Genomic DNA, 55,635 nt, shown 5'->3' with positions numbered 1-55,635 from the left:
CGCTTATAATGCCGGCCTTGGGGCTCTGCGGGCGTACCATGTCATTTCCGCGCTGAGGCAGGATGGCGACCGGATTCTGGCTTCCCCGGTCAGCATGGGGAACTGGCACGCCTCCCACGATCCCAAGAAGTTCGCACGGGATCAGCGCGCCACGGTCTACCGGATGCAGGCCATCCTCAAAGATGGAGACGGGAAACACTAGCAGTATACAAAAATTGTAGTTATACTCGGAACCAGATCATTCCTGCTCTGCTTCCGGTCCAGATTCGGGGGTGGCCGTAGGCGGTTCCGAATGGCGGAATGTTCCGCGCCCTGGGAAACCAGGTAGTCTCTCTCACCGTAGAAGGAGTATGCAATGAACCATTTTTACATGGCGGGCCGGATTCAGCAAGTTCGGGTCCATGGCGGGAAGCGATCGGTTGCGGAAGGCGGAAAACCACCTTCGGCGATCATCCTGCTGCAATATGGCGTCGCTCGGGAAGGCGGGAACGGCCCCGTGGAGTTTCTGAACGCAGCCCTGATCCGCATCCCGGCTTTCCGCTACGACAAGATCGCGGACAAGCTGGTGGAAGGCGCGCTGGTCTCCGTAGCCGGACATATCCAGGGCATCATGAAGCAGGCCATGGGTGAAGGCTACATCACGTCGGAGCTGGTGGCTGACAACGTGCGCTTCGAGGATATGTCGTTCCTGCTCGAGACGGAAGTCGACGCCTAACCTGCCGAGGACGCTTGCATGGTTGGACTGCCGCCTCCCATTCCGGCCCAGTTCGCGGTGTGCGCCGAGCGGGCGGCCGCGCGGTATCACCTGCCGGCGCAACTGGTGGAAGCCATCATCCACCAGGAGAGCGGCCGGGTAGGTCATGTCGTCTGGGACCGCAACGGCACCTATGACATCGGGCCCATGCAGGTGAACTCCTGCTGGCTGTCCAAGCTCGCCCAGTACGGGATTACCCGGCCGATGGTCGAAGGGAATGCTTGCGAGAATATCGCGATTGGATCCTGGATACTGGCCCGGAATCTGGCCCATTACGGGGTAACCGGGACCAACTATGTCCAGCATCCGGCCCAGTTGGGCTATGCCATCATGGCCTATAACATCGGGACGCGGTGGACGGCCGATACCTATCCGATCGGATTGCGCTATGCCCGGTCCGTGCTGATCTACTGGCATGGGCTATACCGGGAGACGGTCGCCGCCGTCAGAGCCGGTTCCGAATCGTAATAGCGACTGTTGCTATATTGAAGTGCCGTGCCTTACGGCCACTTTATAATGATAACAGGAGCGACACCGCATGCGTATCTCATCCCTTTTCTCCAAGCGCGGCCTCCAGTTGGCGGCGCTCGCCTCCGGCCTTGGCGCGGCGGCCCCCGCCATGGCGGCCCAGAACACCGCCGACCCGTTCTACACCTTCTCCAACACGGTTCAGGAATGGGCCGCAGGGCCGCTGGGCGTCGGACTGGCCGTCACCATGTTGCTGGTTGGCGCCGGCATCGGGGTGGCCAAGAACTCGCCGCTTCCCGCCTTGTCAGGCGTGGCCGGCGCCGCCTTTCTGCACTGGGGTCCCACCGTCATCACCACGATGATGGGCGCTGGAGCGGTGATCTAATCCGGGTCACAGGAAATACCCGAACCGCCCGAAAAGGCTGTTCCACCCGTAGCGATACGGGTCCTATTTTGAATCGGACGATTCTCTGGAATCGGCCATACGGAACTGAAAACCATGGCAAACGGAGACATCCATCGGATCGCGCGGGATCTGGACAAGCCGATCCCGATCCTCTTCTGGGATCCGGTGGAGTTTGTCATCGCCGTGTCGATGGTAGGCTTCGGCGTGCTCGTCAACATGTGGGTCATCGGCATGTTGGCGGGCGCGGCGGTTCTGGTGCTGTCCACCAAACTCAAGCGGGGCGCCAAGCCGGGAGCGGTACAGCATTGGCTCTGGTCCCTGGGGCTGCAGGTGGACCCCGCATTGAAGCAGCGGTTTCTGCCGAGCTGGAAAAACGATTTCTTCGAATGATCGCCGGGTACCGGCCCCAAGAGAGGTCTCTGGATGTCTGCTGCAAATTATCCTGAAGCTCTGGTAAAAGCCTTCCGGGAAGGCCGGGCCTGGCGGTTCGCGGCCTTCGCCTTCGCCGGATTCGCGCTGATCTTTGCCGGGGGCCTGGTGTATGTGTCCACCCATTCCCCGACCACCCTGGTGCCGTACGGGTTTGCGATGGCCAAGGGGCCGGTAACGGTAAAAGCCGGAAGTGCCGCAAATGGCGCGTACCTGTCGTATGTCGCGCAAGCGGACCTGGGGCTGATCCTCGACTGGACCCCGGATACCGTCAAAGCCCAGTACGACCGGTTCATGAACCGGCTCAGCCCCAGCCTTTACGCGGCGGAACAGGCCAAGCTGGTAGCGGCGGCCAAGCTGAACAAACAGAACGATGTGACCGAGGCCTTCTATGCGAACCACATCCAGTACAGCGGCGACACCGTGCAGGTGTCAGGCTTGCTGAAACAATGGGCGGGGCAGACGGTGATCCTGTCCCGGCCGGTTACCTACACCTTGACCTATGCATTCACGGATGGAACTCCCTATGTCACGAACCTCAGCACGCCCCGGTAATCCGCTGCGCCAGCCGTTGCTGGCGGCTGTTCTCCTCACCCTGGCGATCCCGACGGCCTGGGCGGCTTCCGCTGGGACGGCGATCCCCCTGGCGGCGAGCGCGCCCGTCCAGGTCCAGAACCTCGAGACGGGTCCATCGCTTCCGGCCACCGTCACCCCTGGCCGGATCCTGACCCCAGGGGCGGCCCCGGCCGCCGTAAACCCGGCCCCTGTCCCGTCACCGGCCGCCCCGGCTTCGGCTGCGGGAACGCCGGCCGGCCTGAATGGCGCTCCGGAAGTGGAAACCACCCCGGCCGGCCGCAAGCTGGATCAGGGCTTGGCCCAACTGGGGATGAAACCGGTGATCCCGGGAGACCATCCGGCCGTGCGGCCGGTCCGCCACGAGGCGCCCCGGCCTCGATGGACGCCGCCGCGCCATGCGCGAACCCGGACGGTGAAACCCGCCGTGTCCGTGGTTCCCCGCGGGGAGCTGGTCCTGTCCAACACGCAGCTGAACATCCTCCGATTCCCGGTCGCGATCAAGCACCTGTGGTTCCCGGCCGATACGCCGGTCGTCGGCAAGCCCGCCTATTTCGCAGACAACCATGCTGTGATGGTTCAATTCCAGCCCGGGGTCCAAAGTCAGGTGCAGTTGATGGTGGAGTTGGCCAACGGGTCCGTCCTTTCCAAGGAAGCGGAACTCAGGGCCGGTCCCGGCGCCGTTTACGACCTGGGGGGCCATTCCGGCCTGATTCCCGGAGACTCGGCTCCCGCCTCCGAACCGGCTGCTCCGGACTCCAACGGCATGGCCGCGGTACGGCTGCTGCAAGGCGTGGTACAGGGCCGGATTCCCCATGGATTCGATCCGGCGCCGTTGCCGGCGCCTACGGTGTTCACGGCCTTTACCGCCAATCCGGTCATGGTCTGGAAAGATACCACCAGCAATCTGGCGATCTATGTATTCCAGCTCAAGGCGATGGGCGCCCCGGCGAAAGTCGCCCCCCCGGAATTCTACCGTCCCGGAGTGGAGGCCGTCTTGCTGACGTCCGACACCGTCACCCCGGCGGACGGTCCCTTCCTCTACGTGGTGGAGGCGTTCCATGGCGAATAACGACGACGCGCCGAAGACACCCCCGGCCGCCGGCGGCGCTCCGTCCTTGCGCGTCAAGGTAAAAACCTCCGGCATCAAGGGCCGGTTCGCGGCGCTACGCCCGGCGAGTCCCCGCACGCGATGGCTGCTCCTGGGGGCGGCCATCGCCGTCGGCGGAATCATCTTTTCGACGATGACGGCCAGCGGACCGTCCAAGGCACCGCCTCCCGCCAAGCAGCAGCACTTCATCAATGTCACGCCGAACGGGGCCGGGGCCCAGACCTGGCAGGCCCAGTCCCAAGGGAAAGTGGAGGCCTTGCAGTCCCAGCTGGGAGCCCTGCAGAACCAGGTCTCCGGCCTGAAGCAGGCCATGCAGGCCCAGACCCAGGCTCTGCAAAGCGCGACGGAGTCCTTGCAGACCCTGCACAACACCGCAGGCGCTCCGACCAAGGCGGGAACCGCGCCGGAGAAATCCAACCTGGGGTCGCTACCCTTGCCGCCACCGCCACCGCCCGTGCCGGTGAGTTCCCTGCCACAGATGCCGGCCGCACCGGGGAACCAGATTCTGGAATACAGCCCGAGTACCCCCGCCGGCAAGTCCGCCGTGGCGTCCAGAACGGACTATGCCAAGAACAAGTATGCCGGCTATATCCCCGTGGGCTCGTTCATGCCCGTCGTGCTCCTGAACGGTGTCGACGCTGGAACCAGTTCGCAGACCCAGAGCAACCCGCAACCGATCCTGGTGCGCATCCAGGGGAACGCCATCCTGCCCGGTTCCGCCCGCTATCAGCTGAAAAGCTGTTTCGTGCTGATGTCCGCGTACGGCAACCTGTCGGCGCAGCGGGTATACGGCCGGGCCGCCGAACTGTCCTGCGTGGACCAGGACGACCACCTGGTGCTGAACCAGCCGATCAAAGGCTACCTGGTCGATTCGGATGGCGTGCTGGGGCTTCGGGGCAAGGTCATCAACCGGCAGGGCGCCTTGCTGGCGCGGGCCTTGCTCGCCGGGTTCGCCTCCGGCCTGGGCCAGGCATTGACCAACGCGCAGGGCACCATGTCCTCGTCCGCGCTGGGCGCGGTCCAAACCGTTTCGGGTTCGCGGATCATGAGCCAGGGGGCCTATTCGGGAGCCGGCAACGCGGCCAACCTGCTGGCCCAGTTCTACCTGAAGCAGGCACAAAGCATCTTCCCGGTCGTCGCCGTGCGCGCCGGACGTAAGGCCACCCTGGTGATCACCAACGGCGAGAGCCTGACCTGGCACGACTACGGCAGCCTGTACGCCAAAGAAGTGACCCCGCAGAAATGATGACGCTGCCATCCGTTCCGATTCCAGCCCCATCGGCCGCCGCCATCTGCCGGGCTCAGGTCGGAGAAAGCCCCGGCCAGGTCCTCCGGGAAATGCGGGAACGTCTTCCCCGGACGCCGATGATCCGGGCCCAGAAGACCCCGCTCCCGGGGGTAACGGCCATCACCCTGGCCAACGGGCAGCAGGTGTACGCCGTGGACGGCAGCAACTACCTGGTGATCGGGGTGATTTATGACCTCAACACCGGCAAGACGCTGCAGAACACCCTGGACCCGCGAACTCCGGTTTCCGCGGCGGAAACCACCACCCCGTCGTCAGCGATGGCGGAGTATCACCACTTTCTCGCTCCAAAGGATTGACCCATGAAAAGCGCACATCTCCTTTCCCTTCCCGCCCTGGCGCTCGCCGTGGCCTTGTCCGGCTGCGCGACCACGCCGCACAGCTGCCCCCTGGACCACGGGCTGGGCTGCCACAGCCAGATGCAGGCGTACCAGGCGGCCCTTCACGGAGGCGGAAACCAGCAGTCGGTATTCGGCGCACCCAGCGTTCGGCCGGGCGTTCCGGTTGCCGCCCCGAGCGGGGCCATCCTCGGAACGCCCGGGGGCTACCCCCAGGCCGGCGCGGGAGGAACCCCGGTATGGACTCCGGGCCAGGTGTACCGGGCCTGGACGGCCCCCTGGACGGATGCCGAAGGGTACCTGCACAGCGGCGGGTATGTGTATTTCAATACCCCCGGCCACTGGAGCTACGGCAGCCTGACCGCGTCCGGCCCCGCGGCGGGGGTCCTCCATCCCATCAAGCCGTCCGCGCTGGGATTCACTCCCGGCGGCTCCGTGGCTCAGGGAAAGCAGGAGAACCCGTCCGTCGCGGGCGGCACCCGGGCCGCCATGGGGGCCATCGACAACAGCGGCGGCGTTACCCAGCCTGCGGAACAAATCACGCAGTAATCGGCTCGACGGCGAGCGACAAAGGACGGAATCGTGACACGGTGGCTCAAGCAGTTAAAACTGGGACGAAAGGTGGGCGCCATCCGGGACTGGGTGGCGCCGGAGCCGCCATTGCCGACCCCCCAGAGCCTGCTGACGGCGGCGGACCTGCTGGAGCACGACAAATTCTCGCAGCTGCTGACCTACACGGACTATGACGAGTCACGCAAGCTCTTCTTCATGGACGACAAGGACGACTTGCTGGCGGTCGGCTTCGCCTTGCAGTATTGGCCCCTGCTGCTGACGGGGACCGATGCCGAAAACCAGCTGGAGGCGGTGATCATGGGCTGCCCGGCCAATACGGTCCTCCAGTTCGGCGTGCTGTCCTACCCGGGAGTGGATGGTTTCCTGGACACCTGGGCCAGGGCGCGGGTCGCCAAGACGGAAAACCCGCTACTGCGGCAGATGGCCTTGCGACGCCGGGATTTCATGCGCTACACGGCGCTCAACGGCGGACCCAGCCTGCTGCCGCAGACCGAACTGCATCCGCGCGCGATCCATTACATGCTGAGCGTCCGGATCCCGTTTCACGGCGATCCGGCGTCCGCCCGGGAGGTGGAAGGCTTCCTCAAGCAGGTCCTGGATGTGCGGGACTCCACCATCGGTTCGCTGGCCAGCATCGGAATCCCGGCCGTCGTCATGGGCCGAACCGAGGTGGAACGCATCCTGCGCATCATGCTCAACCCCCAGATCCCGGTTTCCGCCCTGGACCGGCTGGCCACGCCGGGCCTCCCGTTCGGCGCGGACCTGATCGACCGCAGTACGCGGATGGCGGCGTTGCACGGCGGGGGAATCGCGTTCGGCATGAAACCGCTTCCGGACATGGACGATCACACGGAAGTCATCGCCGCCGATGAGGACCCCCTGGTGTGCGTCAGCATCACCGCCGACGCCCTGCCGTCCCCCTTGTACCTCGGGCACACGGGAGACCTGCTGGGGTCCCAGGCTTCGCGGGAAGACCGGATCCACAATCCGTTCTGGGCGTATACCAACATCCACATCCTGGACCCGGACAAGGCATCGGAGGCGCTGACCGCGAAGCTGGGCGGCCTGAACAAGCAGGCGATGTCCGAATCGCCCTGGTACCGGTCGATGATGTCCCACCTGTATACGCGCCGGGATGACGCGACCTATCTCCTGGAGCAGTTACGGCAGGGGAAGAACCTGACGCGTGCCTACGTCGGGATCAATATCTACACGACGGCCACCAATGCCAAGCGGGACGGAGAATATGTTCGGGGGCTCTGGCGCAAAAACGGATTCCGGGCCTCTCCGGAGCGGTACATCCACTTGCCGGCGTTCGTCGCCAGCCTGCCGATGCAGTACACCCCCCAAATGGACCCGCCGAACCGGGGCCTGCAGCGCGCCACCACCATGCACTCGCTCAACGCGGCCTGCCTGGCCCACGTCCAGGGAGACTGGTCCGGGCACGATCCGTCGCGCGGAGGCCCGCTGCTGGTCTCCCGACGGGGACAGGTGGCGTGTGTCGACCTCTTGAAGGCGACGACCAACTACAACTTCGTCGTGGTCGCGGCATCCGGCGCCGGCAAAAGCTTTCTGACCAACGAGATCGTATCGGATTTCCTGTCCAAGGGCGGGCTGGTTCGGATCATCGACGTGGGTCGCAGTTACCAGCGCTTCTGTGAAATCATGGGCGGTCAGAACATGATCTTCGACCCGCGCAACCCGGTCTCGATGAATCCGTTTTCCGGTGTTTGCACACCGGAAGACCTGTCGGAACTGATGCCGATGATGAAGGCGCTGCTCCGGCAGATGGCCTATCCGCTGACCGACGAGGCGAACACGCCGGCCTGGGAATACCAGGCGCTGGAAACGGCCATCACGGCGGCCTGGCAGGAGAAGGGCGAGGAAACCGAGCTCTCCGACGTATACACCTGGCTGCTGGAACACGGCGACGCCCGGGCCAAGGACCTCGCCTTCCAGTTGGCGCCGTTCGCCATCGGGCGTTACGCTCCCTGGTTCAGCGGGGTACGGCGGATGTCCTTCAACAACGACCTGGTCGTGGTCGAGCTGGAGGAATTGAAGAGCGACCCGGAACTGCAAACCATCGTGCTGACCATGTGCATCAACCAGATCACCAAGGAGATGTACCTGTCGGACCGGCGCAAGCCCAAGCTGCTGGCCATCGACGAAGCCTGGGATCTGCTGGGAAACGTCAGGACCGGCAAGTTCATCGAGACCGCCTTCCGGCGAGCCCGGAAATACAACGGCATCGCGGGAGTCATCACCCAGTCCTTCGAGGATTTCGAGAAGTCCCCGGCCGCCCGGGCCGCCATCGAGAACGCCGCCTGGCAATTCGTGCTGTACCAGCGGCCGGAATCGCTGGAATTCGCCATCACGAACAAGCGCATTGTCGGCGATGAACGTCTGCTCGCCATTCTGAAATCGGTTCGTTCCGGGCTGGGTTTCTCCGAACTGTACATCCGCTCGGAAGACGGGCAAGGACTCTACCGGTTCATTACCGATCGGCACTCCTACTGGACGTTCACCACCAATCCGATCGACCTCGCCAAGATCGCCAACCTGACGGAACAGGGGATCCCCCTGCCGGAGATCATCGACCGGATGGCCCGCGCCGACTATCAGGAGCGATGGGGGGCGCCGGACCTGGCGGAAGCGCTCGCTACACTGGAAGGCAAAAGCCTGTAATCACCCACTGTGCGCCGCAAGGCGCCTTTCACCGGAGAGTCCATCCATGGAATCCAGATCATCCTTATTCGCCGCCGTGGCCGGAATCGCCCTGGTCTGCGGGGCGCTGGGCGGCGCGGGCGGCGTTTGGCTCGGAAGTCATTTCGGCGTGCTCTCGGTAGGCCAGCCGAAGATCGTGACCTTCGACGTCACCAAGCTGATCAACGCCGAACGGGCGGTCGCCGGCGGCTTGCTGGGCAAGACCAAGAACGAAAACGCCTCCATCGTCCTGGCCCGGGTCAGCAGCCTCGTACGCAGGACGATCACCCAGGAGGCCGGGCCGGGAACGATCGTCCTGGTCAAGCAGGGCGTGGTCTCGAAAAACGTCCCGGACATCACCGATTCGGTGCTGGCTCAGCTCGGGCTGCCGGCGAAAGCCACGACCGCGACTCCGATGCGCTATGCCACGCAGATCGCCCCGACGGACATGAGCTACAGCTACGCGGGGCAGGCCCAGCAGCGGCAGATCCAGCAGACCTGGCAGAAGACCATCCAGGAGAATGCCCAGAACCAGCGCGCCCAGAACGCGGCGGTACTGCCTTGACGAAGCCGGAATCCCCGGTTCCCGCCAGGCTCACCTGGGGGCGGGCGCTGGGACTGATCATCGCCGCCTGGGCCGTGGTGGTCCTGATCGGTTCCCAACCGTTCCGCCCCCTGGTCAACACCAGCGCCAGCGAGCCGCTGGGCCTTTACTTGGTGCACCGTTTCGGAAGCCACCCCCCGGCTCTGCGACCGGGGGAACTGGTCAGTTTCCACTACCGGGCGCCGGCCTGGGCCAAGGGCCGGTATTACCGGACGGGCGCCCGGTTCCTCAAGCGGGTGGGGGCCGTTCCCGGCGCCTGGCTATTCACGCGCGGGCGGCAGCAGTTCGCTTGTCCGGACGATCAGTTTGATGCGCAGTGCCGGACCCTGGGCACCATGCTCGCGACGGATCCGAAAGGCCGGCCCATGCGCTGGCCGCACTGGAATGGCTACCGGATCTCCGCCGGCGAATACTACATGCAGGCCACCCTGGTCTCGACCAGCTACGACTCCCGCTACTACGGCCTGGTGCAGGCCAGCCAGCTGATCGGAGCCGCCGCCCCCGTCTGGACCTGGGGCAAATAGCCAGCGCATGCCGAAGTACCTTCCGGCGCTCCCGCCGGAATTCACCAACCCCGAAAGGAGCCGTCTGATGTCAGAAGAAACCCCCGTCCACCGTCGCAATGCCCCCACGGACAAGATGTTGAAATTCGTGGACGCCCTGGCGGCCCGAAAAGGCTTGTCCGTCCCCGCCGAAGCACGAGAGAGCTACGACGCCTGCAAGGCGTTCCTGGACGAGCACGGCCAAATCCTGCCTCCGTCGGAAAAAGCCCTGGCCTGGGCGCAGGATATCGCCAAGAAAAAGAGCCTCCCATTGTCGGCCGAGACCTGTGCGGACGCCCGCCAGCTCTCCGAATGGATCGAAGCCAACCGTTAGTCGCTACGGCTGCTCGGCGGTTACCGTACGACGGCCCGGAATTCCGGGCCGTCGCTATACTCGGGCGGAGTGCTCATTTGCAAGGGAGGACATTATGTGCCAAATAGTGATCGGTCTCTTGGGAGACCAGCCTGGAGTGGGGAAGGACACCGCCGCCGCTTACCTGACCGCCCGGCACGGCTTCCGGCAGGCCTCGTTCGCCGCCCGCCTGTACCAGGAGGTGGCCCAGGCCTACGGGGTGCCGGAATCGGAACTCAGCCGGCGGGATCTCAAGGAAGTGCCCCAGAACCGGTTTGCGGCCAGGCATTGCCGAAATCCGGAGTTTCGGGCGGTGCTGGCTAGTCTGGGCAAGCTGCCGGACGAGCCGTTGTCCCCCCGGTTCGGTCTGCAGGTCTGGGGCACCGAATATCGGCGCAGCCAATCCGAGGACTATTGGCTCAGGCCGGTCCGGGACCTGGTGGAACGAAATCCGGGACGCTGGGTGATTACGGATCCACGACACCTGAACGAGTTCGATTGGGTGGAAAGCCTGGGGTTCTTAGGCAAGATCGACCGGCCCGCGCTGCCTCCGCTGGACCCGGGGAAACCGGTCCACGCTTCGGACCTGGCCGCAAGGGAGCGCCCGGTGGCGTTCCGGCTCGTCAACGAGGAGAACGCGCTACCCCGGCTCTATGCCGGCCTGGACGAGGTGCTGGGGAAACTGCTGGACTGAACACTGGACCGGCTCTACGAGCGCCAACTGCTTCGATCCGTCGGGGCCTGACGGACCCTTTTCGGCGCGGAATCTCCGCGCCTTTTCTTCGCTGCAAGCGGGAGTATGTCTGTGTCGACAAAAGCTGTCCCATTCCGGAATCCGGCCGTCGCCTGGTGGAACCAACTGGCTTTACGGCTGGTGCTGGGGACCGCGCTGCTGTTGCCGGGAACGGTGGCCATGGCCAGTCCGGAACGCGGCTGGTGGTTCTACCAGACGCCTCCCGCCCAGAAACCGAAGCCGAAACCGGTCGTCCCTGCCGGCGCTGGGTCCCCCGCGCCCGCCGCAGCCCCAGCGCAGACCCATGTGCATCCCTGCGCCCATGCCGGAACCTGGAATGCCTCCTGTGGGTTCGTCAACCCGGGCTCGAACTTCCGGTTCCAGGCCGAAGAGCGGGACCAGCTCATGCAGACGATGGTCATGAACCCCCAGGATCCGAATGCGGTGCTGCAGTTTCAGCGCTACAACCAATGGCTGGTCAACAAGGCGATCCAGGTCGCCAACATGTGGTACTTCAACGAGACCCAGCACCCCGGGCTCAACCCCCAATCGACGGCCCCCATCTCCCAGTTCGGGCTGCAACTGGCCGAGAAGGTGAAGCGGAACGACAATGACCAGATCTTCCGCTATCTGGACAAGCATGGCATGTTCTTCTACTTCTCCCGGCAGAGCTGCTTCTACTGTCACGCCATGGCCCCGAACATCGTCAATCTGGCCAAGGCCACGCGCGTCCAGGTCGAAGACATGTCCCTGGGGTCCGCTTGCATCCCCGGCTTCGAAAATCATTGCATGACGGCCGCGCAGACCACCAAACCGGCGGAGATCCTCCGGGTGAAGATCGTGCCCACCCTGTTCCTGTTCGTGGAGCCGGACACCTGGATCCGGGTCAGTACCGGCGTAGTGGACGAAGCCACCTTGCAGGCCCGGGTGGTGGACTTCGTCGCCGCCTATCGGACCGCCATCCTCAAGGGGGTCCATAACCAATCCGGCCTGCAGCCCAGCGTGGATTTCAATCCGGCCGACAACCCGGCGTCCCTGGGCGGGGACGGGAAGGGGGTCACCCCGGAGAAGGGCTCCCCCCCTACCGCAGCGGACATCCGGAAGCTGCTGGGGCAGTCAACTACCCCGGGCTGAAGCCCGGATCTTGCAAGGTGGACCGCAGGCTGGGTTGACCAGGGGACCGTGTAACGTCGTGGTTACCTGATGCAAAGCAAAAGCGCCTTCGGATTCCAGACCGGGGACATGGTGAAAGCCGTCGTGACCACCGGCAAGAAAGCGGGCACCTACCTGGGGCGTGTGTCCGTCCGCGCCAGCGGCAGCTTCAACATCCAGGCTGCAACGGGGCTGGTGCAAGGCATCCATCACCGTTTCTGCACCCTGATTCAACGGGCGGACGGATATGGATATTCATAGCCAACACACAAGGAGATGCGGGAACAGGGGCGGCTCACGCCGCCGCGCTATCCATCCCCTGCCTTCAGGCCGGGGTTTCCCGCGCAACTGGAGGACATCGGGCTTGCGAAGCCTGCGCCTATACTACGCGAACCGTTCTGTCGACCGTCTGCCGGGATACCGATATGCCTGTATTCAACCTATGGTTGTTCCTCCGTCGGGGGATTTCCGGAGTGCTGATGCTCTCCATGAGCCTGCTCGCCTTGTACCCGGCAACGGCAGAGGCATTCCAGGGGCCGGCGGCGGCGTTGGGGAACCTGTTGAGCGGCGTGGACATCAGCACCACCACCCCGGGGAACTACAGCACCCAGGCGCGGGATGCCTTCGTCGCCGGGGGGTTTACCGTCCATTTCCCCACCAACAATTTCCAGTTGATCAACATCACCCCGCCGTCGTTCAGCGCCGGTTGCGGTGGAATCAGCATGTTCTTCGGCGGCCTGTCCTTTATCTCCGGGGCACAATTCTCCGCGCTGGTGCAGAACCTCATGCAGGCGGTTCTGGGGTACGCCGTGGAGTTGGCGATCCAGACGTTATGCCCAGCCTGCGAGGCGGTGTTGCAGGTCTTGCAGAAGGCCGCCCAGCTGGCGAATGCACTGGCGAACAACACCTGCCGCCTGGCCAAGGCTATCGTCAACGGGGGGGCCGGTATGCTGGGCTTGCCCCAACTCGACACTACGTCTGGCGCCACCCAGCAGTGCGGCAAGACGACAGCCTCTACAGGTAATGGTTCGGGATTTCTTTCCAGCCTGAATTCGGGCGTGTGCCAGTTCGCGACGGCGGCCAACAAGGAGCTTAACAGCATCAACACCAGCCTGTCCGGGGGCGCCCAGTCTGCGGATTCCAACAAGCTGAAAGATCGGCTGGGGAATCTGACATACAATGCCCTGGTGGCGATGGGGGTCACCGACAAGGAGAGCCAGGAGATCTTGCTGAGTCTGGTCGGTACCCAGATCAATCTCCCCGGGAGCCCGCCGGGGCAGCCGTATCAGCCTTTGGACATGAACCTGGATGGACGGAACCTGAACCCCCTGGTGTACGCCTGGATGTGCGGAACCGGACCGCTTTCCGCGAATACCGCCTTGTCGAAAGTCCCGGGGGGGCAAACCGCGTGCGCCGCGCTGGGCGGGGGCGGAATGGGCAACATGGAGCTGCAGAACGCTGAATTGTATGTCTGCACGGGAGAAGATACGGCGTTTCAGGGGGCCAGCGACGGGATTTGTTCCATAATGACGGTGGAACCGATGAGCACGGTGCTCCCGACCTGGTCCTCCATGGATACTTCCGGGTTCATCGCCACGGTAGGCGCCACCTTGAATATGGCGGTAACGGACGTGGCCAACGGTCAGTCCATCGCGCAAAACGACCCGAATGCCATCGCGTTGATCCAGGAAGTGCCCTTCCCCTTGTATCAAGTCATCAACCTGGCGGCGGTCTACCCGGACATCGCTTCCGAACTGATTGCGAATGCGGCCCTGACCATCTCCTACATGCTGACGGAGAAGATGCTGCTGCAGATCATGCAGGACCTCCAGCAAGCGGATACCGCGCCGAAAAGGGTAATCGGGATACAGCGGATCCTGCGGGTTGCCGAAGGGATCCGAACGAATACCTACGCCATCAACCAGCGAATCCTGGTGACCAACAACCTGGAACTGCAGATGATGGGGGAAGTGCGCCAGGTCAACCGCCTGGTCCAGAACCAGGTCATGCAGGAAGGGCTGATGGGCAATCAGGCCTTCGCCACCGGCCTCATGTCCAACATCACGTTGGCCACCCCCGGATCGAAAGCCTAAGCCATGCGCCGGCCCGCTTCCGGATACCGATTCTTCGCCGGCCTGCTCCTCGGCGCGCTGCTGCCCCTACTGTGGCCGATCGGGGCCCTGGCCGGTGGCGTGCTGAACCCGGCCGGCTACAACTCCTGGGAGTTGTACGTGTTCGGGAATGGCCCGGTAGTCTGGAACGTCCTCAATTCCGTTTCCGCGATGGTCGGAGACGGTGGCTACCATGACCTGCTGGAGTTTGTCGGGGTACTGGGCATATTCGGCGCGGCCATCGTCGCGGGGTTTGATGCCTCCAAGATGCCCAGGATGCTGGCGTTCACGCTAGGCGCATTCTTTGTTCTGTATATCTCCCTGGACGTAACCGCCAACATCATGGTGGACGACCCGGTATCCGGCTACACCAACGTGGCCACCGGGGTGCCCGCCGTAGTGGGCGTGCCCGCGGCGGTGATCTCCGATATCGGGCATTGGCTCACCCAGAAGGTCGAACAGGATTTCTCCATACCGGGAGACCTTACGGTAGCGGGGGGCAATGGGTTTGACCTGGCCAACTCGCTGATCCAGGACGCCACCCGGGCGCAGATCACGGATCCGTACCTCCGCCAATCGTTCGCCACCTACATCAGCAATTGCGTGATGCCCGCGATGGCGAACGGGACGATGAACGCTTCCACCATCCTGAACGCCACGGATCTCTGGTCCACGATCCAGAGCACCAACCAGGGAATCCTCACCCCGGTATATACATCGGCGAACCCGCAAGGAAGCCTGGAGTCCTGCGCCCAAGCGTGGACCGACATCGGCAATACCCTGCAGACCGAGGCTCCGGCGCTAATCTCGGCCAACGCCAACCAATGGTCGAACACGGCATCCAGCAACTTCCTGGGCCAGGCATTGGGTTCGTCCCTGTCGTTCCTGTCGAACAACGGCGTCAACCAGTCTGCGGACCAGGCGCTGTTGAACACGGCCGCCATCAACATGTTTAACAGCTCGTTCCAGCAGTCGGCGGCATTGACCGGAAATAACGCCCTGATGACGTCCATGGCGGCCGCCCAGGCCGAACAGAGCCAGACCAGTTCCTGGTTCACGACGGCGCGCGTCTTCAACGACATGATGGGCTATGTCTACAGCGTACTGCAGGCGTTCCTCTTCGCCATCACCCCGATCCTCATGGCCGCCCTGCTGATGCCCGGCTTCGGCATGACCATTCTCAAGAACTTCGCGCAGGTGCTGCTCTGGCTGATCCTGTGGGAACCCATGCTGGCGATCGTCAACTACATCATCGCCCTGTACGGGCAACAGAGCTACGGGGGGATCATGTCGGCGGCGGGCGGAATCACCGACTCCAACCTGCCGGTCATGTCCTCTGAATCGGCGCACATGGTCCTGGCCGCCGGCTTCCTGGGAACGATGGTGCCGATCATCGCCTGGGGCCTGGTCAAGGGCAGCCTGGCGTTCTCCGATTTCATCATGGCTGGCGTGTCGTCCTCGTTCTCCGGGGCGGCGGGCGCGGCGGCGGCGACCGGGAACGTCACCCTGGACAACCAGAGCGCCAACAACGATTCGTTCAACCATAAGGATTTCACGCATTCATTGAGTTATGGTCAGGGTCCGCAGGTGTCCACAGCGGGGTTAGGCAGTACCAACAATATGGAGCAGTTCGGGGGCCAGGCTTCCGCCACCGCGCGTGGGGTGGTACAGGAATCCCAGGCCACTTCGGTAGACGGGGCAGTCGGGACCTCTTCGAATCAGGCCCATGGACTTTCCACCCAGCAAGCGCTGCAACGGCAAGCGGCGGAGAAGGCCGAAGCCACCTTCAGTCAATCGCTCGGGCATCAGCAGCAGACGATATCTCAAGTAACGCACGGTATGACGGTAAGCCAGGCCAGTGATCTCGTGTCCGGCACGCAAACGGGCTTGGATGCGGCTATTGGTTCGGTCGGCTCCCAGGGGGTTTCCGCCCAGTCGCTTACCTCCGTGGCCCGATCTGCGTCGCTGAAAGCACAGGTCACGGGCGGGGTGAAGTCCTCGCAGGCCGCGAAAGCAGGGGTCCTGGACTCGGTCATATCCGAGGTCAAAGAGAAAACCGCAGGGATGTCCGGCGTGGAGAAAACCGCGATAGCCGCCGCCGCGTTAGGCGGGCTGGCCCTGGCTTTTGGCACCGGGGTGGGGGAGCTCGTTACCCTGGCGGGAGGAGCTGCTGCGGTCGGCGGCGAAGCCGCCGTAGAGGCCGGAACTGCGGCGGTGGCCGACGCAGGAGGTGCGGCTGCGGCTGCTGACGGCGTCACCACGGTTGCGGGGGCTTCCCGGTTAGCCGGCCTCCTGAGGACGGTAGGAGGCGGAATTGCCGGTTACTGGACGGCGGACATGACCGGCGGTGGCGGGGTAGACGCTAAGAAAAGCCAGCAGGAGGCAAGCGCGTCCGATGCCAAAACGCAGCAATCGCAGAGCCACAAGAGCCAGACCAGTTCTGGCACCTCGAGCAAAGCCGGGGTTCAGTACCAGACTCAGGTCATGGACACCCTGCAATCGGCCACCACGTTTCTTACACAGCATGGGTATAAAGCCGACAAGAGCCTAGCAAATTCTGCTACCGCTTCGCGCGCGGCGCTGCAAGCGCTCCAGGTGGCAGAGACCGCATCTGTTACGTCCGATCAAAAGTTCGCAACAAGCTATCCTGGGAGGAATTACTACGGCGTGGATGCTCAGGGCCATCGGGTCGGATCGGCCGCTTGGTCTAATGATCAGGACCAGGCACTAGCAGCCAATGCGCCGTCTGGGGGGGTTAGCCCTATGGCCGAGGCCCAGGCTCGGATCCGACAAACCGGTGGAACGGTAGCTGGTGGTACACGGGCTATTGACGGCCAAGTAATCCCCCGGACGAACGGAGCGAGTTCCGCCGCCTTGGGGCGGAAGCCCGGCATGCCGGCCGGCATCACCCCGCTGGGCGACCCTATGGCGCCGAGGCTGCTTGAAGCCCAACAACAAGGAGTCGGGGCTGCGGCCAATCATCTTCTGGCGGTCTATAAGGCTAAAGTCAATGTTCAGCAGGGGCAGACCTCCCATACTGCGAAGGAGATAGCTGGTCAAACGCTGCAGAGCAAACAGGAGGAAAACAAGGAGGCCGGGAGATCCCTGGTTGACTTGGGATTCCACGAAGGGCTTGCGGCACTGCCATGGAACGGTGGAACCAGCGCTAACATGGGGGGATTCGGCACACCATCCGTTACGCCGCAGGACGGAACTAACCCGTCGCGGGTGGGGAGCCTGCAGCCACCGGAAAAGAAAACGGACAGTCTGGCACAGTAAGTAATTCCTTGGGAGACTGCTTAGGCATCATCCCCGGAATCACGCCAACGGGAATGTCCATAGGCATTCCCAGCGATATCGGTACCCCCTTCCATAGGCAATCCGGTGGCAGGGTTCCAATCGCCGGCGTAAACCCGAATCGGGGTTACTTGATCGGCGGCCGGAAGCCGGAGCAGACCCACCTTGAGCAGTTTTAGGCGCAGCCAAGGCCGGACTAGACCCATTCCTAGTACAGCCGCCAGGAAACCGGTCCCCGAAGCTTTGTTGAATAACTCGCTCAGTGCCTCGAAACCTACGTCCCCCCAGGGGGCTTCGGCCCCGATGAAAAGCATGCTGCCGGCCAGATAGAAAGCATAAAACCATCCAATGTCGGCAAACAACCGGCGCCAGAGACCGGCTTGGCTCTTTTTTTCGATCCAAACACGGCCATCCGCCGACGCGAACCGGGGAGTCCACAGCCCCCTGACCCACCACAACCCCGCGAGGCTGAGCAATGTAAGCACTCCAGACTCAACCCAAAGCTGGCTGCTTCCTAGCTGCGCCCATAGCCGTTGACCCGAGAAAGGGGAATGGAGCAGGGACCAGAGCGCCAATTCAGGGGCAAGCGCCCCCGCCGGATGGCCAACAGCCACAGTGCAAAGGCGGAAGGCCGCGATCGCGAGCCATAAGCCCCCCACCCGCAAAATCAGGTTGATGATCCCGGATACAGTATCTCTGGACGCCATGGCCAGCCTTCTTTCTTCTTTATCGAACAAATTTTGTTGAAATAATAGCACAAAAATCCAGTTTTGTGCAAGGACCCAAGCGTGGCGTGGCCCAAGCGTGGCGAGACCCCGATACTCCTGTCTTGAGCGCGCAGAAGCTATATTAGGCACAGGACAAGCCAAGGAGACAGCCATGAGCGACAGAAAAAGTAAGGGCAAAGCAGGGTGGACCAAACCGGTTAGCGTCGGGTTGTCGGTACTGATCGCTATGGCCTCACTAGGCCTAAATGGGCTTGGTTGGGCCGCGATCCCTGCAGGACTGGTCATCGGAATCATTGGATGGCTAGTTTTCATCGTGATCCCTGCAAGTCTATTTGCCGCAGGGATAGAAGCCTTCCAAAAAGAGTAGTCCGGACTCCAAGTTTCGCGGCTGAACTCATACCTGAGCTCAGCCGCTTTTCATAGGTGCACGTCTAAAATCCGGCGTCCCAAGTGCATGCCAAACCGGTCAAGCCACAAAAACGACAGGAGATTGAAAGCATAACGCCATCCAGGATATAATTACCAATCATGAGACTTCAAGCCAAAAACTGGGCTAATTGGAAAGGGCTGGCGACTCCCTGCCTATTTCTTGGTCTGTTGTTGGCCGGAGTCGAATTGGCTGGATTAACGCCAATTGCAGCCGGGGCATTAGACCCCCTGCTGGGCATCGTACGTCTGGTCGAAGACCCGGGCAGCAGTGCCGGTTTGGTAAACCCGATGGCGGGAAACGGGGTACTTTTCGTCTTTTTGCTACTGATCACATTCGCCGTGGTCAGCGTGAACGAGACTGCGGCTGGCTATCGGCACCAGTTCTGGTATGAAGGCCGGCTTTACGGCAAAAGTTATACCTGGACTCAAGGCTGGCTCCGGAACGCGCGCGAAGTCTTACGGTTTTACGGCAGCTTTGTCTTTTTCAGCCTAAGCCTCGGTTTGGTGCTGCACCTGAGCGGGCACTTTCCGAAGGATTTAGGGGAGATCCCCGCCGTCCTCAGGGACAACTGGAATTCACTCCGGTTTTGGTCCGCCATCTCGGATCAGACGCGGAGCGTCGGCGTCCTGACCGCGCTCGCCTGGTCCATGTTCATCCGGTACTGGCTCTGGTTCCGGTTAGTAAAAGCTGGAATCCTGAAGTTCAAGGTGCCCCCCGCGATCGGTGGCAGGCATTTACAACAGGTGACAGCGAGGAAACATTAGACGACCTGCATCTCATGATGGACCGGCATGGCCGGATGGTCTACTCCTACTTACCGTTCTGGTACAAGCTTTGATCAGTTGTGCTCTTGGCCACTTTACCGGTCTGGCAGGCTTTTTTGGCCACGCAGATTCTGAGGTTGGCCACACAAAATCGGCAGGCGGCCCGTTCCGTGCATAATCTGGTTGGCAGCCACTTTAACCATGGTGCGCCGTTTTGTGCATACCAGGGTTGGATGGCCGCGCTTGTAAAGGAGCAGTTCATCGCCCGAGTAAGGCTGCGGCCTCTTCCATCTGCGCATGCTCGAAAGCCGGCGCAAAATCGTCCAGTTCCGCTCGCCGCAGCCCAACCTCCGGGGCAAGGGCGATCTGTCGCCAATTCGATACGGCGGCGTGTACCTCGGCCAGAACGGCCAGGGCTTGATCCTTGTTCAGCGCGAAGTAGGCTGCGCGGGCCAGCAGCATCCGTACGTCAGTAATCGGCCCATCCTGCTCAGACAACCAGGTTTTGGATTCTCGATCCTTGTCCGGGAAGGGATTGAGGTCGAAGGCCGGCGCCAGCCGCCACAGTCCATGCTCCACATGCAGGAATCCGTGATTCTGCAAATGGTCATCCACGTTGGTAATCAGCAAGCTGAATACAAGACGACGCCAGAGCTGCCGCACATCCTGCGTGGGTGAATGGCCGTGGGTGCGAATAGCGTCTGCGATTTCGGTGTAGCTGCGATCCGCCTCACGGGAGGCCTGCAGAAGGGAGGCAGCCGACTGGTAGGGAATCCGGCCATCGGTGCTGTCGCGGTCAAAGCGGCGAACTACCGCCACCGGCACATCGTCAAGTTGCACGATGCGCGCTGATGCGGTATCGATGCCCCCCCGTGATGCCAGTTTCAGGGCCAGCACTTCTCCCCGAGTGACGCTGCGTGTATCGCCCACGCTCGGGAACTTGCCGATGGCAAGACAGCCATCTTCGTCCACCATCGTGCATTTAGGGCGCATACCGCCCAGCGAGGTACCCTTGCCTTGCAGGTAGCGCAAATCCTCTGCCGTTTCCTGCCCGCGCTCTAACGCGCGACTGGCCTGGAAAATCCGATCCAGCTCGATCAGAGGTGGTGTACTGCGGCGACCGGCCACTACCGTCCGATGCCAGCCTCCGTCTGAATCACGCAGACGCAACGCACCGACGCGGCTGAAGTCTTCGACCGCCAGCAGATAGTCGATCTCAGTAAGAGCCGGTAGGCGCGGGTCATCCTTACGGCGTTTGGCGTGATCACGGGCGATGACACGTCGACCCCAGGCATCCGGCGCCGTGTCGGCAATCGCCCCATGAAAAACCGAATCTTGCGGAGAGATCGCCTTGTGGAACTGATAGCCCGTTACCAGTTGCAGATCAGCCGAGACATTGAACCGTTTCGGGTTCGCCAACCAAGCTTCCTCGTAGGCGATGGCGCTGTTTTCGCGCCGGCCTTGCCGGACGTACACCAGGGAACCAATCGGCGTGCCCGCCTTGCCGATGCAGAGCTGGAGCTGCCGCCGGATCGGTGGCACGGCGGTTTTCATAATGCCCCTGAAGTGCCGGGCTTGTCGCGCACGCGCTTGGGCAGTTGCTCGTCCATCAGTGTCAGACCGATATCGTCGTTCGGGGTATCCAGCAGGTGTTCCAGCGCATGGATCTCGCCGAAGACATGCAATGCGCGAGCGAAAAAGTGGATGGGCACCCGAACATCGCCCTGTTCCATGCGTCGGACGGTGGACAGGGACGCCCCCATACGTTCGGCGAGCGACGCCTGAGAAATATGGCGCCGGCGCCGGGCCAGTGAAATGTCGCTGCCGAGTCTGTGGATGGCCCGTTCGACAGGAAGAGGAAGTGGGGATTCCATATTAAATGTCCTCAATGGACCTGTAATTGACGTTTATCAGTCCGATGGGAACAATTATAGAGAAGCGATCCAGAAAAGCAATAGCTGTCTATCCGTCAGGGTTCGAACGAGCCATCCGTACCTGGGGACCTGGCGGCCCGCTCCCGACGCGGGGCTATACTGGACCTTTGGACGGCTCCGCGAACGGGGGATGCGACCGCAAGCGCGGAAACGCCGGCCAAGAGCCTAGTTCCATGCCGGCAAGGGATTCATGCGCAAACAACTACTGAAAAGCTTTCTCTTCGTGGTCCTCTTCTGGTGGACCGCCACCACGCTCTGGTTCTCCGTGACCAACCCGGACGTCAACCTCCAGGCCTTGCGGCGACTGGCCGCGTTCGCGCCCTGGTTGCCGCTTACCGTGCCAAAATCGGCCAGCGCGCTCAACGCCCTGTCGATGCAACTCCAGATCCTCCACTACTGGTCGCTGCCGATGCTGGGCTTGACCGGACTGCTGAGCTTGACGGGAGCGGGCCTGTCCATGCTGTTCAGCTGGGGCCGGCTGAAGGCGCGCGCCGCACGGGAACAGGCCGGAGCCGGAGGCTGGCGCGGGCTCCGGATCACCCTGGGAGAGATCCCCCGTCCGCAGGAGCTTCCAACCGTGGAAGCAGATCTGGAGGTGGAAAGCACGCCGGACCCGGTTCTCGCCCAGCAGTTGCGGGACATGGCGCCGGGATACCGGAAACTGGTCCAGGACGTGATCAAAATCCTGGCGGCCCATCCGGAGGCCTATACCGGAGCCGGGCATGGGGTCAGCCTCCTGGAGCATTCGGTGGGCGTCCTGGAGGCCGCGTTGCGGCGCTGCTCGTCGGAAACGGACCCCCTGCTGCCCATCGCGGCCGTGGCCCACGACCTGGGGAAAATCACGGCATTCGAACCGGATGGGGAAGGCGGCTGGCTGCGGGTCAAATGGCACGACAAGGAAACCGCCCGCATCCTGGCCACCCTGCCGTCCTGGTGGAGCTTGGAACCTGGGGAACGGCAGGCATTACTGCTGGCCATCAAGTACGACCATTCCTCGGGCCGCATGCCGTTCTTCCCCGACAGCATTCGGGCCCGGGCACTGGCCCTGCAAAGCGCGCTCGCCGGCGCGGATCGCGCGGTGACCGCCGTGGAGAAGGAAAACGTCCTGGCCAACCACACCTTGCCGGAACTGGCGGTGGAGGCCATGATGCGCGCCTTGCCGATTTTGCCCCTGCACGTCGCCGGCAGCGCTCCGCCCAAAGGGGTCAAGGCCGCCGGCTGGAAGAAGGCCGGAATCCTGTACCTGCTGGAGCACCAGTGCCGGGAACGCGCCATGGCCACCCTGGACGAAGAGGTCGCGGCGGCCCTGGGCGGGAATTACCGACCGCAGCACAAGCTGGCGCGCTTCACGGAAGAGCTACTCAAGGGCCTGCACCAGCAGGGCCTGCTGATCACCGAATTCAACGGAGGCAAGGTACCTCCGGACGAAGCCATGTGGGTGATCATTTCCGGGACCAAGGAGTTCAAGAGCGTCATCGCCCTGCGGATCACGCCGGAAATGGCCCTGAAGCTTCCGGAAGCGGACACCGCCTACGACATCACCGTGACCGGCTCCCTGAAACCGCGCGCTCCCGGAGAACTCGCCGCCACGGACGTGAACCTGGCGGGTCTCCTGAAAAAGAAAAAGGCCCCGGCGGCGGAGGCCCCGGAGCCGCCAGCGGCCCCCGCAGACCCCCCGGCGGGCACCGCGCCCCAGGACGAAATGTCGAACGAAGGCGTCGTCCTGCACTATCCGGGAGAGATCCCGGCCATTCTGGCGCCGGTCGAACCGGACCCGGGTCCCGTCTGGAGATCCCAAGAAGATCTTCCGCCGTCCACCGGCTCGGGAGCGTCCCCAGCGGAGGTGGCCGAACCGCGGGAACCGACCGAAGCCCTGCGGGGGGAACCGGACGCCCTACCACCCCCAGAATCGGCGGTTGCGCCGGAATCCGTCGAGGCCCAGGCCGAACCGCCCGCCTCGGCGACCGGAACCAGGAACGAACGGGCCAAACCCCGGTCGGCCACCCCGGTGGCGGAAGGAACCTCGGGGCCCGCGGCTGGTCACGCGCAAAAGACCCCCAAGGCAGCTCCACCGAAAGCCCCCGCCAAGCCAGAGGCCCCCGGGAACAAAACGGCGGGCGGATTCGACTTCTCAGCCATGCTCAAGACCCCGAAAAAACGTCCGGTTCCCCGGGAGCAATCAACGGACTGAAGCAACTCCAGTGGGAAAACGCTGCGAGCCCGGTGGCTATACTCTCCGGTGCTCTCCTGGATGGCCTGAGAAATGCGGATGGTTCAAAAACTCTTTCTCCTGGGCGGCGCGGCATGGGTTCTGATGCCGGCCGCCTTTGCCGCGCCTGGACCGGGAACCCGGGTGACCCGGGCCATGGCCCCGGTCGTACAGGCCACCGAAACCGCCGCCATCCCGGTGCGCGGGGGGCTTAATCCGTTTTCGCCCCAGCCCTTGTCCGCGCCCGCCCAGGCCCTACCGCTACCGCCACCTCCCGTAACCAGTTTACCCCCTTCACCGGTTGGCACGGCTTCACGACCGGGCGCCCCGGTCGAAGTGGGCATCATCAACGGAATGGCCATTTTTCGCAGTACCGGAGGATATCGATTTGAGCCCGTCTCCAAAGCTCCTCACCCGTAACGGGCTGCTTCCGGCCCTGCTGGCCGGTCTGGGCCTTGGACTCGCGGGCTGCGCCTCCATGTCCGCGCATCCGCCGGCGGTCGCGGCCGGAACCCAGCTCAAGGCGAAGCTCGTCGCCGGCGCGGGATGGAAGACGCCCGCGCTGCGGCATGCGTACGGAGCCCCTGTCGTGCTGATGACCCCGGCGGAGATCCCCCGGAAACTCGCTCGCACGCCTATCGACCTGGAACTGAACCGCCGGGCGCAGCTTGCCGATCTGGCGGCGGCACTCGGCCAGATGCACATCCCGGTCTTGGTCCAGGGCGGTGAAACCGCTTCGCAACCCATCGGCATCCCGTACTTTCACGGGACCCTGGGCCAGCTGCTGCGGGCCGTCTCCCGGTTGCAGAACGTCTTTTTTATCTGGGACGGCTCCGCGCTCATCGTGAAACCCACAGCGGAATTCACGGCGTCCGTTCCCCAGGTCAAAGGCCTGGTCGCCCAGGTAAGCCAAGTGCTCGGCAAGATGGGTGCCCACGGCATCTCCACTTCGCAGGAAGCGGGGGCCGTGCATTTCACGGCCGCTCCGGACACGATTCCCGCCATCAAGGAATATCTCGCCAGCCTCAACCGGAATGCCGCCCTGATCTCGATCCGCGTCGCGATCCTGAACGTGCAGATGAACAGCGCGCAGGATCGCGGAGTCAACTGGGGGGCGCTGGAGGCCGCCGCGTCCACCGCCGCCCTGGGCAGCCCCTTGTCCTCCCTGGTCTCCGGACTTCCCAGCAGCAGCGGCGGTGGTTTCTCCCCGGTACCCGGCGGAGCCCCGTCTCCGCAACCGAGTAGCGGAACGAATCCGTATGGCGCCAGTCCCTACGGAGGCAGTCCTGGGGGTAGTCCTTACGGCGGCAGTCCTTACGGCGGCAGTCCTTACGGCGGTCGCCCTTATGGGGGCGCCAGCGGTACCGCGGCCGCCTCCGCCACGCCAAACGGGGCGACGATCGCGCTCACCGGTTCCGGGGCGCAGTTGACGTTCAATGCGCCCAGCTTCAGCTTTTCCGGGATGGTCCAGTTCCTGGACACCTACGGCAAAACCTCCACGCTGCAGAATACGCTGGTCCGCACCCTGGGCGGAACCCCCGTGGACCTGGACAGTGGCACGGAAGTCCCGTACGTGACCGGAATCGGCATTGGCGGTGTGGGGGGCGCCGCACCAGGGGGTTATGGCAGTCCGGTCGGGCTGGCCCAGACGTCCACCGCCAACGCCGGGTTGAAACTGAAGTTGCAGCCCGACTACAACTACCGCACGGGGCTGGTGACCATCACGGTGAAGCTCAGCCTGGAGTCGGTGCTGGGCTTTAACCAGTTGAGCGCCGGCTCCCAGCTCGGGTCCATGACCCAACCGACCACGCAGAAGGAGTCCCTGACCGACGTGGTGCCGATGCTGCCGGGGCAGTCCGCCATCATTGGCGGACTGCGGTACAAGACACTGAGCAACAACCAGCAGGGCATCCCCTGGCTCGACAAGCACGGCATGGCTTCGAACAATAAGCAGATCGACGACGAAGAGATGATCATCGTGCTGCGACCGACCGTCACCGTGTACGACAAGCCCATTCCCCCGGGGGTCTCGGCCGCGCCGATCGTCGTCAACGGGACCCCCATGCTGAAAATCACCCATGGCTAACTGGCTCTCGAAGCGGTTCGCCCGGGCTCACCTGGCAGGGCCAGGGGCAGGCGCCCTTGGGTTCCCCAAGGGGGCGCTGGCTCCCCGCGAAGACCTGGACCTGGAGCCCCACGTGGTCGTCATGGGACTGGTTCCGCATGCGTCCGAGGCGGATGCCCGCGCGTATACCACGGCCTGGGCCGAAAAATACCTGGACGCGCCGGCTTCGGCGGCGCTCTACCTGCGGCGATTCGGCACGGGTTACCTCTACGAGCTGCAGGAACGGGGCATCGGCCGCAGGGCCTGGCTTCCGTCCGTTCTGGCCAAACTCGACGAGCAGGCGGCCGCGGGGGAGCCCCAGGCCGTCACCATTGCCGGATCCCGCGTGCTCCAGGCTCAGCGGAATCAGGACCGGCTTGGTTTCGTCATCCTCCCGGAATCCGCCGTGCACGACCGGATGCAAACCACCCCGGGCGTCAGGCCGGACGGCCCGCAACTCCAGCCGCTACGGGAGTCCTCCGTCCGTTGGCTGTACGCGGGGGCGACATTCCTGGGTATCGGGCTGGTGACGCTGTTTGCCGGGCTCACCGCGCGCCTGATGGTCCCCGGCCCGATTCGGCCGGCGGTGGTGGCACCCCAGGCCGTCTTCAGTCTCCCATTGGGGCAGTGGACCCACCTGGTGCAGCTCGCCAGACAAGGCGACTATGTCGCGCGACTCGAGTACCAGGACAACACCTGGCAACTGATTCCGGCCCCCCTGGCTAGCCCAAAGGCGCTTGCCTCCCTTCCCGGAGTGCATTCAAGCCCCCGTCCAACCGGTTTGGCGCAGCTACCGGCGGTGCCAGCTGATCGCCCAACGCCGAAGATCGCCGGAGGTCGCCCGTGAAAATCGTCCTCAGCCGGACCTCCCGCCGGAACCGGATCGGAGGTGGAGTGATGGGGCTGGTCGGTCTCTGTTGTCTGGTTGGAGGCCTGACGGCCTTTGTCTACCATCCGGCCCCCAAACCAATGGCCGCCCCAGCGTCGGCCTCCGTCGCCTGCGAGTCCTCCTGGCGGGCGTTAGGCTACCAGGTGACTCCCGGAGGAGCTGATATCCAGGTATTCGCGCCCTTGCGGGGGAACGCCCACCGGTTGCTCGCGGAAGCCTCCCTGGGCGTGTCACTCTGCCATCCGGGATATACCCTGAACCGGTTCTGCATGGGGCTGTCCTGCCCGCGCCCCGGCATCACCGCCACCTTGAGCCCCGCCTCTTAACGCTCGACCGAACCATTTTCGGCACCGGAACCTGAAAAGGACCTTAGCATGCCCGCCTTACCCGCCAATATCCCCGCCATCCGGGAAACCTTTGCCGCCGTGGCCACGCTGGAAGACCTGCGACTGCTCATGAACGACCTGCGGGACCCCGCCTTCACCATCCAGGCGCTCTATCCGAACGACCAACGCAAGCCGATGGCGGCCGCCGTCTGGCGCGAGTATGTCCAGGCCCTGCGCCGGTTCCCCCTGACGACCTGGGCCCAGTTGCTCCCATTCCTGGTTCTGGCGGAGTTTGTCGGCAGCCTGCGGGTCTACGGGGCCATTCCGGATGAGGAACTGAAGGCTGCTCGCTACGCCATGATCCACAATCATCTCCCGGAACAGGGGATCACCGCCTGGCTGACGGGGTTGACCCTGACCAGCCTGTACGATGCGGACATGGTCCCCTGGCTGCAGCATTCGGTGGCGCTCGAAGAGCCGGCGCTGCGGCCCGTGACTTTGTCCTGGATGACCATGGCCTGGACCTGCCTGGGGACGATCACGCGCTACCAGCATCGCAACCGCGAGTTCCTGTTCCAGTGGCTCACGACCCATGCCGAAGAAACCCAGCTATTCATCCCCCAATCGGCGTTCCTCGATGCCTACTGGTCGGCGGACCCCGCCCATTATGCCGGATTGCGCGGCGCGTTCGCGCGCTGGGCCGAGTCCCGGGGCATCGTCAATCATCCCGTGCTGGACCCGGCTCCCGGCCAACGGCCACGGATCGGCTTCGTCAGCGGCAACTGGCGCGAACACCATTCCGTGCGCAAGGCCCTGCACACGTCGGTACAGGCCCTGCGCGCCTGGGCCGACGTGTTTCTGGTGGACACCAACCTGCGCCAGGATTCCGTCTCTGGCGATTTCGACGGAGTGCTTCGCGTCACGGCCACGGCGGATCCGGACGCTCCGGGGGTCTCCCGGATCGACGACCGGGCGCTTGCCGACGCCCGGCTGGACCTGCTCTATTTCGCGGAAACCTTCCAGGCCGAGATCGACACCCTGTTGGCGATGCGCCGGTACGCCCCGATCCAGGCCACCGGGTACGGCATTCCCGTGACCACCCGCAGTCCCCACATGGACTGGTTTATCGGCGGTACCCTGGTGGAAGGGAAGGGCGCGCGGGATTACAGCGAGCGGGTGTTGCTGGTACCGGGGATCGGCATGCACTCCACCCGGCGGGAGCCGGGACCGTCGCTGGAAAAAGCGCCGGGGGAACTGCGCGTCGTGGTGGCCGCCAATCTCCAGAAGCTGACGGCCGAATACCTGGAGACCTTGGCGCGGATCGCGGCGGCGGTTCCGGATGCCCGCTGGATCTTTCTGCCGAACGCCACCACGGTGGCCGGACTCTGGGCCGGTGACGAAGTGCGGGCCATCATGGGGACCGATCGCATGTCCTGGTATCCCCAGGTCCGGGACCTGTATCAGCCGATCATCCGGTCTGCAGATCTCGTCCTCGATGCGATTCCCTACAGCGGATATACCACGGTGGTCGACGCCGTCAGCTGCGCGACACCAATCCTTACCTGGCAAGGGCGGCACGCCCATGAACGGACGGCGGCCGCGGTCGCCCGGCAGGGGGGCATGCCGCGCCGCTGGGTGGCCCGGGACTACGCCGATTTCGAACGCAAAGCCGTTCAACTCCTGCGCAGTCCTCTGGCCCGCCAGATCTGCCGGCTGCGCCTGCAACGGCACGCGGAACGGGTCTTCGACGAGACCCAGGCAGACGCGCTGTCACAGGCGTTGCGGGCCATTCTGGCCCAGGGCGGGGAACCCGGCACCGGGATTCTCGACCGGCGGCCCGCGTTGCGAGTGGTGTGACTATATTACCAAGTCACGAGCAATCCGGCTCGGACCACCTATAACTATAACCTTGCGCAGGAGCGTCACCGCATGTTCGCATTGATCATCACCATCATCTCCATCGCCCTGGTCGCGGCGCTGGCCATCGCCTCCATCTACTACGGTGGTACGGCCTTCACCTCCGGTTCGGCGCAGGCCCAGGCCAGCACGATCGTCAACCAGGCCCAGCAGATCAGCGCCGGCACCACGTTGTACGAGAACGACAACGGCGGTTCCGCTCCGGCGTCCATCACGGCCCTGACCCCGACCTACCTGCAGGCGATTCCCACGCCTCCGACCTCGGCCTCCGGTCCTTACGCCCTGGGAACCAACGCCACCTCCATCACCGTCGGCGTGACTTCGACCAACGTCTGTCTTTCCATCGTGCAGTCCGTCGCTCCCGGCGTCTCGGCCATCTCGGGCACCGCCACCGCCGGCCGTCAGTATGACTGCTTCGGTACCGCTGCCCCGTACACCTTCCAGTACCTGCAGTAAGGCCTGCTTGGGGCTTCGGCCCCGGACGCCGGAATCCGGATCCGCAAGGGTCCGGGTTTGTTTTGGTCGCTATACTCTCCGTTCCCCCGGATGGACTCCTATCATGGCCCACAAAATACTCGCCTGGCTCCATCTGCTGGACTGGGCGGCTGCCGTCGCCTCGCTCGGCTTGGGGGTCTACTGGATGTCCTGGTGGTGGATCGGTTTCGGCCTGATCGCCGTCCCGCTGGCCTGGTGGGACCCCGGCAAGCACTTGCACGGCTGGCTGCTATCGCGCTTCCTGCGAAAATCGGCCCGGCGCCAGCCTTCCCGGATGAAACAGGGCCCGGAATCCGCCGCCCCTTTGGGTTTCCCAAGGGCGCAGACCCCCTGGCGACCGGTGCCGCGTCCGTACCCGTCCTACCTGGTTTGGCACGTACCCCATTCCCATCTCCCCTACGGCAACTGAGCGCATGAACCGGCATGCTCCGCGGAACACTCGCGCCATCCTGCTCCCGGTGGTCATCGCGGGCCTCGCTCTGATTTCCCCCTGGCTGGCCCTGGCCGCCCTGTTCCTGGCGTACCGGGGCGAAGTCCTGACGCCCGCCATGGCCGTATACATGGCCCCCTTTCGGGAGGACCGCCTGCTTTGGTGGGGGCTTCCCGCCGCCCTGATCGCCTTCCTGTTCCTCGCCAGGCACCCTTTTCCGCCGGACGATCTTCTCCGGGACATGACCGCCTGGGCCTACCACTACGACTATCGTCGGACCTTCTGGGGATCTCCGCGAATTCCCCACTATGACCAGTACCTCGGTTTCGATCTGCTGGCCGGATGGGTCTATCGCCACCTGCCGACGCTCTATGCGCCGCTGGTATTCCAGTTCACGTCGCTGGCGCTGTACCTCGGTCTGCTGAGCGGCATCCTCGCCCGAAAGCTGAAAGACGACCCCCTGCGCTGGACCCTGATCGGCTTGGCCATCGCGCTCAGTCTCTGCACCCCGGTACTCGACCGGATCGTCGAAGGTCGTCCGGAGATGTTCTTCGCCCTGTGGACCCTGGCGGCGTTTCTCGCCGACGGCGTCTGGATGTGGGTGTGGCTCGCCGTGGGCCTCACCATCGTCCCCTGGTACTGGCTGGCGGGCGCCTACGCGCCCGCCTTTCTGGCGCTGCCGGGACGCAGCCTGAAATTCCGCCTGGGCGGCACCATCCTTTTCGGCCTTGCGGCTTGCGGAATCTGGATGGGCCTCAGCCACGGTCTCTGGTGGCACAGTTTTATCGGCTTGCGCGGAGATATCCAGGATCGGGTGTACGGAGTCACCGAGAATGAAGGCCTGTCGGTCCTCCTGCAGGACCCGGTGATCGCCCTGGCGCTGGTCAGCCTCCTGGTGCTGCCGTGGAACTGGCGGAAGACCCAGGCAAGTACCTGGTTGCTGCTGGCCTGGTTCTGCCTGCCCTGGATGATGCGATATATCGATCTCCTGGCGCCGCTGGGCCTGATCCTGCTCGCCGAAGGCTGGAATTCGGAAGCCGTCCGGTCCTGGTCCCCCTGGGGAACCCAGGGGCGCCTGCCGGAAACCCGTCTAGCCCGCGTTCGGCTGGCCGGGTTCCTGCTGCTGCTGGCGTTGCCCTGGCGCATGATTCCGCCAAGCCCGCCCTATTTCCTGCACATCCCCGGCGAGACCCCCCGCACGGGCGTCAGGGTGCTCTCGCCGTTCGGTCCGGAAACCTATGATACCCTGTACGCCAACCCGGGCGTCCGGTTGGCCCCCGCCATGGAACCCGGTATGACCCGGCGATCTCTGCAACGACTCGCCCAGACCGTCGCGAAGGCGTCCTGCGCCCAGATCCAGGCATCCGGGGCAGCCTACCTGATCGAGGATACTCTCACCGCCACCAAGCCTTGCCTGAAGCTGGTAACGGTGAACGGTCCTTGGGCGCTCTGGAAAATCGAACGGAAGACCCCGCATGGGTGAGCCGGTCCTCAGCATCCTGGTGCCCGTCCGCAATGAAGCCGACCATCTGCCCCAAACACTGGGCACCCTTCGGGACCGGTTTCCGGACGCCGAGCTCCTGGTCGTCTTGAACGGCTGCACCGACACATCCGAAGCCATCGCGGCGGGCCTCGCCAAGCACGATACGGCGTTACGGGTCTTGCGCTCGGAACCGGCAGGGAAAGGCGCCGCGCTCCGGGTGGGAGCAGAGGCCGCCCGGGGAACCTGGCTGCTCTGGCAGGATGCCGATCTCGAATACGACCTGGACGACACCCAGGCAGCCTGGCGCAAACTACAAGCTGATCCGGACGGGATACCCGCAATGTGGGCCGGCGAACGAACGGCGGGCATTTCCAGTCTTCCCTGGTCATCCCTGCTGGCCACCCGGCTACTGGGCTGGATGCTGAACCCAGCCGAACCCATCCGGGACACCCTGACCGGAACCCGGTTTCTACCCCGAAAAACCTTTCTCGAATGGCGCACCCGGGAGGTGGGGTTCGGGATCGAAACGGAAGTCACCCGAGTTTGTCTGCACCAGTGGATACCCATTCGCTGGTTCCCGGTGAGGTACCGGCCGAGATCCCGACGACAGGGGAAGAAAATCAGGCCCTATCATCTGTTCCGTCTGCTGTGGGTGGCGTTGCGCCCCGGGACCGACCCTGGACGCGCACGGAAGTCACCAAAGCTATATTGAAGTTAGGACTAGACGAAAGGAGAGTGGCATGGCCGAACAGCTTTACGAAATCCGCAAACCGCCAAGCCGGGATGACCCGACAATGCAGTTATGGAGCCCGGATGGACATTGGATCGCGGAGATCCGAGAAAGAGCATGGCCTGGCAGCGCAGCGCGAATATTGGCGGCGCTGAATGCGATGACGAAGTTGCGCGAACTTTGCGATCGGTTTGAAGCCATGCCGAATGAACAAAAAGAGCCCGGAATCTCGATGCAAATTGGGCAGGCGCAAGTCCTGGACGAAATCAGGGCGATCCTGGCTCCCGTTCCTCCGACCGGATAGCCAGTCTGGATGTTCTGAACGGATCAGGTCATTATTGCAGGAGAAGAGTATGTCCGCAGCGCAACAACGCGAATTTCGCATGCACCCGCAAATGCTGTACCAGGTGATCGTAGCCCAGGCCGGAACCCCGGCCAAGGCCCTGCTGGAGTCGGTCATGAACTCGATTGATGCGGGCGCCACGGCGGTCCAGGTCACCCTGGATGCGCATGGTTACGTGGTGGAGGACGACGGCCGGGGATTCTCCGGCGAGCAGGAGGTGCTCGAATTCTTTGAGACCTTCGGCACTCCGCATCAGGAAGGGGACGCCCGCTGGGGCAAATTCCGCATGGGCCGAGGCCAAGGGTTCGCCTTCGCCACCAACCGGTGGCGGACGGGAACCTTCGAGATGTTCGTGGACATCAAGAACCGGGGCCTCGCCTATGACTTCCGCAAGGGTCTCGAAGCCGTCAAGGGCTGCCGGATAGAAGGCGAATGGTACGATCAGCCCCCTGCCTATCAACTGGAACACTGGAAAGAGACGCTCACGGAGTTCTGCGCCTGGTGCCCCGTTCCCGTGATCCTGAACGGCACCCGGATCAGCCAGAACCCCGCCGAAAGCGACGCCTGGACCCTGGAAACACCGGAAGCCTGGCTCAAGATCGACGGCAACACCACTTTGAAGGTCTACAACCTGGGTGTGCTGGTCCGAGACTATCATCGGAGCTATCTGGGAGTCGGAGGCATCGTCGTCAGCAAACAGGGCCTCGCCATGAACATGGCCAGGAACGACATCCTGCTGTCCCAATGCCAGGTGTGGCCCCGGATTGCGGCCACGCTCAAGGAGCAGACCAACCAAGCGGTGTTTTCCGGCAAACGGCAGGACAGCGATGCCCGAAAGTATCTCATGAGCCTGCTGATCGCCAAGGAAAAACCAGTAGCCGAAATGCTCCACTGGAAGGTGTTCAGCGATGTTCAGGGGCGGCATCTGACGTTGCGCCAACTCGCCGAGAACACGTTGCCGATCGCCGTGTTCCCCAAAGGAGAGCGAGCCGGCGACATGCTGGCCTCCCGGAAACTGGCGCTGGTGCTGCAGGAGGACACCGTAGCCCGGTTCGGTAAAGGATCGACCGACAAGATGCTGGACTGGCTGGCCAACCTCTGCTACCAGGAACTGACCGAGATCTCACGGAAGCTGACCCAGCAGAAGCTGCTGTCGGAAACCGAAGCCAAGAACCTGCTGGGGGCCCAAGGGTATACACCTTTGACGGAAAACGAACTGACGCCGAAGGAGATCGCCGCCCTGCGGACACTCGCGGACACGCGATTCCAGGCTTATCTGGCGCAGGCGATTGGTCACCAGCTCGGCAGGCGCCCGCCTCGGAGTATCCGGGCAGGCTTTTCGGATGTGGCCCATGCCTGGACGGATGGGGAGAACTTCATCTGGATCGAGCGTAAACTGCTCCAGCAAATGGGCACCGGACTCGACGGCGCCCTGCGGGTCCTGGCCATCCTGGTACACGAGTATCTCCACGACCAGTCGGATGCCAACAGTCATTTCCATGATTTTGGCTTCTATGAGAGTTTCGAGCTGGTGTTCACCAACTCGAATATCGGAGATCTGGCCGGTCTCGCTTTGAACCGGTATCTCAAGGAAGCGAAAAAGCGGGGGGTTCCAGTTTCCCGGAAAGTGGTTCGGGCGGCGTATCCGGAGGATCCGGATTCGGTGTAATCGCCTCATGTTTCAGACCTGCTTTGGCAGGTCTTTTTTTGTGTGCGGGAATTCCATGGGATTGCCATCTGCCGGCCGACGCTGTCGGCGGTCGCCGGGCACGAGCCTTGCGGAAAAGATGAACCATTGCTATACTCACATCTTAAATGTGAGTTGGCCACTCCCATCCACCCTGCCGAGCCGGGGACCGGATGCCGTCAAAAAGGCTCTTTACGCTAGATTGGCTGTCGTTTTAGGGTTCGCCGAAACCTGAAACGGCAAATGCCCCAGAAGTTAGCCGCTTCTGAGGCATCCGTATCGCCGATCACCCCCACAAGTGGTGATAAAATGAGTATAGCACATTCCGCATCAATAGCAACACCCACGGTAAACCAACCAGCAGAAACGCCAGGAATCGTCCTGGATATCCTGCAGGCCGCCGGCTTACCGGTCCGGACCTCCGGTTCCGTCTGGTTGCGGGCTCCGGCCACCTGGCGGGGCAGCGCCGACTACAACCTGGCGATCCATGCCGAAACGGGGGCCTGGCGCCTGCATTCCACGGGGGAGCACGGTTCTTTCGCCGACCTGCTGGAACTCCTGGGCCTCGACCCGGAAACTGGACAAGGACTCGTGCGCCCCGGCCAGAAAGCCGCATCCGTCTCCCGCAAACACACCGCCACCACGCAAGGACAGGCGCTGGCGCTCTGGCGCCAGGCCTTCTCCGTGAGCGACCAGGGAGACTACCGTCCTCCCTTTCCCGAACTGCGGGAATGGCGCGAGGCCGCCATGCGCTATCTGCGGGGAAGGGGAATTCCGAACGGGGCCGTCCAGCATGCCGCCCGATACCTTCGGATCATCCCGGAACCCGCCAGTGAAAAGGGTCTGCTCCTGCTGGTGCCCTTGTATGCCCCCGAACTCGGCGCCAAGGAGCCGACCGGCTTGCAACGCATCCGGATCGACCGGCAGGGCAACCGGTTTCCGTGGAAGCCCGCCGGCGGCGGTGCTCCGGAGGCCAAACGTATGATCGGTCCCCGAAAACTCGGGCCCAACGAAGTCAGCACCGGCTGGCTGTTGCCACCCCTGAACCTCGCCCAGACCGATCCGCTGCTGCTGATCTGCGAAGGGCCGGAAACCGCCATCGCGCTGCAGGCCATCACCGGCGCCGCCGTCTGGTGTCTGACCAGCGCCGACGGTCTGGACCGTGCCCGTATCGAATTCCTTAAAGAATTGGGGATCCGCCGGGTTTGCGTGGCCGGAGACCATGATCCTGACGGCCGCGGCCAGACGGCGGCCGCGCACCTGGGTCAGCGATTGCATGCCCGATTCCCGGATTGGGACGTCACCCTGGCCCTTCCGCCCCAAGCCGGGGAAGACTGGCTGGATATCCTGGCGGGGCAGGGCGCCGAACAGGCCCTGGTTCTCTTCCGGCAACAGACCGTCGAGGTCGGGGATCCCCCGGACCCGGAAAACCCTTCGTCGAAATTCGTCGGTGGGATACCCGCTTCGGTCTCGAACGCCGGACGGGAGGTGCCCGTGGCCCGGAACTGGCGCCCGTCCGTCCAGGCCGAAGTGCTCCCGGTGGGGGTACCGGTGGCCGTGGCCCAGCGTCAGGTGATCGATCGGCTGGTGTCCGCTGTCCGTGCCCAGGCCCAATGGCAGGAAAACATCGAGGACGGCACCCTGCCGGCGGGCACGCCGCTCCCGGGTAGCCAGGTGCTGGAGGTCACGACGGGTACCGGAAAAAGTCGCGCCCTGCTGCAGTTGGCCCACGCGGCGCGACAGCGGCGGGTGCCCGTTTTCGTCCTGACGGCCAACCTGGATCTGGCCCAGTCGGTGGCCGCCGATATCGGTGGCGTGCTGCACCGGGGCCGGCAGTACGCCCCGGGCGAGGCGCACCATTGCCATCAAGCGGGGAAAGGCGGCACGGTGGCGCGTCTGGGGGAGGCCCGTCGGCAGGTCCGGGCCATCGGCTGCGTGGGTTGCCCGCATCAGGCCAGGAACGAATTGGACAAGGCTCAGACGCCCGCTCGCCGACAGGAAATTGAAGATCAGGCGCAACGCAACGGGTGGCAGGCCATCCGGACCTATGATCATTGCGACTGGCTGGACGCCCAGGCACGGGAGGCCCAGGAGCTGATCGTGGTGGGGGCCAAAGGTTCGGTTTCGCCGGCGCTGACCCAATACCGGAAGAACGGGAAATCCTGGCCCCGGCTGCTGCTCGTCGACGAAGAAACCGATCTGATGGATGCCTGGTCGGTCGAGCAGGACCAGTCGGCCGACTGGCTGCAACGGGTCCGGCAGGAGATCACCCGGCTCTCCCAAGCAACCTATCGCAAGCCGGAACAGGCCCGGAAGGCCCAGGACTGGATTGACTGGCTGAAACAGGCCGAACCGGTGCTGGAACAGCTCATCCGGATGCAGGCGGACAGTGTGACGGGCGGCATCTGCAGCCTGACGGATTGGCCCGAGTGGCGACGGCTTGCGGATCTGGCGCCCCTGATCCAGGATGCCGCTGTTCCCCACGAACGGGCGTCGGCGGTGTACGGACAGCCGCTGCAGGCCCCGTTGCGGGGCTTCGTGGACCTGGGCTGGGGTCTGGCGCACCAAACGGTGACTCTGGAGAACGGCGTCCTGCATTGCCGTACCCTGTCGGCCACCGGAAAGCTGCTGCTCCAGCGCGAGCATACTCTGGTATTCCTGAACGCCACCCCGTCCCGTGCGCTGGGCGCCGCGGTCCGTGCGCAAGGCGGGCAGGTGGACACCATCCTGGTGGAGCAAAACATTGATCTGATCGAATACCCGCAGCGGGCCCATCTCCGGGGCGGGTTCCAGGGCCCGGACGGGCCGCGCCGGCTGGCGCTGGAAAAAGCGCGGCTGGAGGTGGCCCGCAACCTGGCCGGTCCGGGCATGGCGGTCGTGACCCACCGGCCGTTGGCCGAGGAACCCCTGCAGGACGGCTACTACGGCAGGGATCACCTGGGCCACAACCGGTACACCGGACGGCCGCTGGTGCTCTTCGGGGACCCTTTGGCGCCTCCGGATGAATTACGCCGGGCCTACCTTGGCGATCGGGCGCTGGCACTGGCCGCCGGCGCTTCGGAATCCGATTGGCCGGGCTGGGCTCCGGAAAGGGTGACCAACGCGTGGGTGCCGACCGGGACGGAGGAAGTCCAGTCCAGGGTCGCCTTGCCGGCCGATCCGCGGATCCGCGATTGGTGGCTGGAGCAGGTCGAACGTATCCTGGTCCAGGGGGTCGGGCGGGTCCGTGGCGCCCGTGCCCAGCAACGGATATCGGTCTACCGGTTCGGCGGCATTCCGGTTCGCTGGCACCGGTATGGGTTGCGGGCCGAGCGTCGGGAGGACCCGGCCGGCATGGGCCGTAGTCGTCAGGAGTGGGCGCTGTCCGAGCAACGGGGCGCTATACAACGGACATGGCAGGCCATTGTTCAACTCGAGGAGAAACGCATGACGGTCAGTCGCCGCAACATCGCCAAAACGCAGGAAGGTCTTGGAATGGAGACCCTGTCGCCTGGAACCTACCAACGGTTTCTGGCCTGGGCCAAGAGGCACCGTCCGCAACCGGGACCAGAACATCTGATGGGGGCGGACCTGTTTCGGATGATGGCCAAGATGGCGGCCGAGATCGAGCCCTTGGTGCGCTGGCCGGAAGTCGCGTTGCCGACCGCCCGGATGGACGAAGTGGCCGCCGAACTGGCCAATCCGGAACCAGGGTCGATCGCCGATGATCTCATTCGGACGAGCGTGCTCGCCTGGCATGACGCCCTGCGCGCGTTGGGCCGGGTAAAGGACCGCGCCAAGATGCCAGCCGCAGTTTCCGGCTTGTTGTAACCCCCCCTTCGAATTACCCCCGCTGCCGTTCACCCGGCGGCTTTTCTACGTCCGTAGGGCGCTTACGGTCTGAAATGGCCGGATTCCATTCCTGGGTAGGACCGAGATCGGCCCGATTCGAGCCGGAAAGCGACGCCGAGCCCAGGTCGGGCGGGCACCGGAACGCTTCCCCCGGCGTTTCTCGGCCTCGGGTGGTACAGGTCTGGTATGGAACCGTATACCGATGGTGTACCGCTCCGGCGGTCACCTCTGATTTGTCACCAGAAGGCACGCGCCCCTGGTTCCCCAGGGGGCCAGCCCGCCAGGGAAGCGCGGGGTGGACGGGGGATCGGGTCCGGACTAGCGGGGAAGGGACATCGCGGCCATGACGATACGGGTAGTGCGCCTATATTAGGGACTATAGGCCATGAACCAGGAGGACATGATGGAGCGCGAAATGTTCCGAGTAAGCGGAATCTATCGGACGGCAGGCGGAGAGGTCGCCCGGCTGGAGTGGTTTCACTCAAACCAAAAGGTGTTCTCCGGCCAGATCCTGTTGCAGCCGGAAGCACGAACCGCAGACAATTGCTGCCGCGATGGCTGGTCCCGCGATCGGCTTTCGTGGGGAGAACGGGGCGAACATCCGGATGTCCGGCTGACACTGGTTCCACCCTTGTACCCGGTGCTATCATGATCGGGTCCCTGGTCCTCGTGTTGCTGGCGCTGGCGATCGGGTTTCTGACCGGCTATCGTTGGCGGCGCTACGAAGCCCAGTTCCTCCCGGAGCAGACCGGTCTGAACGATTTTGAGCTGGTGTTCGCCACGGCGCGCCAGCTGGAGGCTAAGCTTCGTAAACGGTATCCGGTAGCCGGCGGGGATGGTCCGGGGGTTGGCTTGCATGCCTACATCACACAGGCGGCCTACCGTGGCTGCCCGGAATCGATGATCACCCAGTTCCGGTTTCTGGCCACCATCCGCAACCGGATGGCCCATGACGCGGCCTTCCGGTTGAACAGCCGGACGCGCCGGCAGTTTTACCGTAGTGCGGCAGCTCTGAAAAAGCTGCCATGACCGCTATCCGGTTTCAGACGGGAGCAGAGCTCCCGTCTTTTCACGTCTGGCGCCCGCTCTGCCTATACTGGGCAGGCCCTTTGGACAGGAGTGTGAGATGATCAGCCTACCCGGTAGCACCAATGCCGAGTTCATAGCGAATTTCCGGCGATCGGTTTTCGTGTTCGGATCCAATCTGCAAGGCATTCATGGCGCGGGTGCCGCCCGCTTCGCCCGCCAGTACCGGGAGGCGGTTTTGGGCGTCGGCGAAGGTCCTACGGGGTCTTGCTATGCGCTGCCCACCAAGGCCACACCCCATGATGAGGAACAGTGGAAACTGAGCCATCTCCAGCCACATGTGGAGCGGTTTCTGGACCATGCCCGCGCCCACCCGGATCAGTATTTCCAGGTGACCGCGGTTGGTTGCGGCCTCGCCGGATTTTCCGCTGCGGATATCGCCCCTTTGTTCCGGGATGCGCCGGAGAATTGCTGGTTTCCCGGTCTATGGGAAAAGCTGCTGCGCCATCCCGGGATGCTCCGGGTGATTGTGGCCGGCGGCCGAACATTCGCCGACAAAAGCAAGGCGTTTGCCGAATTGGACCGGACGCTTGACCGAGCGCTCTCCGGGCAGCGGCCGGTCCAGGTCGTCAGCGGCCGGGCACGTGGCGCGGATACCTTTGGGGAAGAGTGGGCGCTGGCCCATCGGAACCAACTGGTGGCTCCCTTACCGTATGCGCCGTTCCCTTCACAATGGGAACGGTTCGGCAAGGCGGCGGGATTTATGCGCAATCAGGAAATGAGTTGGTACGGGACGCACTTGATCGCATTCTGGGATGGATTCTCCAGGGGCACCAAGAACATGATCGAAACCGCCAAACGGGACGGCTTGCACATAAAAATTGTCGAAATCTAGGAGGTTTTCCATGCCATCACAATTGCAACTGTTTTACCGGGCACACCGGGATATCGCGGATGGGAATCTACTTTTTCTGGAGATGGTGCACGACGGAATGACCCGGGAGGACCTGGCACGGAACATCGAGCGCCGTCCCCAGCTTTGGAGCCGGTTTTCGCATTGGCTTGCGCGGTTGCCCAGCGCGAAACCAATGGATCGGCCGTAAAAATCGTCGAAATCCAGGAGGATCCGATGTCCAAATGCAGCGAAGAACTTCAAACCATCCATGCTCGCTTAGTTAAGCAAGCTTAGGTCATCAGGGGGATTCAGATATGGCAGAAGATGATCTGGTATTAGATCGACTCCGGAAGATTCGGGCGGAACTGGACGCCGCCCGCGAACGCGATCACGAGATTCTGGTGCGTTTGAGCGGCATAGAGTCCGGACTTACCCGGTTGGAAAAGGCTGGAGCGGGAAATAGAGAGCCTGCGAAAGATGGCCAGGATGGGGCGGCCTGTCTGGAAAAAGAGTCCTCATCTGGTTGGCTTGGAACTCCGGAAGACGGGCAACTGTTCGACCGGGCAACGCAGCAGTGGGGCGTCGATGCGCAGCGGATGATGGCCGTGGGGGAGTGTGGCGAATTTCTGACCTTGTTCGGCCGTGAGTCCCAGGGCCGTCTGGAACCGGAAGCAATGATCGACGAGATCGCCGACGTGACCATCATGATGGCGCAGATGGCTCGAATCTACGGGCCGGAACAGGTTGCGGACCGCATCCAGTATAAACTGGACCGGATGCGCCGGAAGCTGGACCAGCAACGCGCCGGGGTCGCCGGGGCGAGTTCTTCCACCAGTTAAAGGAGAGATCATGAGTCAATCCATCCTGTTGTGCACTACGGACGACTTCCCTGGCGGATCGACGGTAACCGACTGCCATGGACTGGTTTTTAGTAGTTGTTCAGCTCATGCAATTGGGCAACGTGTTTCCGAGATAAAAGATCGGGCGCTGGAGAAACTGCGGACAGAAGCTGGAAAACTTGGCGCCAACGCGGTGATTGGCGTGCGGCTGGATGTTTCCGTTGCCACTCGTCCTGCAGACGGATTCAGCATGGAAAACGTGCTGACACTCGTGACTGCCTATGGAACCGCAGTATCGGTGACATCGACGGACTAAGCCGGACCGGCGTCGTCCCGGCGGAATACCGGTTTCTTTATCTTTCAGCAGCGAGCCCGCAAGGCTCGCTGTTTTTCTTTCCTCCTGTTGCGTATTGCAGTATACCGAAAGAAGCCGTATAATAGAACCTGTCGTTACAGAGGACGAGGCTATGTCGAATTCTAAGTTAGTTCCCTTGCGTCAATTAGACGAAGACGTTCTGGAAGAGACGTTGGCCCAATTCATGCAGGACCGTATCGAGAACGGGGCACTGGCCCTGGAAGACCTGCCGGTACGCTTGGTCCGCTATGGCCTGATGCGACGGGATGATTTCCTGGCGGAGATGCAGGAGCGGATGAACCATGCCCGCGAGGCCGACGAGAGTCTGGCCGCTCAACGAGCACCATAGCTATATTGGCACATTCGGGCAGGAAGCTCATCGGCCGAGCCGGGGTCTCTAAAACCTGTCGGGGCCGGGTTCGATTCCCGGGCTGCCCACCAACATTGTCAGGAGAACGCACCATGCGTTTAACCCCATCCGTATCCGACGTGTTCGCCGCCAATTCCAGTTCGGCCGTGGTCCCCCGACCTGGCAGACGGGGGTGGCGGCGACCTTGCGGAGGATGCAGGCGTTGCTGAACCAGGCCGTGGCCATGTCCGCGCCCATTCTCGAACCGTGGGACCGCGAAGAAGCCTGCCCGCCGGTTTCGACTGAGAAATTCTGCATGCACGCCTAGGTAGCGCACTCTGCCGACCGCCCTGTCCGGGCCACAGGACCACCGCCAGACCAAGTTCCCGTTGGTTTGGTTTTCTGTTGTCCTCTTGATCGAAAAGGTGTCTCCCATGAACACGAACACTGAAATTGCCGATTTTCCCGCTGTGGATTTTTCCGATGCCCACGCGATCCGTTGTGCGCTGTTCGAGACGCGTGAGGCCTACCTCGCCATGCGGGCGGCCTGGCGGGCGGCGCTGTCCGATCCGGCCCGCAAGGCGCAGGTCGGGCCGGAAGCCCATGCGCTGTATGCCCTGTTTCGGGGCGTTTCTCCGGTAACGGGGTTCTCCCCCGTCCAGTCCGCGGTCAAGCTGGCCAACGGCCGTCGTCCCCGCGACACCCTGGGCGCGATCCTGCGCCAATTTCAGGGCTGGAGACTCCGTGGCGGATGGGTCTATTCCGGTCGCGTCCTTGACGCCTGCGCGCTGTTTGGACCGACGGTAGGCTCTGAACAGCTCGTAAAGCTGCGGCCTTGGCTGGAACAGATCCGGACGAGTTCCGTGATGGGTTGACCATGCCTTCCGCCTACAGTATCCCGTATGTCTATGTCGTGGTGCGGCGGGATCTCCCGCTGCACCATCAGATCACCCAGGCATGTCACGCCGCCCTGGAGCTGGGCTTCGACGAGGAACGCCCAGGCCATCATCCGGTTCATCTGATCACCCTGTCGGTGGCGGACGAACCGGAACTGCTCCAGTTGGAGCAGCGCTTGACCCGTTCCGATATCCGGTTCCATCTGTTCTGGGAGCCGGATCCGGTTTCCGTTGGGGAAACCCGGCCCATGGGCGCCACGGCGTTGGCCACGGAACCGTTGCAGGGCAGCCGGCGCCAACCGCTGGCCCGGCTGTGCTTGTGGCGGCACGCGCCTCTGGCCAAGCCATGGGGGCCGCCGGTTGGGCAGGTCGGATCGCCCGGTTCCTAAACTCTGGCAGGTTCCTTGTTTTTGCTGGAGGCGGGATATGAAGGGGAAAGTCAAGAAGGACTATGCCGGTCCGGATCGGCAGCGGTTGATCGAAGCGGCCAGGAAGCAGTTGGCCGATGAGTCGCAGGCCGACCCGAAGCTCCGACAGGAGCTGGACCGGGCGCGGACCTATCGATTCTTTGGCGCCAGCCAGAGAAAACATTGAGCGGTTTCTTGACCAGACGAGGATCAAACCGGATGACAGCACAGAAAGTACGGAAACCAGTGGTGGCCGTTGACGCCGACGGCGTGATCCTCGACTTCGAGGCGCGATGGGTGGAGGTGGCGGAACAGACGCTGGGCCGGTCTTTGGTAAAGCAGAGCGCCGAGTATCACTTCATCCCCCGGTATGGGATCACCAAGGCGGAGTATGGCCAGACGTGGGATGCCTTCGACGCCATGGGGGGATGGGCGACACTTCCCTTGCTGGACGGCGCGGATGTCGCCCTGCGCCGGCTGGCGGAACATTACACGATCCATGTGGTGACCGGAATTGAACTCCGGTTCAAAGCCGCCCGCTGGGCCAACATCCGGCATCACGGTTTGCCCGTCCACGAGGTCCATGTCACCGGTCATCGAGATAACACCAAGGAGACCATCCTGCGGAATTTGCGTCCAGAGGCGTTTGTGGACGACCGGAGGCTGCACCTGGAACAGGCGCACCAAGCCGGAATTCGCCGGCTTTTCTGGGTGGACCGCGGGGACGAACAGGGGGCGCGCGCCCCTGGCGAAGCCCGGGGGGCAGCCTCCGATTTCGGCATTCGCCGGATTGGGTCGCTGCTGGAGATGGCCGAGCAACTCTAACGACAGTTACCCCGTTTGCGAGCGAGACCATCCGGTCTCGCTTTTTTCGGTCTACCGGGTGTCGGCGAGCGCCCTACGGCAGGAATGGCTTGGCGCTATACTGTTCCCATGCGCGATAACCATAACAACTCCAACCACGCAGGTAGCCCCCGACATGCCCGTTGCTGAAGACGAATTTCCCCGTAGTGCCGACCCGATCGACCAAGCGACGGTTACCGACGAAACCTTCCTGAAATATGCGAAGGCGGAACATGCCCGGCGCGTGGCCGCAGCCGCTCTGGAGCCCGCCGACGAAGACGCGGAAGGGAACCGGTATTGTCTGGACTGCGGATCCCTGATTTCGGAGGAACGCCGGCTCGTCATCCCGACTGCGGTTCGGTGCGTGGATTGTCTGACTCGACGGGAACGGCGGATCAAACTGGCCCGGCAGACGGGGGGGATCAGTTCGCGCGATGAGTAGGCTGTCGCCATTGCTTCGTTTCCTGCGAAAACACTGGTGGTTGCCGGTGTTCCTGCTCCTGGCGCTGGTGGGCTGGATGGCCTTTGGCGCCGGCATGGACGCGGGGTTCAAGGCCCAGCGGCATATCCGTCCTACCGCATCGGTGGGCTACCCCCAGTTCCTGCGGGACCTGCGGCACGGCTTGACGAAGGATGGTTCCCTGTGGGTCAGCGGTTCCACGGGAGACGTGTATTTCGACGGAAAGCTGGGGACCGCGACCGCTCAGAGCTGGCTGGTGCGGGATTTCGGCAAGGAGGTCACGCCGGCGGGGCTGACGGCCATCCGGCAGGCCCGATTGCCGGTGCACGGGAACATCGCGTTCGGCCTGACTCCGGCGGTACCGGCAACCTCCCAGCTGGCCTGGGCGGAGTTTTTCGACACGTTTGGCCGGATGGGCATGGGCCTGGTCTATCTGCTGTTTGCGGGGGTGATGCTGCTGTACGCCCGGCAGATGCTGGACGGCGTCGTCGGCAGCCGGATGCGGGTGGTGGATCAGCGAAGCAATCCTCCCCTACGCTTTTCGGACGTGGCGGGTCTGTCCGGACCCAAGCTGGAGGTTTCGGAAATGGTCGCCTATCTCCGGGACCCCCGTGCGCTGGCGGCTCTGGGCGGCCGGGCGCCCCGCGGAGTGCTGCTGTACGGACCGCCGGGAAACGGCAAGACCTTGCTGGCCAAGGCTGTGGCGGGGGAGGCCGGCGTCGCGTTCCTGGAGCAGGATGCCGCCAGCTTCGTGCAACTCTACGTCGGAGCCGGGGCCATGGCGGTGCGCAGGCTCTTCAAGGAGGCGCGCAAGCGGGCCCCTTGCGTGGTGTTCATCGACGAGATCGATGCGGTCGGTACCCGCCGGTTTGGTGGCGGGGCAGGGGGGCACGATGAGCGCCTGCAGACGCTGAACGCGCTCCTGGCCGAGATGCAGGGCTTCCAGGAAAACAGCGGGGTCATCGTCATGGCGGCCACCAACGCCCTGGAGCAGCTGGATCCGGCATTGACCCGTCCGGGCCGCTTCGACCGCAAGGTTCATGTCCCGATGCCGGGGCGCGAAGATCGCCGGGAGATTCTGGCCTACTATCTGGCCAGGCTTTCGCGGACCGAAGTGGATCCGGAACATCTGGCGGCGCGCTCCCAGGGGTTTTCCGCAGCGGATCTGGAGCATTGGGTGAACGAATCGGCGATCGAAGCCGCGCGCCAGCACGATGCCGTGGTGCGGGACTATCACTTCGCCCTGTCGCGGGACCGGATCCTGATCGGCCCCCGCAACTACGGGGTGACGCTGTCTCCCCGCGAGCGGGAGGTCACGGCCTGGCATGAGGCTGGCCATGCCATCGTCCGGTTGGCCACCGGGGGCCGCGTGGACAAGGTCAGCATCCTGCCTCGCGGCCAGGCGTTGGGCGTGACGGTCTCCATCCCGGACGAGGAAGACCGGTTGCTGGCGACGCGGGAATCGCTGCACCAGGAGCTCCAGGTGCTGATGGCGGGGCGGGCGGCCGAAGAGCTGTCGGTCGGCGTCGTCTCCGGGGGAGCCTCGAACGACATGGAACGAGCCAGTTTTCTCGCCCGGCAAGGGATCTCGCGGATGGGGTTCGGCAGCTTCGGACCGTACGTTCCGGAAGGCCGGGAGCTCACGGCGGAAGCGGAGCAGGAGGCCCGCCGTTGGGTCCTGGCCGCGCATGCGGATGCCAAGGCCATGTTGGACCGGCACCGGGAGGCGCTACGCTGGCTGCACGACCAGTTACTGGTCCACGAGGATGTAACCCTGGATCCCGCCACGATGCCGGAGATTCGCGGGGTCATGGCGCTTGCAGAAAACGAGAGTTTCGTATACCATAAGCAACTGGATGCCATACGGGGGGACGCATGAGAGCCGCACTGGTCCTGGTCAACATGGATTCGGAGGAGCACTTCTGCCATGTGTTCCACGGAGACAATCCGCTGCAGCAGGCGCATCAGATGTACCATGCTTTGAAAACCGATTTTTCCGATTTCGAGCCGGCGTTCGTGGCGGATGAAGCCGCCAAGCGGCGCTACGGGGAACGGGCGCTGGCTCGGGCACTGGCCCCCTTGGCAGAGCCAAGGAGCCATGTCACTACGGTGGGTTCGTGATGGACGGGCAGGATTGCGCCTCGCTGGAAGTGCAGCTTTCTCCGCCGGAAATGGAAGTCTTGGCCTTGCACTGGCTACGGACCTGGAGGCATCCCCGTTCCTGGCAGGTGGCCCAGGAACAGTTGGCATCCGGATGGCAGGAAGCGGTGTGCGCCGGGATCCGCAACAAGGCGGTGCTGTGGACGTTGCAGGAGGCCATGCAGGCCGAAGGGGCGGGGGACGCATGACGCTTCAGGGGGTAGTAGGGGCCGGGTCGTTGTTGGTCGCGGTGGGCCTGGCGGGAGTAGGGCCGGCCGTGGGGGCCGTTAATCCCTATATCGCGTTCACCCCGTATTTTCATACGCTGCCGCCGTCTTTACAGCAACAATTGCGAGCGTCTCCCAACAACGGGGTTGTCTTGCCGTACCTCACGCTTCCCCCCTTGCCCCGCCTGACCATTAACGCGCAGGCCGGGGCCAGCTGGCGCCTGGATGATGGCTACGGGCCCTGGACCGGAGACGGAGAAAGTCCCTTGGCGACCGCTGCGGACTATTCGGCGTATGATGAGGCGCAAACCAAGCTGTACCAATCCAATGTTCGAAACCTGGAGAAGTTCAATAAGTCATTCAAGGCGGACTTGAAGGCATATTCCGCGCGGTACCGGGATGGCATCCTGAAAATGGTGAATCAGAATAGGGCCTATCAGGGTGTCTTGTTGGCCTACCCGCAGGCGGTTACCAAGTCCTATGTCATTGGCTATTTAGTGGGCAGGGATCTCTTGTTTGAGTCGGCGGAACACCAATGGATCACTAGCCTGAATTCGGTGAAAACGCAATTGCAAGCCTCGTTGGGCGCTGATTTGGCAGACATTGAGGCCTACAACGGCCAGTCCAGCGAAGACCTATACGCCAGGAAGATGAACAGTCGGATGGTGGTCGCCGAGCGGGATAACCTGAACGCCGCATGGGCCCCCTTGGAGTCGCAACCATTGAAACCCCTGCGCGCTTATGAAGCACAGGAATTGACGGTCGCCGAGGCGGAGCGCATGACCTGGGGGGAAGCCCCGGCCTCAACGCCTCCGGCCTTGAACAGGGCGCCGGCTCGTCCCGGCTTGCGTAATCCGGAATCCGGAACACCAGGCGAAACACCGCAGGCTCCGACTGCTGCGGTGCCTTCTTCGTCAACCGGGTCCTTGGCGCAGTGGCTGGCCTTCCTGCTCCTGGCCGCGGGTGGCGGGATCTGGCTCTGGCGCAGACGTCGTCGCCGTCCGGGGGGTTCCCGTCCGGAATCCGAAACGCCGGATCCGTGAACGCTGGATGACCCCGCAGTGGGCGTCCCTATATTAGACAGACCCATGCCACAAGGACAAAGCCATGCTGGAAGCACTACCCACATTCCCGGAAGGCGCCCTGATGCAGGCGCTGGATCCCGATCTGAACCGGGCCAGCTACGCCGGCCTGATCGCGTACCAGGACGACGAAATCCTGGTCCAGCGTGTGCAGGATCCGGAAGGCCCGTCTTTCGACGAGACCATTTTTCCTGCCTATCTCTGGGTGGCGCATGAGCGCCGGTTTTTCCCGGAGAACACCCTTTCCGGAATCCGAGCCGGCGACAGCGCGGTGATCAGCTACTTGCGCGGCCGTGGTTCGGCCCACGTCGTCATTCCCGGAGCGGAAACTGGCGGTAAGGACTATGATCCCGTTCTGGAGCGCTTGATCTCCGATCAGGCCGCTGCCGTCTCGGGCGCTCCGACCGCGGCTCCTTCCGCTCGACCCGTCCGAGCCAAGGCCCGCATCCCGGACGAAGCCTGGATGCTATAATCGTAGACTTTGCACCCGGTTCGCCGGGTGTTTCTTTGCCAGAACGGATGTCGCTTGGCGGCTACACGGCGAGATCCACAAAAAACAGATGGTTATCTAATATTACAAGTTTAGCCCATCCGAAAAGCGACAACCCGCTGGAAACGGCCAGGTTCCTGACTCGTTCCGCAGTGGAACATGATTTGCTTGTATATCATAAGACGAGCCGGATGGTTTGTTCCCGCCCCGGAAACGGGTGGTTTCACTTCCCCCTTATAAGGATGTATCCCATGCGTATCTCCGCTGTTGCCGTTGCCGTATCCTCCTTGATGCTTTCCTCGCTGGCGGTCGCCGCCACCCCGGTAACCGGCGCTGCCAAGGGAGCCGCGCCCGCGGCCAAAGCCGTGCACAAGTCAGCTAAGCCTGCGATGGCCCGGTCGATGGCGGGCATGGCAATGCCAATGGCGGGAATGCCGATGCCTAGGACCACGCCCGCCGTCACGAGAAAGGCAATTTCCACCAAGTAATCCGGCCGCTGGCGCCAGCCCCGGTGATCTCTTTCCGGGGCCTTTAACGGGGGCGGCGGCGGTTCTATAAGTTGCGCATAATGTCCCTTATGTTAAATCATAGGCGATCTGGCGATTATACCACAGGCCGCATGCCCTTCCAGGCGAACGAAGAGCAGACCGAAGTCTGCTCGAAGGACGCGAGGCACGGGTCTCAACCGAAAACGCGCCGAAACCAGCTGGCAGTCGCCACTGGAGCCGTTGGGATCCGTTCGGCAACCAGCAGGCCTCCTTGGGGCGCGGACCAGCGGGGTTCGGTCCGATCCAGGATGCGGATCTGGCCCTGACGGGCGCGAGCTTCGATCTCGCCAAGCTCCCGCGCGGTGTCCGGAAAAACCCAGGTGTGGGTGGTGGTCATAATGTTTCTCCTGAAAATTGGCCTACCCCAATATAGCGTCGCGCAACCGGCGCTATATTGAGCCGCCTTTTCTTTCGGAAAACCCCTATATGCCTTCCTGGATCCTGTCGTCCGTACCGGTACTGTTGGTTGCCGTGGGCCTGGCCAGCGCCGATCTGGCCTACCGGATCAACCCCGCCACCCGGACGGCGCAAGTCGCGGTTTTCGCCTGGTGGTTGATCGCCGGCATGGCGGCACAAGCCTGGTGGTCTCACCCCTGGCTACTAATCGGCCCGATCCTGGCCAGCTGGCTGCTTCCGAAGGCGATCTTGCACCACCATTTCCGTAGACCCTATGGCTCTGCGGCCTCCCGGGAAGCCCCCTGAGTCTGATGCCGGATTCGTTCTGGGCGGCCGCGGTATTCGCCCTGGTCCTGCGCGGCATCAACCGTTCCCTGGGGACTACCGCCTTGCTGCTTCTGCCAGGGACGATTTGTCACGAGCTGGCGCACTGGATCACCGGCTGGGCACTGCTCGCCGATCCGGAGGATTTCTCCGTCCGTCCCCACCGGGAGGCGCGCGCCCCCTTGGGTTTCCCAAGGACGCCTGCCCCTGGCGGAGCCATGGGGGCCAACCGGTGGATCCTGGGCAGCGTCACTTTCCGGCACATCACCTGGTATAATGGGCTCTTCGTGGGCCTGGCCCCCCTGGGTCTCATCCCGGCCGCCTGGTGGTGCTCCCGGCAAATCGACTGGAATACCGCTCCCCTGCTCGCCATTCCCTGGTTCTACGGGACAGCCGCCCTGCTCGGCTCCGGCATCCCGTCCTCCGCCGACTGGCAGATCGCCTTTCGGTCCTGGCCCTTCTGGCTGTTCCTCGCGGGCTGGGTCCTCCTCCACGCCTGACCAACCTATAACCGATGGCGATATGACGGGATGGAAGCCTTTCGGCGTCTCCCGGCCTCTTTTCAGAACCTCCGCGTGGCTCTGGGGGGGTGCTGCCGGCTTAGTCACCCCGCGAAGGACCCCTATCCGGCGGCAATAGCCGGTTGTCCAGATGAAATGGCTCCGGGGGATGGATCCTCAATCGAGGAAAATCGGCGTGCCGGGGATTCAGCAATACGTTGCATTCCTGAGGCACAACTGCTGATGGTACTCGTAACAGCGCGGAGGCACCGGCGTGGGCCCAGGCCGTGCCGAGTTTCTTGGTAGCATGCACGGGCGGTTCCGCGCGCCAGTCTTCCGGCGGTTTCCAGGCCGGATTGGGGATTGGCAGCAATGCATCCGGCACTTCCACCCGGAAGCAAACGAAGTCCCAGCGGAAGTCCTGGACGCGCAGATGCACTACGATTTCCAGCACTGCCAACGAAAGCGTTTCGCTCAAGTACACCAGGGCCGTGCCCGCCTCGTTCCATCGACCTCCGAAACGCTCCGCCCCTTGGCCGGTGAATGCCGTGTCCGCATGGCTGGCGGGCGCAAGCCGCCACAGGGTTTGTGGCATCAGGAATAGACGCCGTACTGGATGCGCCCCAACAGGTCCCAGACCTCTTGCGTCCCGGCGTCGGTGCGCACCAGGTGCAGCGGCGCCCGCATGCCCAGCCCGAACTGCGGCTCCCGCAACCATTCCCGGGCACGTCCCTGGTCACCGAAGACTTCGACGGCAAAGGACGCTACCCGGGATAGCCGATAGAGCCGGTCACCGACGGTCAAGGAGAGTCGGGCGTCTCTCTGCCTACCGAGGCGCTGGAGCGTTTTCGTGCTGACGTCGAGCACTTCAGCGAGGTCCTGGTCGGTAAGCCTCAACTCTCGCTTGGTTTCTGCGATGGCGGAATAGGGCAATCCCGCCTCAATGCACTCTGCGATATCGAGTCGGCTATGCGCCGATGTTTCGGCTAACGCGTAAGAATGCATGGTTTCCATGTAGGCCACCTCCAGTTATTGGCCATTTGTCTTTTCAGCATAAGACATTCCCCCAATTCTGACAAGCAGCTTCCCGGAATCGTCGCTGAATACCGACAGTTCCCGGCCCTATCCGCTCCCTGCGCTACCGATCCCCTTGTTCCATCTGGGGTTATCAGTTCGGTACGATTCTTGCTGATTAGAGTGGGTTCCAATTGCGTTTAGGTGTGCCATGGTGATGTCCCCCGATATACTGGAAGTACCGTTGCGTCCACCGTCCGGAGATCCCGTCCGGGTGGTGCCCTTCCCCCACCCCGCGCAGCCGTTACCGGAACGCTTGCTGCAGTATGTGCGGCGCCTGGGGCTATCGCCGCTGGAGCAGGCCCGCGTATTGCGGCAGGTACGGCAAGGCGGGGTTCCCGCCGAGCTGCCGCAGGCCTTCGCCCGGCTGCAGCAGGTCCTCGATGACCATGGCGGGGGTCCGGGGCGGGAGTGGGTGGCCCGGCTGCGGGTGGCCTTCCCGGAGGCAGAGGTATCGAACCGTTCGGGATGGCAGGCGAAACCATCGCAACGGCAGCCGATGTCCTCCGTGCCGTTCGATCGACATTTTCTGGTGAACCGGGCGCGGAGATGGTTCGGCCTGCTCCCGATCGGGGGCGGTACCAAGTCGTAGCGCTCTCGCCGGACGTGGCCGGATAGCTTGCTCGCAATGGACATGTACGGGACAGTGGTCTGACCTGTAAATATCGATATATCCCCGGAAACTTTGTATGACAGGTCTCGCCGCTTTGAGGTCTGAATCCCTGCCGACACGGCTCAGATCCCGACGTCAGGCCGTTCTCCCCGCAGCCGTCGATACACCGCATCCACCAGCAATTCCGCCAAGCCGTTGAAGGTATCCACCTGCTTCAACGCCTGCTCCGCCATCTGCTGGTGGCTCTGCATGGCGTCGATGACACTGTCCTTCAGCGTCTTCCGGTAGTCCCCCTTGGCGAACTGGCCTACGGTGTCATTGGCCCGGGCCTGTTCCCGCAGTTCCTCGTTCTCGCTCATTTTGCCAATAAGGTGAGTGGCGTAGCCGATCAGGTCGGCGTCGCTGAGGTCCCCGCTGAACAGGTCGTTGAGCTTGCTGACGATGAGCGACAACGGCGCCTTGACGTTCTCATGGCCCGCCCCACTGCCAGCATCTGTCATCGGCTCCAGGGGTTCGGCTTCCGTCCCTTCCAGGCGAATAGCCATCTCGCCCCGTTTCTGAATGCGCAGATGCGTCAGCGTCAGGCTATCTTCCAGGCGCAGGTCATCGGATTCAACCTGGGGCTGAAGCCGCGGCAGCAGCGCCTTTGCATACCAGTACAGCGTTTCCAGGCCGGGGTCCTCGTAGGGGATGATCTGGGACAGAAATTCGTAGGCCCGCAGAAACGTGGAGAGGTCTGTGCGAAACAATTCCTGTGCCTCTGGCGCCAGAACCCGGTAACGATCCGCCGCAGGTTTCAACTGCGCCTGCAAAACCGCCTGACTACCGTTTCGGGCCATCAGTGCGCGGACAAAGGTTTCGACTTCCGCCGGCAGATACACCCCCACGGCATCCAGTTTGTCCTTCAACCGGTGCGGGATATTGGGGTCGCTGACGCCAGAGAGCGTGGCCGTCCGGTAGTAGGGGGTGAAGGCTTCCAGGATATCCTGACTCTTGTTGACGAAATCCAGGACGAAGGTCTCCTCCTTGCCGGGACAGGTCCGGTTCAGCCGGGAGAGCGTCTGCACCGCCAGGACGCCTGCGAGCCGCTTGTCCACATACATGCTGTGCAACAACGGCTGATCAAATCCGGTCTGGAACTTGTTGGCGACCAGCAGCACCCGGTATTCGTCCGTGGCGAAGTCCGCCTGGATCCGGTCGTCGCGCTGATGCCGTTCGTTGAGATCCCCTTCCCCGGCCTTGTCCACGCCGCTCTCGGCATCGGTAATGGTCCCGGAGTAGGCCACCAGGGCCTTGCAGTCAGTGTAGCCCTGCGCCTTCAGGTATTTGTCCAGGGCCAGCTTGTAACGCACCGCCGCCAGCCGGGAATCGGTGACAACCATCGCCTTGGCCCGGCCGCCGATCTTGTGCATGACCTTTTCCCGGAAGTGCTCGATGATGATGGCCACCTTCTGGGTGATGTTGGTGGGGTGCAGCTTGGCATAGCGGGCGATGACCTTGCTGGCCTTGCCGGCCTCCACTTCCCTGTCCTCCCCCACCTGGGACAGCTTCCAGAAAACCGAGTAGGTGACATAGTTCGTCAGCACATCGAGGATGAATTTTTCCTCGATGGCCTGGCGCATGCTGTACACATGGAATGCCTCGGGCTTGTTGTCGTCAGAAGCCGGAAGATCCGCCCGGGGCGGACGACCGAACAGTTCGATGGTCTTGGGCTTGGGCGTGGCCGTGAAGGCGTAGTAGCTGGCGTTCGGCGGGCGCTTGCGGCTGGCCACCAGGGTCGCCACCACGTCCTCACCGCTGATCTCGTCCTCGCCGCCGTTTTCCTCTGCGGAATCTGTTTCCTCTCCATTGACCAGCACACCGGAGGACAATGCCCGGCGCAAGGAGTGGGCGGTCTTGCCGGACTGGGAGGAATGGGCCTCGTCGATGATGATGGCAAAGCGCCGCTCGCCGAGTTCCGATACCTGCCTCAGGATGTAGGGAAACTTCTGGATCGTCGTGATGATGATGGGTTTGGCGCTATTCAGGGCATCGGCCAGTTGCCGGGAGTTCTCGTCGATCTTCTGAACCACGCCGTGCTGGTGATCGAGCTGGTAGATGGTGTCCTGGAGCTGCGAGTCGAGCACCCGGCGGTCAGTGACCACGATCACTGAATCGAAGATCTTCTGATCCAGGTCGTCGTGCAGGGAGGCCAACTGATAGGCGAGCCAGCCGATGGTGTTCGACTTGCCAGAGCCTGCCGAGTGCTGAACCAGGAAGTTGCCGCCAGCGCCTTCCGCCCGGGTGGCCGCCAGGATCTTGCGCACGGCATCGAACTGATGGAAACGGGGAAAGAGCAGAATCTCGCGGGTGGCCTTCTTGCCGGTAACCGGGTCTTCTTTTTCGCTCCGCTCGACGTGCAGGTATTTGCCCAGCAGGAGCATCCAGACGTCCTTCCGCAGGACGTCCTCCCAGAGGTAGGACGTGGCGTAGCCGTGGGGATTGGACGGATTGCCGGCGCCGCCATCTTCGGTACCCCGGTTGAAGGGCAGGAAGAAGGTCTTGGGGCCCTGCAGGTGGGTGGTCATCCAGACCTCGTCGCAGGAGACCGCAAAGTGGACCAGGGCGCGCTTACCGAACTGCAGGAGTGGCTCCTTGGCCTTGGTCCGGGTATCTACCGGGGGCCGGTCCACGCGGTACTGGTGGATGGCATTCTGTACCGGCTGGGTGGTATCGGTTTTCAACTCGCTGGTGGCGACCGGAATTCCGTTGACGAAAAAGACGAGATCGATGGATCTGCGGTTATGCTCGGAGTAATACACTTGGCGGACTACGCGCAGGCGGTTGCGGTCGTAATCGGCCAAAGTCTTTTCGTTGAGGCCGTTGGCAGGGGCAAACTGGGCCATACGGAAGGTGGCGTTGATATCCTTGAAGCCCTTGCGCAAGACCTGCAGGGTGCCTTTGCGGTCCAGTTCTTCGGCTAGACGCTTGCAGAACACCGCATCGGCATCGCGGGGATGGTTGAAGCAGAACTTGCCCCAGGACTCCGGTTGGGTCTCCTTCACCCAGAAGACGGCGTCCTCACAAAATAGGGCAAGATGGGCGTCGTAGCCGGAATCGTGGCCTTCCAACCAGCCGGAGTGACGGACCAGGTGGGCGACGATTTCGGTTTCGAATTGAGCTTCGGAGGTTATGGCGGGCATCAAACAACTCCAGTTATGGCTGTCCAGATTTTGGTTTTTTTCGGAGGTGAGTAAAGCTTGGTGTTCTCGCCATCGAGCCTGGTCGCCATCTGAATGTCAGAATCGGACATGGCGAAATGGACCACGGCACCGCGCTTGAATGTCAGCAGCGGTTCGCGGCGTTTGGTCTTGGGGTCATACGGCAGCCGGTCAGTACGGTACTGATCCATCGCGGCTTCGGCGGACTGGGTGAAGTCGGTCTTCAATTCCACGGTGGCGACTGGAATGCCGTTGATGAACAGCACCAGGTCAATCGCCAGCTTGCGGGATGGGTGGTATTCGAGCTGCGGCACCACGCGCAGGATATTGGCGGCGTAGCGCTTGAGCACGGTTTCGTTGCGCTTGTCTTCCGGGGCCGCTTCGGTGAGGTCGATGTGACCGCAGCCCGCGATGGAGAAGCCGTTACGGATGACCTGCATGGTACCATGCTGTTCCAGCGCCTTGGCCAGGCGATCCATCAGCACCTCGCGGGCACGCTCGCCGTTGTCCTTTTGGGGCTTCTCCCATTTTTCCGGCTGGGTGGCTTCCAGCCAGGCGATGCGATCGTCCGGGTACAGGGCGCGCTCGGTATCGTACTGGAGCGTGTTTCCGACCTGCCAGCCTTGGGCTTCCAGTTTGGAAACGACGTAGGCCTCGAAATGCTTTTCTTGATGTGCGGTGTTGCCGTTCATGCCTTCCCTTCAGTAAATTCGCCCAGTCGAGCGTCCTTTTGGTCCTCTGTTTCGCTGTAATAAGGCTTGTTTTCGTGCGGGCCATCAAAATAAAGCATTTCTACCGATTCGGTGGCAAATTTTTCTGCATCTGTTGGTTCAATAGCGGGAACTGGATGGTTCAGTGCCGCTCTCGGTACGAAAAGCCGCACGGCGTGGAACGTGTATTGTTCCGAGTCCTGATATTCAACGGCTATGTATTTGATGTTTGTGCATAAGTATTCCGGTTGCCCTTCCACCCTGCTGGAACCGTTACTGCGCCGGTATTCCCGCACTTCGGATGAAGGCAAATCTGACTTGGCGAACTGTCTTTGAAAACTGATCTGATCTCCGGGTGCCAATATGTCCGCGACACGTATTCTTTTGGTCCACAATTTTTTATCATCTCCGCACAACATAAGGCTTACCGCATGAGCGGCTCCTGGGCCATGATTCTTGACAACGCAAGATAGGGTCGGCCCATCATGGCTGTTGGAAAAGTATGCCTCT

61 protein-coding genes (2 of these 61 running past the window's edge) are annotated in these 55,635 nt (G+C 63.1%); 51 read left to right on the top strand and 10 right to left on the bottom strand.

Translation table 11 applies throughout. The features are described from left to right. The 19 genes from ACYCUK_RS01760 to ACYCUK_RS01670 form a co-directional block, all read left to right on the top strand. On the top strand, window positions 1-202 hold the final stretch of the coding sequence (locus tag ACYCUK_RS01760) for an OmpA family protein (RefSeq protein ID WP_461593123.1). Its footprint begins 344 nt before the window's first position; 202 of the gene's 546 nt are visible here — the last part of the coding sequence; its start codon lies beyond the left edge, outside the window; its stop codon occupies window positions 200-202. Window positions 203-355: 153 nt separating this feature from the next. Then, window positions 356-715, top strand: a complete 360-nt coding sequence (locus ACYCUK_RS01755; RefSeq protein ID WP_461593122.1) for a hypothetical protein — start codon at window positions 356-358, stop codon at window positions 713-715. 18 nt (window positions 716-733) lie between these two features. Beyond that, entirely contained in the window at window positions 734-1,222 is a 489-nt protein-coding gene (locus tag ACYCUK_RS01750) for a lytic transglycosylase domain-containing protein (protein WP_461593121.1), read from the top strand. 70 nt (window positions 1,223-1,292) lie between these two features. After that, entirely contained in the window at window positions 1,293-1,607 is a 315-nt protein-coding gene (gene traA, locus ACYCUK_RS01745; RefSeq protein WP_461593120.1) for a TraA family conjugative transfer protein, read from the top strand. 114 nt (window positions 1,608-1,721) lie between these two features. Beyond that, a complete protein-coding gene (gene traL, locus ACYCUK_RS01740) occupies window positions 1,722-2,018 on the top strand; it encodes a type IV conjugative transfer system protein TraL (RefSeq protein WP_461593119.1) in 297 nt (98 codons plus the stop codon). A gap of 33 nt (window positions 2,019-2,051) precedes the next feature. Continuing rightward, entirely contained in the window at window positions 2,052-2,612 is a 561-nt protein-coding gene (locus ACYCUK_RS01735; protein WP_461593118.1) for a TraE/TraK family type IV conjugative transfer system protein, read from the top strand. Beyond that, the gene (locus ACYCUK_RS01730; RefSeq protein WP_461593117.1) at window positions 2,584-3,702 is read left to right on the top strand and encodes a hypothetical protein; all 1,119 of its coding nucleotides are present in this window, start codon (window positions 2,584-2,586) and stop codon (window positions 3,700-3,702) included. Before ACYCUK_RS01735 ends, ACYCUK_RS01730 begins: the two co-directional genes overlap by 29 nt. Continuing rightward, window positions 3,692-4,987, top strand: coding sequence for a TraB/VirB10 family protein (locus ACYCUK_RS01725; protein WP_461593116.1), 1,296 nt, complete (start codon window positions 3,692-3,694; stop codon window positions 4,985-4,987). The genes ACYCUK_RS01730 and ACYCUK_RS01725 overlap by 11 nt, the downstream gene beginning before the upstream one ends. Beyond that, entirely contained in the window at window positions 4,984-5,346 is a 363-nt protein-coding gene (locus ACYCUK_RS01720) for a disulfide isomerase DsbC N-terminal domain-containing protein (protein WP_461593115.1), read from the top strand. The genes ACYCUK_RS01725 and ACYCUK_RS01720 overlap by 4 nt, the downstream gene beginning before the upstream one ends. 3 nt (window positions 5,347-5,349) lie before the next feature. Next, window positions 5,350-5,934: a TraV family lipoprotein gene (locus tag ACYCUK_RS01715; RefSeq protein ID WP_461593114.1), complete on the top strand. Its 585-nt coding sequence runs from the start codon at window positions 5,350-5,352 to the stop codon at window positions 5,932-5,934. 33 nt (window positions 5,935-5,967) lie between these two features. Then, complete coding sequence (locus ACYCUK_RS01710) at window positions 5,968-8,643, top strand: TraC family protein (RefSeq protein ID WP_461593113.1); 2,676 nt, start codon at window positions 5,968-5,970, stop codon at window positions 8,641-8,643. A 46-nt stretch (window positions 8,644-8,689) separates the two neighbouring features. Further along, on the top strand, window positions 8,690-9,226 hold the full coding sequence (locus tag ACYCUK_RS01705; RefSeq protein ID WP_461593112.1) for a TrbI F-type domain-containing protein: 537 nt from the start codon (window positions 8,690-8,692) through the stop codon (window positions 9,224-9,226). Next, on the top strand, window positions 9,223-9,789 hold the full coding sequence (locus ACYCUK_RS01700) for a S26 family signal peptidase (protein WP_461593111.1): 567 nt from the start codon (window positions 9,223-9,225) through the stop codon (window positions 9,787-9,789). Before ACYCUK_RS01705 ends, ACYCUK_RS01700 begins: the two co-directional genes overlap by 4 nt. A gap of 67 nt (window positions 9,790-9,856) precedes the next feature. Next, entirely contained in the window at window positions 9,857-10,141 is a 285-nt protein-coding gene (locus tag ACYCUK_RS01695) for a hypothetical protein (protein ID WP_461593110.1), read from the top strand. Window positions 10,142-10,277: 136 nt separating this feature from the next. Then, the gene (locus ACYCUK_RS01690; protein WP_461593109.1) at window positions 10,278-10,853 is read left to right on the top strand and encodes a hypothetical protein; all 576 of its coding nucleotides are present in this window, start codon (window positions 10,278-10,280) and stop codon (window positions 10,851-10,853) included. A gap of 111 nt (window positions 10,854-10,964) precedes the next feature. Further along, entirely contained in the window at window positions 10,965-12,026 is a 1,062-nt protein-coding gene (gene traF, locus ACYCUK_RS01685) for a conjugal transfer protein TraF (protein ID WP_461593108.1), read from the top strand. Between the two features lie 69 nt (window positions 12,027-12,095). Further along, window positions 12,096-12,305, top strand: coding sequence for a hypothetical protein (locus ACYCUK_RS01680; RefSeq protein WP_461593107.1), 210 nt, complete (start codon window positions 12,096-12,098; stop codon window positions 12,303-12,305). 227 nt (window positions 12,306-12,532) lie between these two features. Then, window positions 12,533-14,137 carry a conjugal transfer protein TraH gene (locus tag ACYCUK_RS01675; RefSeq protein WP_461593106.1) on the top strand — a complete coding sequence of 535 codons (1,605 nt, stop codon included), beginning with the start codon at window positions 12,533-12,535 and terminating at the stop codon, window positions 14,135-14,137. Between the two features lie 3 nt (window positions 14,138-14,140). Then, entirely contained in the window at window positions 14,141-17,434 is a 3,294-nt protein-coding gene (locus ACYCUK_RS01670; RefSeq protein ID WP_461593105.1) for a conjugal transfer protein TraG N-terminal domain-containing protein, read from the top strand. 20 nt (window positions 17,435-17,454) lie between these two features. On the opposite strand, the gene ACYCUK_RS01665 is transcribed toward ACYCUK_RS01670, so the two are convergent. Continuing rightward, the gene (locus ACYCUK_RS01665; protein ID WP_461593104.1) at window positions 17,455-18,210 is read right to left on the bottom strand and encodes a hypothetical protein; all 756 of its coding nucleotides are present in this window, start codon (window positions 18,208-18,210) and stop codon (window positions 17,455-17,457) included. Window positions 18,211-18,331: 121 nt separating this feature from the next. On the opposite strand from ACYCUK_RS01665, the gene ACYCUK_RS01660 reads away from it, so the two are divergent. Further along, entirely contained in the window at window positions 18,332-18,547 is a 216-nt protein-coding gene (locus ACYCUK_RS01660) for a hypothetical protein (RefSeq protein ID WP_461593103.1), read from the top strand. A 161-nt stretch (window positions 18,548-18,708) separates the two neighbouring features. Continuing rightward, the gene (locus ACYCUK_RS01655) at window positions 18,709-19,374 is read left to right on the top strand and encodes a hypothetical protein (RefSeq protein WP_461593102.1); all 666 of its coding nucleotides are present in this window, start codon (window positions 18,709-18,711) and stop codon (window positions 19,372-19,374) included. Between the two features lie 258 nt (window positions 19,375-19,632). On the opposite strand, the gene ACYCUK_RS01650 is transcribed toward ACYCUK_RS01655, so the two are convergent. Together ACYCUK_RS01650 and ACYCUK_RS01645 are read right to left on the bottom strand one after the other, a co-directional pair. Continuing rightward, window positions 19,633-20,928 carry a type II toxin-antitoxin system HipA family toxin gene (locus tag ACYCUK_RS01650; RefSeq protein WP_461593101.1) on the bottom strand — a complete coding sequence of 432 codons (1,296 nt, stop codon included), beginning with the start codon at window positions 20,926-20,928 and terminating at the stop codon, window positions 19,633-19,635. Next, on the bottom strand, window positions 20,925-21,248 hold the full coding sequence (locus ACYCUK_RS01645) for a helix-turn-helix domain-containing protein (RefSeq protein WP_461593100.1): 324 nt from the start codon (window positions 21,246-21,248) through the stop codon (window positions 20,925-20,927). The genes ACYCUK_RS01650 and ACYCUK_RS01645 overlap by 4 nt, the downstream gene beginning before the upstream one ends. Window positions 21,249-21,498: 250 nt before the next feature. On the opposite strand from ACYCUK_RS01645, the gene ACYCUK_RS01640 reads away from it, so the two are divergent. The 28 genes from ACYCUK_RS01640 (at window position 21,499) to ACYCUK_RS01505 (ending at window position 47,742) form a co-directional block, all read left to right on the top strand. After that, window positions 21,499-23,499, top strand: coding sequence for an HD domain-containing protein (locus ACYCUK_RS01640; protein ID WP_461593099.1), 2,001 nt, complete (start codon window positions 21,499-21,501; stop codon window positions 23,497-23,499). Window positions 23,500-23,905: 406 nt separating this feature from the next. Next, window positions 23,906-25,603, top strand: coding sequence for a type II secretion system protein GspD (locus ACYCUK_RS01635; RefSeq protein WP_461593098.1), 1,698 nt, complete (start codon window positions 23,906-23,908; stop codon window positions 25,601-25,603). Continuing rightward, window positions 25,596-26,468, top strand: a complete 873-nt coding sequence (locus tag ACYCUK_RS01630; RefSeq protein WP_461593097.1) for a hypothetical protein — start codon at window positions 25,596-25,598, stop codon at window positions 26,466-26,468. Before ACYCUK_RS01635 ends, ACYCUK_RS01630 begins: the two co-directional genes overlap by 8 nt. 416 nt (window positions 26,469-26,884) lie before the next feature. Continuing rightward, on the top strand, window positions 26,885-28,693 hold the full coding sequence (locus tag ACYCUK_RS01625; RefSeq protein ID WP_461593096.1) for a tetratricopeptide repeat protein: 1,809 nt from the start codon (window positions 26,885-26,887) through the stop codon (window positions 28,691-28,693). 72 nt (window positions 28,694-28,765) lie between these two features. Further along, complete coding sequence (locus ACYCUK_RS01620) at window positions 28,766-29,209, top strand: hypothetical protein (RefSeq protein WP_461593095.1); 444 nt, start codon at window positions 28,766-28,768, stop codon at window positions 29,207-29,209. A 103-nt stretch (window positions 29,210-29,312) separates the two neighbouring features. Then, window positions 29,313-29,657: a hypothetical protein gene (locus ACYCUK_RS01615; protein ID WP_461593094.1), complete on the top strand. Its 345-nt coding sequence runs from the start codon at window positions 29,313-29,315 to the stop codon at window positions 29,655-29,657. 49 nt (window positions 29,658-29,706) lie between these two features. Further along, a complete protein-coding gene (locus ACYCUK_RS01610) occupies window positions 29,707-31,161 on the top strand; it encodes a hypothetical protein (protein WP_461593093.1) in 1,455 nt (484 codons plus the stop codon). Continuing rightward, window positions 31,154-31,873, top strand: a complete 720-nt coding sequence (locus ACYCUK_RS01605) for a glycosyltransferase family 2 protein (protein WP_461593092.1) — start codon at window positions 31,154-31,156, stop codon at window positions 31,871-31,873. Before ACYCUK_RS01610 ends, ACYCUK_RS01605 begins: the two co-directional genes overlap by 8 nt. 28 nt (window positions 31,874-31,901) lie before the next feature. Further along, window positions 31,902-32,195 (top strand): hypothetical protein, encoded by a 294-nt coding sequence (locus ACYCUK_RS01600; RefSeq protein WP_461593091.1) that lies wholly within the window; start codon window positions 31,902-31,904, stop codon window positions 32,193-32,195. A gap of 49 nt (window positions 32,196-32,244) precedes the next feature. Then, window positions 32,245-33,903: an ATP-binding protein gene (locus ACYCUK_RS01595; protein ID WP_461593090.1), complete on the top strand. Its 1,659-nt coding sequence runs from the start codon at window positions 32,245-32,247 to the stop codon at window positions 33,901-33,903. A 327-nt stretch (window positions 33,904-34,230) separates the two neighbouring features. Further along, window positions 34,231-37,731: a toprim domain-containing protein gene (locus ACYCUK_RS01590; protein ID WP_461593089.1), complete on the top strand. Its 3,501-nt coding sequence runs from the start codon at window positions 34,231-34,233 to the stop codon at window positions 37,729-37,731. Between the two features lie 406 nt (window positions 37,732-38,137). After that, window positions 38,138-38,404, top strand: coding sequence for a hypothetical protein (locus ACYCUK_RS01585; RefSeq protein ID WP_461593088.1), 267 nt, complete (start codon window positions 38,138-38,140; stop codon window positions 38,402-38,404). Further along, window positions 38,401-38,781 carry a hypothetical protein gene (locus tag ACYCUK_RS01580; protein ID WP_461593087.1) on the top strand — a complete coding sequence of 127 codons (381 nt, stop codon included), beginning with the start codon at window positions 38,401-38,403 and terminating at the stop codon, window positions 38,779-38,781. Before ACYCUK_RS01585 ends, ACYCUK_RS01580 begins: the two co-directional genes overlap by 4 nt. 97 nt (window positions 38,782-38,878) lie before the next feature. Next, on the top strand, window positions 38,879-39,673 hold the full coding sequence (locus ACYCUK_RS01575) for an A1S_2505 family phage non-structural protein (RefSeq protein WP_461593086.1): 795 nt from the start codon (window positions 38,879-38,881) through the stop codon (window positions 39,671-39,673). A gap of 10 nt (window positions 39,674-39,683) precedes the next feature. Next, a complete protein-coding gene (locus ACYCUK_RS01570) occupies window positions 39,684-39,881 on the top strand; it encodes a hypothetical protein (RefSeq protein WP_461593085.1) in 198 nt (65 codons plus the stop codon). A 106-nt stretch (window positions 39,882-39,987) separates the two neighbouring features. Further along, window positions 39,988-40,512: a nucleoside triphosphate pyrophosphohydrolase family protein gene (locus ACYCUK_RS01565; protein WP_461593084.1), complete on the top strand. Its 525-nt coding sequence runs from the start codon at window positions 39,988-39,990 to the stop codon at window positions 40,510-40,512. A 10-nt stretch (window positions 40,513-40,522) separates the two neighbouring features. After that, window positions 40,523-40,828 carry a heavy metal-binding domain-containing protein gene (locus tag ACYCUK_RS01560; RefSeq protein ID WP_461593083.1) on the top strand — a complete coding sequence of 102 codons (306 nt, stop codon included), beginning with the start codon at window positions 40,523-40,525 and terminating at the stop codon, window positions 40,826-40,828. 175 nt (window positions 40,829-41,003) lie between these two features. Then, window positions 41,004-41,216: a hypothetical protein gene (locus tag ACYCUK_RS01555; RefSeq protein ID WP_461593082.1), complete on the top strand. Its 213-nt coding sequence runs from the start codon at window positions 41,004-41,006 to the stop codon at window positions 41,214-41,216. Window positions 41,217-41,650: 434 nt separating this feature from the next. Beyond that, window positions 41,651-42,091 carry a hypothetical protein gene (locus ACYCUK_RS01550; protein WP_461593081.1) on the top strand — a complete coding sequence of 147 codons (441 nt, stop codon included), beginning with the start codon at window positions 41,651-41,653 and terminating at the stop codon, window positions 42,089-42,091. Between the two features lie 2 nt (window positions 42,092-42,093). After that, a complete protein-coding gene (locus ACYCUK_RS01545) occupies window positions 42,094-42,501 on the top strand; it encodes a peptidyl-tRNA hydrolase (protein WP_461593080.1) in 408 nt (135 codons plus the stop codon). A gap of 37 nt (window positions 42,502-42,538) precedes the next feature. Next, window positions 42,539-42,706, top strand: coding sequence for a hypothetical protein (locus tag ACYCUK_RS01540; RefSeq protein WP_461593079.1), 168 nt, complete (start codon window positions 42,539-42,541; stop codon window positions 42,704-42,706). 32 nt (window positions 42,707-42,738) lie between these two features. Next, on the top strand, window positions 42,739-43,344 hold the full coding sequence (locus tag ACYCUK_RS01535; protein WP_461593078.1) for a hypothetical protein: 606 nt from the start codon (window positions 42,739-42,741) through the stop codon (window positions 43,342-43,344). 154 nt (window positions 43,345-43,498) lie between these two features. Next, window positions 43,499-43,804, top strand: a complete 306-nt coding sequence (locus ACYCUK_RS01530) for a TraR/DksA family transcriptional regulator (protein ID WP_461593077.1) — start codon at window positions 43,499-43,501, stop codon at window positions 43,802-43,804. Beyond that, window positions 43,797-45,701, top strand: a complete 1,905-nt coding sequence (locus ACYCUK_RS01525) for an AAA family ATPase (protein WP_461593076.1) — start codon at window positions 43,797-43,799, stop codon at window positions 45,699-45,701. Before ACYCUK_RS01530 ends, ACYCUK_RS01525 begins: the two co-directional genes overlap by 8 nt. Before the next feature lie 23 nt (window positions 45,702-45,724). Then, window positions 45,725-45,943 carry a hypothetical protein gene (locus ACYCUK_RS01520; RefSeq protein WP_461593075.1) on the top strand — a complete coding sequence of 73 codons (219 nt, stop codon included), beginning with the start codon at window positions 45,725-45,727 and terminating at the stop codon, window positions 45,941-45,943. After that, the gene (locus ACYCUK_RS01515; protein ID WP_461593074.1) at window positions 45,943-46,170 is read left to right on the top strand and encodes a hypothetical protein; all 228 of its coding nucleotides are present in this window, start codon (window positions 45,943-45,945) and stop codon (window positions 46,168-46,170) included. Before ACYCUK_RS01520 ends, ACYCUK_RS01515 begins: the two co-directional genes overlap by 1 nt. Before the next feature lie 194 nt (window positions 46,171-46,364). Beyond that, window positions 46,365-47,231 carry a hypothetical protein gene (locus ACYCUK_RS01510; RefSeq protein WP_461593073.1) on the top strand — a complete coding sequence of 289 codons (867 nt, stop codon included), beginning with the start codon at window positions 46,365-46,367 and terminating at the stop codon, window positions 47,229-47,231. 64 nt (window positions 47,232-47,295) lie between these two features. Further along, complete coding sequence (locus ACYCUK_RS01505; protein WP_461593072.1) at window positions 47,296-47,742, top strand: hypothetical protein; 447 nt, start codon at window positions 47,296-47,298, stop codon at window positions 47,740-47,742. Between the two features lie 241 nt (window positions 47,743-47,983). Here the strand turns inward: ACYCUK_RS01505 and ACYCUK_RS01500 are convergent, their stop codons facing one another. Further along, window positions 47,984-48,241 (bottom strand): hypothetical protein, encoded by a 258-nt coding sequence (locus ACYCUK_RS01500; protein ID WP_461593071.1) that lies wholly within the window; start codon window positions 48,239-48,241, stop codon window positions 47,984-47,986. Between the two features lie 200 nt (window positions 48,242-48,441). Beyond that, window positions 48,442-48,645: a hypothetical protein gene (locus ACYCUK_RS01495; RefSeq protein WP_461593070.1), complete on the bottom strand. Its 204-nt coding sequence runs from the start codon at window positions 48,643-48,645 to the stop codon at window positions 48,442-48,444. Window positions 48,646-48,734: 89 nt separating this feature from the next. Here ACYCUK_RS01495 and ACYCUK_RS01490 point away from each other — a divergent pair, with 89 nt between their 5' ends. Both ACYCUK_RS01490 and ACYCUK_RS01485 read left to right on the top strand, forming a co-directional pair. Beyond that, window positions 48,735-49,010 (top strand): hypothetical protein, encoded by a 276-nt coding sequence (locus ACYCUK_RS01490; protein WP_461593069.1) that lies wholly within the window; start codon window positions 48,735-48,737, stop codon window positions 49,008-49,010. Window positions 49,011-49,015: 5 nt separating this feature from the next. Further along, window positions 49,016-49,528: a hypothetical protein gene (locus tag ACYCUK_RS01485; RefSeq protein WP_461593068.1), complete on the top strand. Its 513-nt coding sequence runs from the start codon at window positions 49,016-49,018 to the stop codon at window positions 49,526-49,528. Window positions 49,529-49,628: 100 nt separating this feature from the next. Here ACYCUK_RS01485 and ACYCUK_RS01480 read toward each other — a convergent pair whose 3' ends face one another. From ACYCUK_RS01480 to ACYCUK_RS01460, 5 genes are all read right to left on the bottom strand, one after another. Next, window positions 49,629-50,123, bottom strand: a complete 495-nt coding sequence (locus tag ACYCUK_RS01480) for an RES family NAD+ phosphorylase (RefSeq protein WP_461593067.1) — start codon at window positions 50,121-50,123, stop codon at window positions 49,629-49,631. Then, complete coding sequence (parS, locus tag ACYCUK_RS01475) at window positions 50,123-50,542, bottom strand: type II RES/Xre toxin-antitoxin system antitoxin (protein ID WP_461593066.1); 420 nt, start codon at window positions 50,540-50,542, stop codon at window positions 50,123-50,125. Before parS ends, ACYCUK_RS01480 begins: the two co-directional genes overlap by 1 nt. A 795-nt stretch (window positions 50,543-51,337) precedes the next feature. Beyond that, window positions 51,338-54,397, bottom strand: coding sequence for a type I restriction endonuclease subunit R (locus ACYCUK_RS01470; protein WP_461593065.1), 3,060 nt, complete (start codon window positions 54,395-54,397; stop codon window positions 51,338-51,340). Then, window positions 54,397-55,107: a type I restriction endonuclease gene (locus ACYCUK_RS01465; RefSeq protein ID WP_461593064.1), complete on the bottom strand. Its 711-nt coding sequence runs from the start codon at window positions 55,105-55,107 to the stop codon at window positions 54,397-54,399. Before ACYCUK_RS01465 ends, ACYCUK_RS01470 begins: the two co-directional genes overlap by 1 nt. Further along, window positions 55,104-55,635, bottom strand: partial view of a hypothetical protein gene (locus ACYCUK_RS01460; protein WP_461593063.1) — the 3' portion only. It continues 221 nt past the right edge of the window; 532 of the gene's 753 nt are visible here — the last part of the coding sequence; its start codon lies off the right edge, out of view; its stop codon occupies window positions 55,104-55,106. Before ACYCUK_RS01460 ends, ACYCUK_RS01465 begins: the two co-directional genes overlap by 4 nt.

It is taken from the genome of Thiomonas sp., from assembly GCF_054608695.1.
Note: the sequence above shows the minus strand (reverse complement) of the source record. Positions and strands in the feature narration are given on the sequence as shown.

Coding starts and splice junctions, on each gene's coding strand:
- ACYCUK_RS01490 (WP_461593069.1), top strand. CDS start 48,735: ATGCCTTCCTGGATCCTGTCGTCCGTACCGGTACTGTTGGTTGCCGTG.
- parS (WP_461593066.1), bottom strand. CDS start 50,542: ATGGAAACCATGCATTCTTACGCGTTAGCCGAAACATCGGCGCATAGC.
- ACYCUK_RS01695 (WP_461593110.1), top strand. CDS start 9,857: ATGTCAGAAGAAACCCCCGTCCACCGTCGCAATGCCCCCACGGACAAG.
- ACYCUK_RS01645 (WP_461593100.1), bottom strand. CDS start 21,248: ATGGAATCCCCACTTCCTCTTCCTGTCGAACGGGCCATCCACAGACTC.
- ACYCUK_RS01530 (WP_461593077.1), top strand. CDS start 43,499: ATGCCCGTTGCTGAAGACGAATTTCCCCGTAGTGCCGACCCGATCGAC.
- ACYCUK_RS01570 (WP_461593085.1), top strand. CDS start 39,684: ATGCCATCACAATTGCAACTGTTTTACCGGGCACACCGGGATATCGCG.
- ACYCUK_RS01515 (WP_461593074.1), top strand. CDS start 45,943: ATGGACGGGCAGGATTGCGCCTCGCTGGAAGTGCAGCTTTCTCCGCCG.
- ACYCUK_RS01600 (WP_461593091.1), top strand. CDS start 31,902: ATGGCCGAACAGCTTTACGAAATCCGCAAACCGCCAAGCCGGGATGAC.
- ACYCUK_RS01540 (WP_461593079.1), top strand. CDS start 42,539: ATGAAGGGGAAAGTCAAGAAGGACTATGCCGGTCCGGATCGGCAGCGG.
- ACYCUK_RS01595 (WP_461593090.1), top strand. CDS start 32,245: ATGTCCGCAGCGCAACAACGCGAATTTCGCATGCACCCGCAAATGCTG.
- ACYCUK_RS01485 (WP_461593068.1), top strand. CDS start 49,016: ATGCCGGATTCGTTCTGGGCGGCCGCGGTATTCGCCCTGGTCCTGCGC.
- ACYCUK_RS01725 (WP_461593116.1), top strand. CDS start 3,692: ATGGCGAATAACGACGACGCGCCGAAGACACCCCCGGCCGCCGGCGGC.
- ACYCUK_RS01630 (WP_461593097.1), top strand. CDS start 25,596: ATGGCTAACTGGCTCTCGAAGCGGTTCGCCCGGGCTCACCTGGCAGGG.
- ACYCUK_RS01715 (WP_461593114.1), top strand. CDS start 5,350: ATGAAAAGCGCACATCTCCTTTCCCTTCCCGCCCTGGCGCTCGCCGTG.
- ACYCUK_RS01615 (WP_461593094.1), top strand. CDS start 29,313: ATGGCCCACAAAATACTCGCCTGGCTCCATCTGCTGGACTGGGCGGCT.
- ACYCUK_RS01705 (WP_461593112.1), top strand. CDS start 8,690: ATGGAATCCAGATCATCCTTATTCGCCGCCGTGGCCGGAATCGCCCTG.
- ACYCUK_RS01750 (WP_461593121.1), top strand. CDS start 734: ATGGTTGGACTGCCGCCTCCCATTCCGGCCCAGTTCGCGGTGTGCGCC.
- ACYCUK_RS01525 (WP_461593076.1), top strand. CDS start 43,797: ATGAGTAGGCTGTCGCCATTGCTTCGTTTCCTGCGAAAACACTGGTGG.
- ACYCUK_RS01560 (WP_461593083.1), top strand. CDS start 40,523: ATGAGTCAATCCATCCTGTTGTGCACTACGGACGACTTCCCTGGCGGA.
- ACYCUK_RS01625 (WP_461593096.1), top strand. CDS start 26,885: ATGCCCGCCTTACCCGCCAATATCCCCGCCATCCGGGAAACCTTTGCC.
- ACYCUK_RS01590 (WP_461593089.1), top strand. CDS start 34,231: ATGAGTATAGCACATTCCGCATCAATAGCAACACCCACGGTAAACCAA.
- ACYCUK_RS01495 (WP_461593070.1), bottom strand. CDS start 48,645: ATGACCACCACCCACACCTGGGTTTTTCCGGACACCGCGCGGGAGCTT.
- ACYCUK_RS01650 (WP_461593101.1), bottom strand. CDS start 20,928: ATGAAAACCGCCGTGCCACCGATCCGGCGGCAGCTCCAGCTCTGCATC.
- ACYCUK_RS01545 (WP_461593080.1), top strand. CDS start 42,094: ATGCCTTCCGCCTACAGTATCCCGTATGTCTATGTCGTGGTGCGGCGG.
- ACYCUK_RS01605 (WP_461593092.1), top strand. CDS start 31,154: ATGGGTGAGCCGGTCCTCAGCATCCTGGTGCCCGTCCGCAATGAAGCC.
- ACYCUK_RS01670 (WP_461593105.1), top strand. CDS start 14,141: ATGCGCCGGCCCGCTTCCGGATACCGATTCTTCGCCGGCCTGCTCCTC.
- ACYCUK_RS01585 (WP_461593088.1), top strand. CDS start 38,138: ATGAACCAGGAGGACATGATGGAGCGCGAAATGTTCCGAGTAAGCGGA.
- traL (WP_461593119.1), top strand. CDS start 1,722: ATGGCAAACGGAGACATCCATCGGATCGCGCGGGATCTGGACAAGCCG.
- ACYCUK_RS01735 (WP_461593118.1), top strand. CDS start 2,052: ATGTCTGCTGCAAATTATCCTGAAGCTCTGGTAAAAGCCTTCCGGGAA.
- traA (WP_461593120.1), top strand. CDS start 1,293: ATGCGTATCTCATCCCTTTTCTCCAAGCGCGGCCTCCAGTTGGCGGCG.
- ACYCUK_RS01575 (WP_461593086.1), top strand. CDS start 38,879: ATGATCAGCCTACCCGGTAGCACCAATGCCGAGTTCATAGCGAATTTC.
- ACYCUK_RS01675 (WP_461593106.1), top strand. CDS start 12,533: ATGAGCCTGCTCGCCTTGTACCCGGCAACGGCAGAGGCATTCCAGGGG.
- ACYCUK_RS01720 (WP_461593115.1), top strand. CDS start 4,984: ATGATGACGCTGCCATCCGTTCCGATTCCAGCCCCATCGGCCGCCGCC.
- ACYCUK_RS01640 (WP_461593099.1), top strand. CDS start 21,499: ATGCGCAAACAACTACTGAAAAGCTTTCTCTTCGTGGTCCTCTTCTGG.
- ACYCUK_RS01755 (WP_461593122.1), top strand. CDS start 356: ATGAACCATTTTTACATGGCGGGCCGGATTCAGCAAGTTCGGGTCCAT.
- ACYCUK_RS01470 (WP_461593065.1), bottom strand. CDS start 54,397: ATGCCCGCCATAACCTCCGAAGCTCAATTCGAAACCGAAATCGTCGCC.
- ACYCUK_RS01580 (WP_461593087.1), top strand. CDS start 38,401: ATGATCGGGTCCCTGGTCCTCGTGTTGCTGGCGCTGGCGATCGGGTTT.
- ACYCUK_RS01520 (WP_461593075.1), top strand. CDS start 45,725: ATGGATTCGGAGGAGCACTTCTGCCATGTGTTCCACGGAGACAATCCG.
- ACYCUK_RS01565 (WP_461593084.1), top strand. CDS start 39,988: ATGGCAGAAGATGATCTGGTATTAGATCGACTCCGGAAGATTCGGGCG.
- ACYCUK_RS01550 (WP_461593081.1), top strand. CDS start 41,651: ATGAACACGAACACTGAAATTGCCGATTTTCCCGCTGTGGATTTTTCC.
- ACYCUK_RS01655 (WP_461593102.1), top strand. CDS start 18,709: ATGAGACTTCAAGCCAAAAACTGGGCTAATTGGAAAGGGCTGGCGACT.
- ACYCUK_RS01535 (WP_461593078.1), top strand. CDS start 42,739: ATGACAGCACAGAAAGTACGGAAACCAGTGGTGGCCGTTGACGCCGAC.
- ACYCUK_RS01730 (WP_461593117.1), top strand. CDS start 2,584: ATGTCACGAACCTCAGCACGCCCCGGTAATCCGCTGCGCCAGCCGTTG.
- ACYCUK_RS01660 (WP_461593103.1), top strand. CDS start 18,332: ATGAGCGACAGAAAAAGTAAGGGCAAAGCAGGGTGGACCAAACCGGTT.
- ACYCUK_RS01465 (WP_461593064.1), bottom strand. CDS start 55,107: ATGAACGGCAACACCGCACATCAAGAAAAGCATTTCGAGGCCTACGTC.
- ACYCUK_RS01620 (WP_461593095.1), top strand. CDS start 28,766: ATGTTCGCATTGATCATCACCATCATCTCCATCGCCCTGGTCGCGGCG.
- ACYCUK_RS01480 (WP_461593067.1), bottom strand. CDS start 50,123: ATGCCACAAACCCTGTGGCGGCTTGCGCCCGCCAGCCATGCGGACACG.
- ACYCUK_RS01680 (WP_461593107.1), top strand. CDS start 12,096: ATGCAAAGCAAAAGCGCCTTCGGATTCCAGACCGGGGACATGGTGAAA.
- ACYCUK_RS01505 (WP_461593072.1), top strand. CDS start 47,296: ATGCTGGAAGCACTACCCACATTCCCGGAAGGCGCCCTGATGCAGGCG.